The sequence below is a fragment of the Kiloniellales bacterium genome, from assembly GCA_030066685.1.
GTDB lineage: Bacteria > Pseudomonadota > Alphaproteobacteria > Kiloniellales > JAKSBE01 > JAKSBE01.
The window spans coordinates 225,146-280,717 of sequence record JASJBF010000003.1 but is presented as its reverse complement, the minus strand read 5'-3'; the positions used below and the strand labels follow the sequence as shown (position 1 = coordinate 280,717).

Sequence of the window (55,572 nt, the reverse complement as noted above, 5' to 3'; positions counted from 1 at the left end):
CCGCTGGCGGAGTGGCGATGGTTCGGCGCTGGGTGAACTTACGCCTTTGGTTTATGACCAGCTCCGGCGTTTGGCGGATCGCTACATGCGCGGCGAGCATGCCGGCCACACCCTGCAGGCCACCGCCCTGGTGCACGAAGCCTATGTCCGGATGGTCGACATGGAGGTCTCCTGGGAGGACAGGGCGCATTTCTTCGCTCTCTCCGCCCGCATGATGCGCCGAATTCTGGTCGACCACGCGAAGGCGCTTCGACGCGCCAAGCGCGGCGGCGGCGCAGTCAAGGTATCGCTCGATGAATCGCTGTTCGTCGACAGCGATTCCGTGTCCGGGCTGGTGGATCTGGACGATGCCTTGACCGGCCTGGCCGCCTTCGACGAGCGCAAGGCCCGGATTGTCGAGCTCCAGTATTTCGGCGGCCTCACCTACGACGAAACGGCCGAGGCTCTGGGCCTGTCGGCGGCGACGATCGACCGCGAGCTGCGGCTGGCCAAGGCCTGGCTGTACAGAGAATTGAGCCCGGAGGCCGGGGCCGACTGAGCCAAAGGCCAAGGGCCCGGCCGATCATGGCGCGGTTCGGCGCGGGCGTCGCGGAACGGGGTGGAACTATGCTTCGGAGCCAAAGGCAGGAGTTCCCGCGAAGCCGCCCCGGCACCTCTCAAGCCGCCTCCTGCAGTGGGTTGCCTTGAATGGATCTCCATCGCTGGCAACGGGTTCAGGAGCTGTTCGAAGCCGCGCTACAGCGCGACGGCGCGGCCCGGCTGGAGTTCCTGACCGAGTCCTGTGGCGACGACTCCGATCTGCTTGAAGAGGTGACGTCGCTGATCCGAGCCGACGAAAAGGGCGGGGCGCTCCTGGACTCGCCGCTGCCCGCGGCGGCCTTCTCCGAGGAACCGCGGCTGCGGCCCGGTGACAGCTTCCGGCATTATCGGATCCTCGGCCGCTTGGGGACCGGCGGGATGGGGATCGTCTACAAGGCCGTCGACACGCGTCTCGAGCGGGCTGTGGCGCTCAAGTTCCTCTCGGAACGGCTGATCGCCGATCGGAAGGCCAAAGAGCGCTTCCTGCTCGAAGCGAGAGCCGCATCCAAACTGGACCATCCCAACATCTGCACGATCTACGAGATCGGCAGCCCGGGCGACGACGCGATCTTCATCTCGATGGCCTTCTGCGAGGGCCAGACCGTCGAAGCCCTGATCGAAGCAGGACCGCTGCCCGCCGACCAGGCCATGGGCATCGCCGTTCAGGTCGCCGACGGTCTGCGACAGGCGCACGCCCAAGGAATCGTCCATCGCGACATCAAGCCGGCGAATGTCATCGTCACCCCGGAGTGCACGGCCAAGATCGTCGACTTCGGAATCGCCAAGCTTCCGGGGATCAGATTGACCGACAAGGATGCCCAGATCGGAACCGTGGCCTACATGTCGCCCGAGCAGTTCAGGGGCGAGGCGATCGACCATCGATCGGACCTTTGGTCCCTCGGCGTCCTTTTCTACGAAGCCTTGACCGGTCGGCATCCCTTTCCCGGCGACGATCCGGCAACGATCCTGCACGCGGTGCTCCACAGCGATCCGACGCCGCCTTCCTATTGGCAGCCCGGATCTCCCCAGGCGTTGGATCGGATCGTCGCCCGCGCCCTCGCCCGGGATCCCGACCGGCGCTATCAGACCGCCGGGGCGTTCCTGGCCGACATCGATGCGCTGAGGGACCCATTGAGCGCCGAGGGCGCCCGGCATCGCCGGCCTGCCGATGCCGAACGCGCCACCGGACAGGAAGCGCCGGGGCCGAACGCTCTGACGCAGCCCGGCGAACGCGCGCCCGGATCGGGCTACGGCGAGCGGCCGGACGCGTCCGCCGGCGGCGAGCTCCGCCAGGTGACCGTCCTGTTCATCGAGCTCGACGGCCTCGGCTCCCGACTTGAGCCGGAGGACCGGCACCATGTGCTCGAGCGCTACTTCGACGCTGTCGATCAGATCGTCGAGCGCTATGGCGGAATGGTCGACAAGCAGATCGGTGACAGCGTCATGGCCGTCTTCGGCGCGCCCTTGGCCCATGACGACGATTGCGAACGCGCCCTGCGGGTCGCCAGCGACATCCGGCGTCGCATGTCCGAGCTCCGTGAGGAGTTCGGGCTCGGCCTGCGGGTCCGGATCGGCATCGCGAACGGGCAGGAAATGGCCGGCGGCTTCGGCCGAGGCCGAGACAGCGCCTATACAATCACCGGCGAGACGGTGAACGAGGCCGCCCGTCTGGCGAAATCGGCAGACCCCGGCGAGACGCTGATTTCCGACGCGGTCTTTCGCAACGCCGCCGGCCTACTGGACGTCGAGGCCTGGCAAAGCCCGCAGCCGACCGAGGACCAAACGCCGGTCTGGCGGCTCGTCGGCCTGCGCGGAACCCCTGCCTCCGGGGCCGGCGCCTTCGTGGGCCGGCGCGCCGAGCTGCGCCAGCTGGCAGCGATATCGGAAGACTGCCGGGAGAGCCGGCGGGGAGAGGTGATCCTCCTGCGCGGCCAGGCCGGGATCGGCAAGACCAGGCTCTTGGCGGAGTTCCGCACCCTCGCAGAGCGTGACGGCTTCAGGTGCCATACCGGCCTGGTGCTCGATTTCGGCGTCGCCGAAGGTCAGGACGCGATCGGGATCCTTGCCCGGAGTTTCCTCGGGGTCTCGTCGGACGGCACGGTCGTGGAACGCCGGCATGCGGCCCAGACGGCATTCGCCGAAGGCTGCGTGACTGCCGAGCAGCAGGTCTTCCTGAACGACCTGCTCAGCCTTCCGCAGCCGCCGGCGCTGCACGCGATCTACGACGCGATGGACAATGCTACGCGCAACCGAGGCAAGCAGCAGACGATGGCGGCACTGCTCGAGGGGGCGGCGGCACGGGGTCCGGTCCTGGTCGCGGTCGAGGACATCCACTGGGCCGACGCTCTGACCCTCGAGTACCTGGCGGCGATGGCATCGGCCGTCGCGGCCTGTCCGGCCCTGCTGGTCATCACTTCCCGGATCGAAGGCGATCCGCTGGGGCCGTCCTGGCAGGGTGCGGTTCAAGACACGCCGCTGATTGCCATAACCCTGGCGCCCTTGCGCAACGAGGAGGCCGAAAGCCTCGCGATCGAGTTCATGGATACGACGAGCCCCCTGGCCCGGCGCTGCATCGAGCGCGCCGAGGGCAACCCGCTGTTTCTGGAGCAGCTCCTGCGCAACGCGCGCGACACGCCGGAGGAGGACACACCTTCTTCGATTCAGAGCCTTGTCCTGGCGCGGCTGGATCGTCTGCCGGACATCGACCGCGCCGCCCTTCGCGCCGCCTCGGTCGTCGGCCAGCGCTTCTCGATCGATGCCCTCCGTCATCTGCTCGACCAGCCGGACTACGACTGCAGCGGCCTCCTGCAGCACTACCTGATCAGGCCGGACGGACCCAGCTACCTCTTCGCCCACGCCCTGATCCAGGACTGCGTCTACGCGTCCCTGCTCAAGACCCGGAAGCGCGAACAGCACCTGCGCGCGGCCGAGTGGTTCGCAAGCCGCGACGCCGCCTTGCGCGCCGAACACCTCGATCGCGCCGAGGACCGCATGGCACCGCAGGCCTATCTCGAGGCGGCGCGGGAGCAGATGACCGTCTTCCGCTACGATCAGGCCCTGCGGTTGGTCGAGCGCGGGCTCGCCATCGTTCGCGACGCCCCCGAAAGGCATGCCTTGAGCTGCCTGCAGGGGGAACTCTTGCGCGAACTGGGCTCGGTCGCCGCTTCGCTCGACGCCTTCGAGGCGGCGCTCGAGGTCGCCGAGGATGACACAAGCCGCTGCCGGGCCTGGCTCGGCCTGGCCGAGGGCATGCGCCTCTCCGACGACTACGACCGGGCCTTCGAAGCGCTGGACCGCGCCCAGTCTCTGGCGGCGCGTCACCGCCTTGCGCCGGAACTGGCGCAGCTCCACTATCTGCGCGGCAGCCTCTGCTTCCCGCTGGGCCGGATCGAGGCCTGCCGCGAACAGCATGAGGCGGCGCTGGAGAACGCCAGGCGGGCCGGCTCGGCCGAGCGCGAAGCGCTGGCGCTCAGCGGCCTGGGCGACGCCGCCTATGCCCGTGGCCGCATGCACAGCGCCCTGGCGCATTTCCGGGACTGCCTGGAACTCTGTGGGCGCCATGGCCTGGGACGCATCGAGGCGGCCAACCGTTTCATGATCGGGACCATCCGGATCTATCTGAACGAACTGGACGGCGCCCTCGAAGACTCCCTCGCTTCGGCCGAGCTGGCGGCCCGGGTCGGGCACAAGCGGGCCGAGATCGTCTCCCGCCTCACCGCCGGCTGGGTCCTCATCGACCAGGACCGCTTCGACGGCGCGCGCGCGCAGGCGGAGTCGGGGCTCGCGATCGCCCACAGCCTGGGCGCCAAGCGCTTCAAGCCCTTCCTGAACGAGAGCCTGGCCCGCATCCGGCTCGCCGAGGGCGATCGGGCCGGCGCGCTCGAGCTTCTGGACTCGGCCCTCGGCGACGTCCGCGAGGGTGGCGCGACGAGCTTCATCGGCCCCTGGCTGCTGGGCACCATCGCACTGGCGACCGATGACCCGGAGCGGCGCCGCGCGGCCCTCGCCGAGGGCGAGGAGATCCTCGCGGGCGGCTGCGTCGGCCACAATCACTACCGCTTCTACCAGGCCGCCATGGAGGCGACCTTGGAGGCCCACGACTGGGACGAGGCCGAGCGCTACGCCGCTGCCCTGGAAGCCTTCACGCGCCCGGAGCCGGTTCCCTGGGCCGATTTCTACATCCGCCGGGCGCGGGCCTTGGCCCTGGTCGAGCAAGGCCGGGGCGGAGCCGCGGCGACCCGCGAGCTGACGGCGCTTCGAGAGGAGGCCCGGACCATCGGGCTGCTGTCCGCCACGAGCCTTGTCGAGAGAGTTCTGGCACGCAACGCAGGCAAGACACCACCGAGGACGGGAGGCAAGCAATGAAGATCGCGATCATCGGAGGCGGCATCTCAGGACTGGCGACGGCACACAAGCTGCTCGAATTGAATGACGGTCTGGGTGAAGACGAAAGATACGAGGTGACCCTCTTCGAGGAGGACGACCACTTGGGCGGCAATGCCCACACCGCCCAGGTCTCGCTCGGCATCGACGAATCCGGTAAGCCCTTTTCTCGCTGGGCCGACCTCGGCGTCAACGATTTCAACCACGATACCTACAAGAGAATCGTCAACATCATGGAGCAGATCGGGTTCGAATACGAAAAGGACTACCGGCTGCTGGAGGACACGGCTTGCTTCTATACTTTAGACGGCGGGATCCAATACACGATTGACGGGGCTTGGGGTACCAAGATGCCAGCGAGCCTGGATGATGAATTCGAGAGATTCAGACGCGCTGCGGTCGAGGACTTTGAAAAGAAGGAGTTTCGCGACAAATCGGTCAAAGACTATCTGAGCGAGAAGGATTTCTCTGAAGATCTCGGCCGCCTGGTGCTCTATCCGCGCATCAACGGGATGTACTTCGTCGACGAGACCGGCCCCGGTGACATGCCCCTGAGCGCGGTCATGCACTACTACATCATTCAGGAGGGCTGGCGAGAGAAGGGCCAAAACGCCGACGAGAATCCTAAACGCATGTATTTCGTCGATGGCGTGGGCGAGTTCATCCGGAAACTCACCGCGCATATCCAAGGCATGGGCGCGACCGTTGTCACCGGCTTTCGGGGGGCGGTCGCTGCCAGACCGGGCGACGAAGGCGTCGAGGTCTACGACGCCGCCCAAGGAAGTACGGCGCTTGCTCAGCGTTTCGACAGGGTGGTCCTCGCCTGTCACGCCGACGACGCGCTTCGCTGCCTTAAGCAGGGCGCCAGCGACGAGATGGTCCAGATCCTGTCCAGCATCAAGTATCTGAACAGCCTGTCCGTCTGCCATACCTTCGCGGGCGTCTTGCCCCCCAACCGCAACGCCTGGCGAACATACAACATCCTCATTCACCAGCCGCCGAACAAGGCGATGAAGCCCTATACCATCACTTATGTCTGCAACCGGCATCAGAACGACAAGACGAACGCCGACTACGACAAGTTCGGACTGCCCCAGTTCTTCGTGACCCTTAACCCGCCGGTACCGATTCCCGACCAGTTCGTGCTGAAACAGGTTGAGGAGACCTCGTGGTTCAAGAAGGAAGACCCGGCCGTCACCTACCTCAAACACAACGTGCTGAACTTCGACTGCTTGGAGGCCCAAATGCTGCTTTGGGACAAGGACAAGAAGGTCCAAGGCACAAACAACCTCTACTTCACTGGCGGCTGGACCAACGGCGCCGGACTGATGGAAGAATGCTGGAGATCGGGCAGCTGCGTGGCGGAACTGATCCACGATCCGACCTATGAGTGCGAGGACATCTACAACTTCGACCCGCAGGCGGAGCACTTCGCGCCCCGGTACCTGCGCGACGCGGCCAGCGCCAAGGGATAGCGCGTTCTCCGCTTGCGTGAGTTCGGCTGCGGACGGCGCGCGTCCGTCCGTCGGCCGAAATCCCTGAGAAAGGGCGTGTACCGCCGGGAACATGCCGGCGGTACACGCGTCAGGCGGCTCAAGCGGCCGCCTGCTTTTCGCCCATGGCTTCGGCAAGCTTGATGCAGTCCGCGACCAGCTGACAGAGCGCCGAGACCAGGTTCAGAAGCGCCGCGGCCAGTGCCGCGCCGGCGGTTCCGATCAGCCCCACAAGAAAGCCCGCGAGGCTGAACAGCGCCGAGGCCACGGCCCAGCCGCTGCTGAAGATCGCCTTGAAGATCGCCTTGATCGGGGTCCAGAGGTGGTTCCAGCCGAACTTGGCGGCCGCCCAGACCCCATCGGCGATGGCCTTGATGTAGGTCTTAACCAACTCGCCCAGCTTGCTGCCCGCACTCCTGAACTCCGGAAGATAGGGCCGGATCTTGTCGAGAACCCGGTTGACGAAGCCGAGGAAGCCGTCCTTGGCCTTGGTCACGATCTGCCGCACGGCCTTCTTCAGATCGCCGTCGATGGCGAAGGCGACGCCGGCCAGCGCCGCGATGACGAAGACCACGTCGAGCGCGACCATCGCCAGCTCGAAATAGGGAAAGGCCGCACGGCCTTCCGCCGTCTCGAGATCGGCGGTCAGGATCGCCTCGCCGTCGACTTCCAGCCGCACGACCTGTCCGTGCTGAACCAGCTGCACACGGGCGAGCGCGGCCTCGAGCCAAGTCCGGACCTTGTCGTCCATCTCGCCGCGGACCATGGTCCGGGTGAGATCGGTCCGGGCTTTGTCCGCGAGGGCGTCGAGGTCCTGGCCGGCGAAGACCTCTGGCTCGAAGCTGCCGGCTTCGATCTCTTCGCGGATCTCGGCAATCGCTCGGTCGACGTCGGCCTCCGTGACGGCCTCACCGGCGCCGGCAGGCGGTGCCGCCGCGGGAGCCGCAGTCTCCGGTGCTTCGGTGAAGGCTGGAAGGCCTCCGGCAAGGCGGGCGATATCGGAAGGGTCGAAGTAGCTGGGGTCGTAGCCGATCCCGGGATGGGCCTTGGAAATGGCGAGTGTCATGACGGGTCTCCATCGAAAAGTGTCTTGCTTGGGATTTGCCTTCGGCGGAGGAGCCGCCAAGGCCGAGCGCGAGGGCTCGAATCTGGAAGCGACAAGGGGCCTCGGATTCCCTCATTACCGCTTTGGTTTTCCGAAGCGTCCAAACCTTGGGCTGGCTCTAAGCGGTGGGAGCAGGAGCGCGCCGGCCGCAAGGTCGCGGCCGGCGCGGCGGCGGCGCTATTCGGCGGCGGCGGAGGCCGGTTCTTCCTCCTGCCGGACACTTTCCGTCCAAGACGGAACCCTGGTCGACGGCGGACACTCGCTGACCATGGGAAAGCCCGTGACCGCGTCCTCGAAGCCGTGCACCCAGACCTGTGGATCTTCGTACACGGCCTTCGACAGAACGCTTTGGTAGTTCGCGCTCGAATGCCTGGCCTTAAGCCGGGTTACCTTCCCGACTTTCTCGCCCCTCTTGAACCGGAAGGCGACGAGGAACTGCTGGCCGACGTGCCGGTAGTTGAAGAACCCTTCCGGCGGATCCGAATACAGCCATTCCGGCGGCAAGGACGGCACCCAGTCATAGTAGTTTGCGACACGGTAGGTGGCGGTCTCGAGGCCGAAGGTCTTGTCGTAGGCGGCCTGCCAGTTGTCGTCGCCGACACGCGGACTGGCGAAGGTCGTGCTGGCCACCTGCAGGTCTGAACGGCTGGCGGCGAGGTCGAGGGCGAAGAGGCTCGCCAAAGCGCCGCCCAGGCTGTGGCCGGTGACGAGCACCTTCTTGGGCGCGGGATCGAGCGCCGCGAGCTTCGTGAAGAGCTGCACCTGCATGGAAGCGGCCATGCTGCCGCACCTGTCGGCATAGATCCCGTTGAAGCCCGCGCCGACCCGGACGTTCTTGGAAAATCCGGAGGCGTCGTAGGGCTTGAACGGGACGGTCCTGATATAGAGGTCCTTGATGATGTCCCAGATCGAATCCGTGCCCCGAAAGGCGACGAGATAGGTTCCGGCCACGGCGGTCGACCTGAAGATGAGCCCAAAGCGCTCCTCGGGGTAGGCATAAAGCCCTGACCGGTCTTCCTGAGCGGCCTCCAGAAGAAGCTTCACGCATCCTGTGAAGCGATCGACGAATTCATAGCCCTCGGGCTCGACCACATGCCTCTCGCTGAAGTCGTCATAGGCGGAGATCGAAGCGACGAGCGAGTCGAGGGTCACGTCGGGATCGACGTGGACCTGCTCTATGGGACAGGCCGCGATGGTTTGTGACATGGCTGAGTTCCTTTCCAAGAATGAGGCTCCGACGGGGTTCTGCGCTCGGCAATGGCGGGGCCTTGGTTCAACGCTCTGCGGCAGCGCCGCACGCCGGCGGATACAGCGACGTTCGATCAGGGATCATCTGGTCGGTGCCGCCGATATGCAGGAGCGGCTCAAGGCTTCAACAACGTGCTTCTCCCTGCCGTCTGCATGCGGTGGCGAGCGCGAAGGCTCATCCAGGAAAGCGACGTGGCGAGACGGAATCCCTCACGACCGGATCACTTCGATCGCGCCATCACGGCAAATCTGGTCTGCTCATTGTCCCTCGCCGGTTTCTCCCCGACCGGTAAGGCTGCCGATTCGGGAGCGCGCCCGACCGTTGGCCAGGCTGTGGCCGGAGAATTTTCGCGTTCGGAGTGAGGGAATCCCGGCCGCTTTGTCGCTTCATCTCGTAAGCGGGCGTGGTCACGCAAACCTGGACTTGGACGGCCACGACGCGGACGCGAGGGGGGCTCGGGCGGCAGGGACTCGAGACGCGCGCACGAACCTCCTTCGCTCTCACCAAGTCGCGAACCGGCTCGAAGCCAAGGAGAAAGACGATGAAGCAGCAACAAACCAACCGCCTTACAGACTGGCAGAAGTCTTGCCATCCGGGTGCGATCCTGGCCGCGGTCGTTTTCGCCGTCAGTCTGAACACGCGGGCCCATGCGGCCCTGGTCGACGTCGAAGGCCCGCTCTCCGACCAGACGGTGCAGGAAGACGCGGCCGCCGCGCCCCTCCTGCAGATCGCGAAGGGAGGCAAAGGAAGCGCCGGCTCACGCAGTTCCCGCAGCAGTCGGAGCAGCGGCTCGATCGGCAGCCGCGGCAGCCGAGACCGGGCCGGATCCCAAGGCCGCCGCGGCGGAAAGCGGGACAACGGTCTAAAGGTCCGCTTCAGGGATCAGCGGGCACCTTCGGCCGGAACCGGCCGAAAGGGCGCGAGCCCTCGACCCGGCAGTTCCAGCGCGGGCAAGAACCGGAACGCAAAGAACTACGAATCGCCGAGGCAAAAGCGCTGGGGAACGAACCTGGGTCACGGGCCGATGGTCGAAAAGGGCAAGGCTGCGGCCAGGACCCCGGAAGCTGGACCCAGCCGAGGAACCCCGGGTCCCCGCCAAGGCGGCGCGCGCTCCAAGAGCCGTTCCGGCGGCGCCGGGATTTCCCACCGGAATGTCGGGAGCGGCGATCCCTTTCGGGGCAAGGACAAGGGCAAGCAGCCGGTCCGAGATGCCGGATACGAAGCTCAGACTGGCACGGCCTCGCCCGGTCAGCCGAAAGCCGGGACCAGCCGATCCCGGTCCGGCGGCAATCGCGACGCGGGTGGCCGCGGCCCAACCCCCGGCGGGAGCGGCCAGCGCAGCGGCAGCGCGCCCGCCGGCTCCCGGCACGTGACCTTTGCGCCGACACAGACGGTCCATGGGCAGGGTCGGTCCATCGCCAACGTCCCGGGCAACCGCGCGACGGTGGGACGCCCCGCCGAGGGCGGCACCGTGAAGTTGGACTGGCGTTCGCAGGAACCCCGGTCCGATTCGACGCAGTCCCAGTCCGATTCGGAGTGACAAGGGAGCCGGGGCTCCGCGCCGAGCCCCGGCCACCAGACGCCTAAGGAAAAAAAGGCGACCCCATGCCGGCAAAAAATGACCGGCCGCTTCCCGGGCGTCGCAAGCAGGAGGAAAGATCATGCAGAAGCACATCAAGTCAGCCAGGACTTCGCGCCTTCTTCAGAGCCTGATGGTCCTCGCCGTCCTTTCGGGCTGCGCCGCCCCGCAGAGCAAGCAGGAACCGCGCCCGACCTATAGTTACAAGGAGCCCGTCCTGCGGCCCGGGATCTTCGCCAAGAACTACGTCCGCTTGGTCGAAGACACCGCGAGCTGGCTCGCACCGACCTACTTCGCCGGCCTGGCCGCCGACACGATCACGACCGACGACCTGGAACGCACGGGTCTCGAGATGATCGAGAAAGGCTACGTCATGGTCGGCTACTCGACGGTCAACACCCGCGAAGCCGGGATCGACAAAGCCGGTTGGATCGGCTCCGCCCGCGACGCCGCGGTCTGGGCCGGCGCGGACGTGGCCGTGGTCAAGAAGGACTTCAGCCACACCGCCACTGTCCAAGTCGCGGCGCAGGTTCCGCTCGAGGTCGAGCAGGAGAACCTGCGGACGACCGGGGGGTCGGTCGGCATCTACGGCGACACGACCACGTCGAGCGGCACCGAGACGAGCGACACGCGCTATCAGGACGCCAGCGCCACGCTGCATCGGGATTCCAGCAACAGCGGTTATCGGGACTCCAGCCGTTCGAGCTACCGCGACGAGACCAGGACCTCCTGGCAGGAAGAGGGCTCGCATTGGGACATCGGCGGCGGACTCGGCATCGACAAGCTCTTCGGTCCCTCGGCGAGCCTGCAGGGCGGCTATGGCGAGCACAGCGCGCAAGGACGCAGCAACGCCACGAGCGTCGGAAACAACGTCACCTCGAGCCGCGGCTCCAGCAGAACCGTGAGCAGCGGAACGAGCAGCACCGGCAGCTTCGGCCAAAGCGGCACCTCGGGCCAGCACAGCGGCGAGTCCCAGACCGTCGGCGGCTCGCAGCAGCAGTTCCAAGACAACACCGTGCGGGAACGTACGCTTTGGGTCGCGCAGCTGATGGACAAGGAGGTGGACCACTACGTTCACGTGGTGACCTTCTGGCGCAAGGTCGTGCCCGACCCCCTCGGGGCGACGACCAGCGACCTGCCGCCGGAGCTGCGCCGCGAACTGCAGACCAATCGCGGGGCCCTGGTGCTGGGGACGGTGAAGGATCTGCCGGCCTACCAGGCCGACCTTCTCAGCGACGACGTCCTGCTGGCCTTCAACGACGTGCGCATCCGCAACACCGACCACCTCTACCGACTGACCCGCGCGCATGCCGGCCAGAGGGTGGAGCTTTCCCGGTGGCGCGACGGCGAAACGGCCACCGTGACGGTGCCCCTGCTGTCCCTCGATCAGAGCGGGCCGCGGCGAAACGGTATCCTGGAGGTCGAGTTTGCTGACACGAAGGAGCTGGATCAGGGCCTTCGCAACTACGTCTACCAGCACTACCGCAACGCCGAGCTCGAGATCGACGAAGGCGCGCTGATCAAGCGGGTCTACCCGGCCTCGACCGCCGAGCGCAAAGGACTGCTGCCGGGCGATGTGGTCCTGGAAGTCAGCGGCGAAAGGACCAGCGGCGGCCGCCGCGTCACGGAACTGCTGCGGCGCTATCGCGGCCAGACCGTGCCGATCAAGTTCCTGCGCAGGGGTGAGCCCTCGACGGTGCAAGTCGGGCTGTGAGGAAGCCCGCTCGGATACCGGAGCACTCGACACCGAACGCATCCATCCGCAGAGGGTCGCCTTTCAAGCACGGGCCCGTTGCCGAGTCAGGCACGGGCCCGTCGACTTTACACACGTCTGGATTCGCGGCTCGGGACACCTGCAGGCTCGGGACTGGACGCGAGCCGGAACATCAAGGGCCGGCCGAGGCATCGACCACGGCCTGCGCGATCGCTTGGCCGCTCTGGAAGGCGCATTCGACGCGCGCGCCCAGGCACCAGTCGCCGCCGAGGAAAAGCCTGCGCTGCGCCAAGCTGAAGAAGGGCTCCCCGAGCGGCGCGGTCGTGCGGGCGTAGCGCCAGCGATGGGCGACCGCCGCCTCGATCTCAGGCAGGCGGACGGCAAAGGCCCGCGGCAGCATCTCGGCCATCATCGCGGCAACCCGGTCGCGCTCAAGCTCCAGGTGGCGCCGGCTCCAGTCGGGGCCGGCGTGGACGACCCAGCACTCCTTGCCCGGATCCCGACCCGGCTTGGAGCCGTTGCGGGCGATCCAGGCGAGATCCCCCGATGCCGAGCGCCGGACCTCGAAGCCCGGGTCGACCGGGCCGGCAAAGCGGAGCATCAGGGCCCAGCAAGGCGCGATCGCGACGCCGGCCAGCGCCGCCGCGGCCTCCGGCTCCGACGCCAAAAGCCTGCGTGCCTGCGGGGCCGGTGCCGTGCAAACCACGACATCGAAGCGCTCCCCGGCGTCGAGCGCGGGCCCGGCGACCTGCCAGGCCGTGCCGTCGCGGCGGACTGTGTCGACTTCGGTCGACAGACGGATGTCCATCCCGGCGGAGAGCGGCTTGACGAGCGCGTTCATGGCCGGCGTGCCGACGAACCAATCGCCCCGGGTCGGGTCCGATCCTTCGGCTTGATCCGGGTGCCAGGGCGCCGCCCTGCCCGCTTCTTCGGCGGCCAGTAGAGCGCGCCGGAAAGCCGCCGAACGCGCCGTGACGTACTGGGCGCCATGGTCGAAAGTGGTGCCGTCGCTCATGCGGCGCGTCGCCAGGCGGCCGCCCAGGCCGCGGCTCTTCTCGAAGACCGTGGGCCGGAAGCCCTCCTTCGCGAGCTGCCGCGCGCAGGTCAGTCCGGCCATCCCGGCGCCGATGATCGCAATTCTGGTCTTGGTCGGACTCCGGCCGATCCCCATCTGTCATCCGTGTCGAGAAGCTGATTTATCGGTTTCTACAATACGGTGCCGGCAGCGGCTCGGATCGATCCCCTGCCCCCGGAGACGACCAGATCGAAGGCGAGGAAGATGGCGCAGACTGCTCTGGAAGAGACGCCGGAGGATGGACCCCGATCCGACGGGAAGCCGTGCCTGAAACGCTTCGGGCCTCCGACCGCCGTCGCAGCCCTCGTTCTTGTGGTCTGCGCCTTTGGCCTGCCCGATGGCGCGGCCGCCGACGACGGTGCGGCCTGGGCCGGGCTCCGCTCCGGCGGACACGTGGCCTTGATCCGGCACGCCTTGGCCCCCGGGACGGGCGATCCGGCGGCCTTCAGGCTCGGCGACTGCAGCACGCAAAGGAACCTCTCCGACGAGGGCCGTGCGCAAGCAGCCCGCATCGGGGCCCGCTTTCGCGCCGAGGGGATCGGAAGCGCAAGGGTCTACTCCAGCCAGTGGTGCCGCTGCCTCGAGACGGCGGAGCTCCTCGCCCTCGGGCCGGTCGAGGCGCTGCTGATCCTCAACTCCTTCTACGAGCGGCGCGAGAACGAGGACCGGCAGACCCGGGCGCTGGAAGCCTGGCTGGCGGGCCAAGACCACGATCGGCCGGTCGTCCTGATCACCCACCAAGTCAATATCACCGCCTTGACCGGCGTCTTTCCGAGTTCGGGCGAGATGGTGGTGATCCGTCGATCGGAAGACGGCAGGATTTCGGTCGTCGGCTCGATCGAGACGGAGTGACCGGCAGCCACCCGCGCCGGCCCAAGGCAGCCTGCGTTCATTCGAACGCAGATAAGCTGCTCTATCTCTATGGAATAGATCAAATTATCTGGGCTCAATTGAGTCCAATTGAGCGCAGTTTGATCTAGCGATAGAAGCCGATCTCGGCGACGGCAAGATCGGCGTGGAAGGCCCGGCCGATGGCGACAAGGCCGATCCGCCGCAGCCGCGCGACGTCCAAGGGCGTCTCCAAGCGGTGAGGCGCAAAGGACGCGAAGGGCAGATCGACCGTCTCCCAGGTCGGGCCGGCGGTGAATTCCGCTCGGTAGGATTGCCAGGGCCGGCGATTGTCCGGCGTGCGCAGGTGAAGCGAGTAACGCTCGCCATTGCCGCGGACGAGAAGCCGCAGGCCGCTGTATCCAGAGGCATCCAAGGCCCCGTCCCCGGATGCCAGGTCCAGCGACGCCCGGACGAAGCCGCCGTCGTTCTCCAGCCGAACCTCGCCGGTCAGGCGCAGGCAGGCCCGCCCATCGATGCGGTCCCGGCCGACGGCCGCTTCGGAAATCCCGCCCATGACCCGGTCGCTCACCGCCCGCCAGCGCGTGCCGAGCTTCGAGGTCAGGTCGGAAGCCGCGAAATCATCGATCAGCATGTCAGCACTCTGCGCCCTGGCCTCCGCCGTCCCCAGCAGCACGAGGGCGAGCAAGCCGCAGCATAGAAGGATGAAGCCGGCAAAGCCACGCCGGCCCGCAGCCCCCGCGCCTTGCCGCTTGCTCCGGTCGCCGCACAGCTTCCGCATGTCGGCTGATCTTCCAGCCGGCGTGACTCGTAACGTTCTTATCATGTCCCTTGTGCTCGACATAATAGGCCTGGTCGCCGTGGCAACCCTTTTCGGCTCCATGGCCTTCTTCTCCTTCGTCGTCGCGCCCCTGGTCTTCGTCAATCTGGACGGAGCCTCGGCCGGCCGATTCCTGCGCGGGATCTTCCCCTGGTACTATCTCGTCGTCGGCCTGCTGTCTCTGCTCGCCTTGACCGCATTGGCGGCGCTGCGTCCGCTCGAAGCCGCGGCCCTCGGGTTCATCGCCCTTGGCGCCGTCGTCGCGCGACAGGTGTTGATGCCGCGGATCAACGGTCACCGGGACCGGATGCTCAGGGGCGATGCCGAAGCCGAGGCCGGCTTCAACCGCCTGCACCGGCTCTCGGTCTGGATCAACGCCGTCCAGCTGCTCGCCGCCTTCGTCGTGCTGCTGCGTCTGGCCGCCGCCTAGCGTCGGGAAAAGGAGACTGCCGTGAAGAAACTACCGTATCTCGCGCGCACGGCCGCGGGCGAAAGCTTCGACATCGAGTTTCCGCTGCACCCGGAGACCCGCGACGCCGTCAGGGTCGGACAGCTGCTCTCCGCCATCTTAGATGCGATCGACAAGGACATCGGACTGGCCAGCGACACCAGCAACGGCGATGTCCTCCAGGCCGCCGCCATGGCCGTGGCGATCCGCGCGCGCATGATCCAGGCGCCGCCGGCGGCCGTGGAGACGCTCTCGCTGCAGCTCCTGCAGACTGCCCTGGCGGCGGTCGAGGACGCCGTCCATCACAGTCCCCAGGTGGGCCACGCCTGAATGCGCCGCGGCCTTCGGTCGGCCGCGACGCCCTGGCCCTACCACCTAAGGCCTTACACGATCAGATGGACCCGCTTCGAAACTCAGCTGGCGGGTTGCAATGGCGTTTTTTGCGACGTTTCAAAGCACGGCTCCCGGCCAGACGCGAGGGCGTCCGATCGGGATGTGCGCTAGCGCCGGAGCTTCCGATAGCGGGTATCGCGCCGCTCGGTCAGCGCGGCAGCGCCGCCGGTCAGCCCGAACACGAACTCCTCGCTGGTCCAGAGCCCGCCGCCGCCCTGCGGCCGGCGGGGCTCTGCATAGCGGTCTCTGCCCTTCGCCATGACGTCTCTCCTTTCGGATTTCTGCGGTGGCGGGCGATAAACGCGGCCAGGGCGACCCCCAGCCGAACCAATTCGGCAAAGGGGTACTGGGGATAGGTCTCCTCGAAGGACGGCGGAGCCCTGTGGGAATTGTTCATGACACATCGCTCCATCAAGAGAGTTCAGGCCGCCTCGCGTCCGGAATTCGCAAATGGACGGACTTAGACGCTAAGACGCGCAGCGTGAATCGCGCGTCGTGCGGATCGGAAAAGGAGCGTTAAATCGGCTCGGATACGGCCGGCACCGGACCGCTTTGCACGAGGACCTGCCGGGCGCGAGAAACGGCCGCCGGGCTCGGACCGGCGGCCGTTGGATCCTGGACGCTTCCATCGCGTCGAGATATGGCGCCCGAAGAGCGTTCCTTCAGAGGATCATGCCGCTCTCGATCCTCAGACCGTCCGCCCGAGGTGGAGCTCCAGGGACCGGACTACTTGAAACCCTTCTTGTCCGGCGTCCAGGACACGATCTTGGTCCTGTTCTTCTTCTGTTTCTTGTCCCACTTGGGCGCGTGCAGCGCGTAGGCGATCACCGCCCGGGACGGGATTTCGATCACGTCGGACTTCTCCAACGCGGCATCGGACACGATCTCGAGTTTCTGGCCTTTCAGGAGGCCGTTGAACTTGCCTTGGTGCCTCGCGATCATCTCCTGCGTCAGCCGGCATTCCGTGACGTAGATCGCGCTGGTCACCACCCGGGCATCGTTGTGCTCCTTCATCGCGTTGATCCAACGCTTCTTCTCGTTGATCTCCTTTGCCAGCTTCGAGAGGTTCTCGACGTGCACTTCGCGAAACTTGCAGCGCTTCTCCTTCACGAGCTCAAAAAAGTCGTCTCCTTCCAGCCCCCAGGCGTCGGTCGGAACGGAGAAGCTGCCCTTCACGTTCAAGGCGCTCTTAGTGACGTTCTTGGCCGTGTAAAGGCCGCTCTTCTTGACGTTTCCCTTGAGGGCCGGCCTGAGGCTGTCCACGCGGTCGAGACCGCGCTTGCCGACGACCGGGTTCCGCTTCCTGCCCCAATCACCGAGGGAAACTTCCTGAGCGCTGTAGCGAAAGAACTTCTTTCCGCCAAGGGTGACGGCGTTCTTGTTGATCTCGAACTCCCCGGCCGAGGCCAGAGATGACGCGGAGATCAAGATCGCGGAGATGATCATCGATATGGGTCGGGTCATTGACATCGTGCTCCTCCTTCAGGAGTTTGGATCACTACTTCAGATTGATGAACGCGAGCACTTAAGTCGGTTGGCGTGAATCTTCGGCGGGGCTGATCGGAAAGGCGGCGGTAATTCGACAGAGGCGCCCTGGAATGCAGCCGAAGCCAGATTTCGGCGACGGCATCGAACGGCAAAGTCCTCCCTGTGGCAAAGCGCACGTCTGCCGTCGGGCTTTGCTACTACGCTGCACCCAGAAAACTCTGAGGCCGGACAACCGGCTGAAATTGGCGGGACAGAAGAAGATCCTTTTCGCCCGATCACTGGCACGATCGGCGCCGAGATGGAAGGGGGTGCGTCATGCGTGACGAACCGAGTCTGCCCGTCCTGAAGATATCCCTGCTCGGCGGCTTCGAGGTCCAATCGCCGACCGGGGATAGCATTCAGCTCTCGGGCCAGAAGGATCGCGCTCTGCTGGGCTTCCTGGCGGTCTCGCCCGGCGTCGCCTTTGCACGCGAAAAGCTGGCGGCCCTGCTTTGGTCGGAGAGCGGCGACAAGCAGGCCCGCGACAGCTTGAAGCAGGCCGTCCTGCGCTTACGGCGCTGCCTCGAGCCCTTGACGGTCGAGCCGCTGATCACGACCCGTCAGACGGTAACGCTGAAGCGCGACGCCGTATGGGTCGACACCGGCAGGTTCGAAAGCCTGCTGTCCGAACCCGGCGCGGAGTCGATCGAGCAGGCGGCATCGCTCTATCGGGGCGATCTGCTGGACGGCCTGCAGGTGCGCGATGCGAGCTTCGAGGACTGGCTGCAGGTCGAGCGGGTGCGGCTGCGTGGCCTGGCGACCGAAGCCTTGACTCGGCTCATGGCGCAAGCGCTCGACGCCGGCCAGCGCGAAAGCGCGATCGGCGCCGCGCGGCGGCTCTTGTCGCTCGACCCGCTGCAGGAGGCCGCCTGCCGCACGCTGATGCGGGTGCACGCCGAGCGTGGCGAGCGGCCGCAGGCGCTGAAGCTCTTCGACAGCCTGCGCGGCCGTCTGTCACGGGAACTGGCCGTGACGCCGGAGCCCGAGACGCTGGCGCTTTATCAGTCGATCCGCAACCGGCGCGCCGACGAGGCCCCAAGAGAAGCGGAAAGGTACGGAGATCCCCAGAAATCCGACAGCGACGCAGCCGCCGATCGCTTTCCGCGCGAAGGGCCGGACAAGCCTTCGATCGCGGTGCTTCCCTTCGCGAACATCGGCAAGGGCCCCGAGCAGGACTACCTGGCCGACGGCCTGACCGAGGACATCATCACGGACCTGTCGCGAGTGTCGGGCCTCTTCGTGGCCTCCCGGCACAGCGCCTTCGTCTTCAAGGGCAAGGCCGTGGCGGTGCAGGAGGCCGCAGGGGAGCTGAGGGTCGGCCACATCCTCGAAGGCAGCGTGCGCGCAGCCGCGGGCCGGGTCCGGATCACCACGCAGCTGGTAGACGGCGCAACCGGCGGCCAGATCTGGGCCGCGCGCTATGACCGCAGCCTGGAAGACATCTTCGCCCTGCAGGACGAGATCGCGGAGAGCATCGTCCAGGCCCTCAAGGTGAAACTGCTGCCGGAGGAACTGGCGGTCATCACCAGCCATGCGACCAAGAACGTGGACGCCTATCAGTACTATCTGATGGGACGCTCCTTCTATCTGCGGGGACTCGAAACCCACGGCCTGCGCATCGCCCGGAAGATGTTCGCCAAGGCGGTCGAGCTCGACCCGCGCTATGCCCGCGCTTTCGCCGCCCTCGCCGCCTGCGAGGCCTATCTGTCGATGAGCGATCCGGCCGTCGCCTACGAGAGCAGCGTGGCGAACAGTCTGCGGGCCTTGGAGCTGGATCCGAACCTGGCCGAAGCCCGTGCCGTCAGGGGTCTGGTGCTCTTCGCGGACGGCCGCTTCGCCGAGGCGACCTCCGAGTTTGAGCGCGCCTTGAGCCTCGCGCCGGATCTCCACGAAGCCCATTTCTTCTATGCCCTGAACTGCCGCCTTCAAGGCCGCCACGAGAAAGCGGCTGCGCTCTTCGAGCGCGCGGCGGCCTTGCGACCGAACGACTATCGCTCTGCCGGGCTACTGGCCTCGGAGTACAGATTCCTGAATCGCCGGGAAGACTCCGACTCGGCCGCGCGGCGCTGCCTCGAGCGGGTCGAGGCAGCGATCGAGACTCATCCCGATAACGCGGGGGCCCTGGCTTTCGGCAGCGCCCTCCTGGCCAGGCTTGGACAAAGGACGCGCGCGAAGGACTGGGCGACGCGGGCGATCATGATCGGCCCGGACGATTCTCTGGCCCACTACAACGTGACGCGCACCCATGCGCTTCTCGGCGAAGCGACCACGGCAATGGATCGCCTGGAGCAGGCCTTCCGCTCCACCCCGGAATGGCAACGCCATCTGGCGCAATGGATGGCGCAGGACGACGACATCGATCCGCTGCGCGCGCACCCGAGGTTCAAGGCGCTCCTCGACCGGCTCGATGTCGAGCGCGGAGCGCGGCTCAGGGCGGCCGCCTTCGCTAGGCTGCCGAAGGCGCCGCCCCGGGCTCGAGCCCGCCCAGCCTCCGGATGAAGGCGGCGATTTCGGGCACGCCCTGGCCCGCTTTGACCTGGGCGAAGACGAAGGGGCGCTCGCCGCGCATCTTCCGCGCGTCCCGGTCCATGACCTCGAGGCTCGCGCCCACCAGAGGGGCGAGGTCGGTCTTGTTGATCACCAGCAGGTCCGAGCGGGTGATGCCCGGTCCGCCCTTGCGCGGGATCTTGTCACCGGCCGACACGTCGATGACATAGATGGTGAGGTCGGCCAGCTCCGGGCTGAAGGTCGCTGCCAGGTTGTCGCCGCCGGATTCGATCAGCACCACGTCCAGCGCCGGGAAACGTTCATTCAGGTCGGCCAGGGCCGCCAAATTGATCGAGGCGTCCTCGCGGATCGCCGTGTGCGGGCAGCCGCCGGTCTCGACACCGAGGATGCGCTCCGGCGGCAGGGCGCCCGAGCGGGTCAGGAACTCCGCGTCCTCGCGGGTATAGATGTCGTTGGTGATAGCGGCGATGTCGAAGCGCGGCGCCAGCGCCTTGCAGAGCGCGTCCATCAGGGCCGTCTTGCCGGAGCCGACGGGCCCGCCGATGCCGACCCGCAAGGGGCCTGAAGTGGAAGCAGTCATGAGCGGAACAACCTCGTGTACTGGGTTTCGTGTTTCATGGCGGCCAGGTCGGCCAGGATCGCGGCACCGCCGAGATCCTCCAGCGGAGCGGTCAGGGTGGCCTCCAGGGTCGCGACGATCGGCGGCTCCAAGGCGGCGATGACCCGCTGACCGTCGCTCTGACCGAGAGGGATCAGCCGCACGCCGGCCGAGACGATGTTGGCGGCGAAGCCCTGAAGATAGGCTTGCAGGCTCGGTGCCAAGGCCAGGCCGTGGCCCACGGCCGCCACCGCCACCACGACCGGGTAGGCCAGCGGTCCCGGCCACGCTTCGCGGAGCCGGTCCAGGGCCCGGCAGGGCCAGGCGTCGCAGGTCGCCTCAAGGAAGGCGCGGCCCTGGGCGGTGGTCTCCAGATGCCGTTCCGACGACGCGACGAAGGCGGCGGCCAGCTCGGCGACCTCGCGCAGGGCCACCAGGTCTTCGGCGGCCTCGAAGGCATGGCGGAAGAGGATCGCGTCGTTACGCCCCGAGCCGAGTTGGAGCAGGTCGGTCAGCCAGAGGCGCAGGGACCCGGCGTCCCGGACCCGGCCCTCTTCGACCGCGTACTCCAGGCCGTGGGAATAGCTGAAGGCGCCCACGGGATAGGCCGGCGACAGCCAGGTCATCAGGCGGTAGAGCGCAGCGTCAGTCATGGTGATGATGTCCTGCACCGTTGGTGCCGTGCCCCTGGACCCGGCCGTGACCGTAGGCGCCGCCTTCGGGATCGAAGGGTGCCTCGACCGAGCGGATCTCTGCGCCCAGGCCGTCGAGCAGATCGCGGATCACGTGGTCCTCGCGGATCCGAAGCGCGTCGCCCAGCAGCTGGGTCGGCAGGTGTCGGTTGCCGAGGTGCCAGGCGATGCGCAGCAGGTCGGCGCCCGGCCCGGCGCGCACCTCGAGCAGGCGCTCGGGCGCCGCCTCGACCGCGACGATGCCGCCGTCCTCCAGGACCAGGCCGTCGCCGTCGCGCAGGGCCACCGCCCGCGGCAGGTCGAGCAGGACCTCGAGGCCGCGGCGCCCACCCAGGAGGATGCGGCGACGGTGGCGGGCGTCGTAGTCCAGAAGCACGGCGTCGCGGGCCTCCGCCGGAGACCAGCTTCCCGCCTCGCGCACCGCGGTCGCTCTCAGCATCGCCGCCTCAATACAGGAAGTAGCGCTGGGCCAGGGGCAGCACCACGGCCGGCTCGCAGGTTAGGAGCTCGCCGTCGGCACGGACCTCGTAGGTCTCGGGATCCACCTCGATCCGCGGCGTGAGGTCGTTCAGCACCATGTCCGTCTTGGTCACGCTGCGGATGCCCGAGACCGGCAGGACGGGACGGCTCAGGCCGAGCTGCCCACCGACATCGGACTCGGCCGCCGCCTTGGAGACGAAGGTCACGGCGCTGGCCGTCATCGCGCCGCCGAAGCCGGCGAACATCGGGCGGTAGTGCACCGGCTGCGGCGTCGGGATCGAGGCGTTGGGATCGCCCATCGCCGCCGCCGCGATGGTCCCGCACTTCAGCACCAGGTCCGGCTTGACCCCGAAGAACATCGGCTTCCAGAGCACCAGGTCGGCCAGCTTTCCGGCCTCAACCGAGCCGACCGCGTCGGCGATGCCGTGGGTCAGCGCCGGGTTGATGGTGTACTTGGCGAGGTAGCGCTTGACCCGGAAGTTGTCGTTGTCGCCGGCCTCCTCCGGCAGGGCGCCGCGCTGCTTCTTCATCTTGTCCGCGGTCTGCCAGGTCCGGATGATCACCTCGCCGACCCGGCCCATGGCCTGGCTGTCGGAAGCGATCATCGAGAAGGCGCCGAGGTCGTGCAGGATGTCCTCGGCGGCGATGGTCTCGCGGCGGATGCGGCTCTCGGCGAAGGCCAGGTCCTCGGGGATCTTGGGGTCCAGGTGATGGCAGACCATCAGCATGTCCAGGTGCTCGTCGACCGTGTTGACCGTGAAGGGCCGGGTCGGGTTGGTCGAGGAGGGCAGGACGTTGGCCTCGCCGCAGACCTTGATGATGTCGGGCGCGTGGCCGCCGCCCGCGCCCTCGGTATGGAAGGCGTGGATGGTCCGGCCCTTGAAGGCAGCGATGGTGTTCTCGACGAAGCCGGACTCGTTGAGGGTGTCGGTGTGGATGGCGACCCCGATGTCGGTCTCCTCGGCCACGGCGAGGCAGGTGTCGATGGCGGAGGGCGTGGTGCCCCAGTCCTCGTGCAGTTTGAGGGCGCAGGCCCCGGCCCGGATCTGCTCCAGCAGGGCCTCCGGCTTGGAGGCGTTGCCCTTGCCGAAGAAGCCGAGGTTCATGGAGAAGCCCTCTGCCGCCTGCAGCATGCGGCCGAGGTGCCAGGGCCCGGGCGTCGCCGTGGTAGCGTTGGTGCCCTCGGCCGGGCCGGTGCCGCCGCCCAGCATGGTGGTGACGCCGGAGTAAAGCGCGTCCTCGATCTGCTGCGGGCAGATCCAGTGGATGTGCGCGTCGATCCCGCCGGCGGTGAGGATGCGGCCCTCACCCGCGATGGCCTCGGTCCCCGGGCCGACGACGATGTCGACGCCCGGCTGGACGTCGGGGTTGCCAGCCTTGCCGATGGCCGCGATCCGGCCATCCTTCAGGCCCACGTCGGCCTTCACGATGCCCCAGTGGTCGAGGATCAGGGCGTTGGTGATCACGGTGTCGACCGCGCCCTGGACCCGGCTCGCCTGGGACTGGCCCATGCCGTCGCGGATCACCTTGCCGCCGCCGAACTTGACCTCCTCGCCGTAGATCGTGCGGTCCTCCTCGACCTCGACGATCAGGTCGGTGTCGGCCAGGCGAACGCGATCGCCGGTGGTCGGGCCGTACATGGCGGCATAGGCCGCGCGGTCCAGTCTCTGCGGCATGGCCTCAGCCCTCCCCAGCGTCCGGAGGGCCGTCGAGCGGCCCGTTGATCCGGGCGTTGAAGCCGTGGACCTCGCGGGTGCCGGCGTAGGGGATCAGCGTCACCTCGCGGCTCTGCCCGGGCTCGAAGCGCACCGCCGTGCCGGCGGGGATGTCCAGGCGATGGCCCCGCGCCCTTTCGCGGTCGAAGACCAACGCCGCGTTGGTCTCGTAGAAGTGATAGTGGGAGCCGACCTGAATCGGACGGTCGCCGCTGTTCTCGACCAACAACGTCAGGCTCGGCCGGTCTTCGTTGATCTGGATGTCGCCGTCGGCGACCATGATCTCGCCGGGAATCATCGTTTCCACCTCCCCTAGCGGATCGGCTGGTGCACGGTCACCAGCTTGGTGCCGTCGGGGAAGGTCGCCTCGACCTGGATCTCGTGGATCATCTCGGCAACGCCCTCCATGACCTGCGCGCGGCCAAGCACCGTCCCGCCGTCGCGCATCAACTCGGCCACCGAGCGGCCGTCGCGCGCGCCTTCGACCACGTAGTCCGAGATCAAGGCGATCGCCTCCGGATGGTTCAGCTTGCAGCCTCGCTCCAGGCGGTTGCGCGCGACCATCGCGGCGACCGCGACCAGCAGCTTGTCCTTTTCCCGCGGTGTCAGGTTCACCTTCTTCTCCCCTTCGTCTTCGCGTCCCTTCGGATCACAGGTGCCAGAGCCGTGGCAGCGCCGCCGGCAGGCCCGCTAGGCGCGCCCGCGCCGCCGCCCAGAAGGCGCCATAGGCGTGGCGGACCGCCAGGGCCTCGCCGAGGAAGCGGCCGACGACCAGGCCGTTGACCGTCGTCAGCGCCTGGCGCGATCCGACTTCGTCCGCCGGCAGTAGCGCGCGCAGTCCGTCGAGGTGCGCCGGCGCGTCCTCGGCCGCGTAGATCAGGCTGGCGCAGGCCGTCACACCTCCGAGGCAGGCGGTCGAGGCCAGGGGCCGGGCGAGATCGCCCTCGGCATGGAGGGCATCGGCCCAGACCAAATCTCCGCCGCAACACACCCGCCAGGCGTCGTGGATCAGGCCGCGTGATAGGCGCTCGCCGGAGGCGCGCCGGCCGAAGACCAGGAACTCCCCGGCGAAGACTTGCGCACCCGGCACCAGCCGCAGCTCGGTCCGGCGCCGCAGGCGGGCGCCGTCGAAGAGGATGGTTTCCTGCGGCAGCCACTCCAGCCAGGTCTCCGCCGCTGCCGTCAGCGTGACCGTCACCCGGCTGTCGGCGCCGAGGGAGCGGTAGACCTTTTCGGCGGCCTGCGGATAGACCCGCAGCCGCGCCCCGGCCCCCGCCTCCACCTCGACGGTCAGGCGGTCGCCGCCGACCAGCCCGCCGGACGTGGTGATCATGCAGGCCTCCAGGATGTCGCCCCGCCCCGGCCGCGGCAGCCGAAGGCTAAGGGGATCGCGCTGGTGCAGCGCGGCCAGGCGGGTCACGCCGGACTCCGCGCGCACGGCGACCCGAGCCTCGCCCTCGACCGCGCCGCGCCGCAGCGGCACGACCTTGGCCTCGGCGGAGCCAGCCAGCGGCTCAGACGGCGATGCTGCGACGGACATCCGCTTCCACCATGTCGGCGGCGCGACCGGCGAGCACGATCTCGCCCCGGTCCATCACCGCGTAGCTGTCGGCCAGGTCCCGCGCGAACTCGAAGTACTGCTCGACCAGGAGGATGGCCATGTCGCCGCGCTCGGCCAGCAGGCGGATCACGCGCTCGATGTCCTTGATGATCGAGGGCTGGATGCCCTCGGTCGGCTCGTCCAGCACCAGCAGCCGAGGGCGCATCACCAGGGCCCGGGCGATCGCGAGCTGCTGCTGCTGGCCGCCGGAGAGATCCCCGCCGCGCCGCCGCAACATGTCCTTCAGCACCGGGAAGAGCTGGAAGATCTCGGCCTCGATCCGGCGCCGCTCCCGCGGCAGCGCGGCGTAGCCGCTGCGCAAGTTCTCCTCGACCGTGAGCAGCGGAAAGATCTCCCGCCCCTGCGGGACGTAGGCGATGCCGCGGCGCGCCCGCGCGTGGGGCGGCAGGCGGCCCAGCGCCTCGTCTTCCCAGAGGATGCTGCCCGCCCTGACCGGCTGCTGGCCGGCGATGGCGCGCAGCAGGCTGGTCTTGCCGACGCCGTTGCGGCCCAGGACGCAGGTCACCTCGCCCTTGGCCGCGCTCAGGCTGACCCCGCGCAGGGCCTGGCTGGCGCCGTAGAAGAGATTGATGTCCCGGACCTGCAGCATAGCGTCCTAGCGGCCGAGATAGACTTCGATGACCCGGGGGTCGTCCTGGAGGTGCGCCAGAGAACCCTCGGCCAGGACCGCGCCCTCGTGCAGCACCGAGACGTGGCAGTCGAGGGCGCGGATGAACTCCATGTCGTGCTCGACCACGACGACGGAGTGCGCGCGGGCGATCTCCTGCAGCATCTCCGCGGTCTTGGCGGTCTCGGCGTCGGTCATGCCCGCGGCCGGCTCGTCGACCAGAAGCAGCTCCGGGTCCTGCATCAGGAGCATGCCGATCTCCAGCCACTGCTTCTGACCGTGCGAGAGGCTTCCGGCCAGCCGGGCGCGCAGCTCGCTGAGGGCGATGCGCGTCAAGACTTCGTCGATGCGTTCGCGCTGGGCACCATTCAGCCCACCGAACAACCCGGCGAAGACACCGCGCGGTCCCTTCAGCGCCAGCTCCAGGTTGTCGAAGACGCTCTGGCTTTCGAAGACCGTCGGTTTCTGGAACTTGCGGCCGATCCCCAGGTTGGCGATGGCGGCCTCGTCGAGCCGGGTGAGGTCGACGTCCCCGCCGAAGAAGACCTGGCCCGAGGCCGGCCGGGTCTTGCCGGTGATGACGTCCATCATCGTGGTCTTGCCTGCGCCGTTCGGGCCGATGATCGCGCGCAGCTCGCCGGCCAGCACGTAGAGGCTGAGGTTGTTCAGGGCCTTGAAGCCGTCGAAGCTGACGGTCACACCATCCATGTAGAGGATAGTATCCGCCGCCGCCTCGGCCGGCGCGCCGGTCGGCCCGGGGATCGGTTCATCGATCAGGGGCAAAGCTTGGCTCATCCGCCTGCCTCCCCTGGCGCTTGTCTCAGACCCGAGAGCGGAAGGCGGTCGCGCAGCCCGCCGAGGGAACCGACGATGCCCCTGGGCAGGAAGACGGTGACGGCGATGAAGAGCCCGCCGAGGAAGAACAGCCAGATCTCGGGTGCGGCGCCGGTCAGATAGGTCTTGGCATAGTTCACCAAGACGGCGCCCAGGATCGCGCCGTGCAGATAGCCGCGGCCGCCGACGGCGACCCAGATCACGATCTCGATCGAGTTGGCTGGCGAGAACTCGCCGGGATTGATGATACCGACCTGGGGTACGTAGAGCGCGCCGGCGAGCCCGGCCAGCATGGCCGAGAGGACGAAGACGAAGAGCTTGTAGCGCTCGACCCGGTAGCCGAGGAAGCGCACCCGGCTCTCGGCGTCGCGGATCGCGACCAGCACGCGGCCGACCTTGGAGCAGACGATCCAGCGGCAGAGCAGATAGCCCAGGGCCAGGGCAAGGGCGGAGGCGGCGAAAAGGCCGGCGCGGGTGGCGTCGGACCGCAGACTGAAGCCCAGCAGGTCCTTGAAGTCGGTCAGGCCGTTGTTGCCGCCGAAGCCCATGTCGTTGCGGAAGAAGGCGAGCATCAGCGCAAAGGTCATCGCCTGGGTGATGATCGAGAGGTAGACGCCGGTGACCCGCGATCGGAAGGCGAGCCAGCCGAAGACCAGCGCCAGGAGCCCCGGCACCAGCAGCACCATCAGCAGGGCGAAGGGAAAGGAGTCGAAGCCGTACCAGTACCAGGGCAGCTCCTGCCAGTTCAGAAAGACCATGAAGTCGGGCAGGACCGAATGACCGTAGACCCCGCGCTCGCCAATCTGGCGCATGAGGTGCATGCCCATGGCGTAGCCACCCAGGGCGAAGAAAGCGCCGTGGCCCAGGCTGAGGATGCCGCAGAAGCCCCAGACCAGATCGACGCTGAGGGCGAGCAGCGCAAAGCAGAGGTACTTGCCGAGCAGGGCGACCAGATAGGAGGGCACGTGAAGCGACGAGCCTTCCGGCACGGCCAGGTTCAGCACCGGCACCAGCACGCTCACCGCCAGCAGCACCCCGAGGGTGACCTTGACCCCGAGCGGCGAGAGCAGGCGGCCGTGGTCGCCGGAGAGCAGCATGGCCTAGGCCTCCAGCGCCCGGCCGCGCAGCGCGAAGAGGCCGCGCGGGCGTTTCTGGATGAAGAGGATGATCGCCACCAGCACCAGGATCTTGCCGAGCACGGCGCCGGCGTAGGGCTCCAGGAACTTGTTCGCCAGCCCGAGCGACAGGGCCCCGACCAGGGTGCCCCAGAGGTTGCCGACTCCGCCGAAGACGACGACCATGAAGCTGTCGATGATGTAGCTCTGGCCAAGGTTGGGGCTGACGTTGTCGATCTGGCTGAGTGCGACCCCGGCCATGCCGGCGATGCCCGAGCCCAGGCCGAAGGTCATGGCGTCGACCCAGCCGGTACGGATGCCCATGGAGGACGCCATGGCCCGGTTCTGGGTCACCGCCCGCATCTGAAGGCCGTAGCGGCTGTAGCGGATCAGCAGGACCAGAAGCGCGAAGACCACCAGCGCGAAGACGATGATCCAGATCCGGTTGTAGGTCAGCGTCAGGCCGCCCGCGACCTCCCAGGCGCCGCTCATCCAGCTCGGATTGCCGACCTCCCGGTTGGTCGGACCGAAGACGCTGCGCACGAGTTGTTGCAGGATCAGGCTGAGGCCCCAGGTCGCGAGCAGCGTCTCAAGGGGCCGGCCGTAGAGGAAGCGGATGACGCCGCGCTCGATGCCGACGCCGATCGCCGCGGTGACCAGGAAGGCGGCCGGCACTGCGACCAGCAATGAGAAATCGAACAAGCCGGGCGCGGCGGCGCGGAAGACCTCCTGCACGACGAAGGTGGTGTAGGCGCCCAGCATCACCATCTCGCCGTGGGCCATGTTGATCACGCCCATGACCCCGAAGGTGATGGCCAGGCCGATCGCCGCCAGCAGCAGCACCGAGCCCAGGCTGACGCCCTGGAAGACATTGGCGAGGAACCCGTTGAAGGCCAGACCCCGCTCGATCGCAGCGAGGGTTTCCCGGGCGGCCGCTCGGATCTCGGGCGCCGCCGGCGAGCCGGCCGCCGCGGCCACGAGGGCACGGACCTCGGGATCGACGAAATCCGCCAGCGACCGCAGGGCGGCGATGCGGGTCTCCGTGTCGTCGGATCTCGCGAGCTCGGTCGCGGCCAGGGCCCGGCGCAGCCGCGCGGCGACCGCGGCATCATCTTCGCGCTCCAGCGCCGCCTTCAGAGCCGGGATCATCTCGGCCCGCGTGCTTCGGAAGACGGCGTCCGCGGCCCGGATCCGCGCGGCCGGGTCTGGGCTGCCGAGCGTCAGCGACCCCAGCTTGCCCTTCACCAGCTGGCGCAGGCGGTTGTTGATGCGGATCTTGCGCAGCGCGCGCTTTCCGACCGCGCCCAGCGCCGCGCCGGTGACCGCATCGGCGATGAGGTAGTCACCGCCGCTGCGCGTAGCGATCACGAAACGGCCCTCGTCCTTGGTCCGGAACAAGCGGCCGCTGAGATAGGCCTGGAGGACCGCGACCGCCCGCTCCTCGCCACCGGCCGCCAGGCGTTCAACGGCCGCCGCCTTGGCCTCGTTGGACTTCTCCGCCAGGCCCTCCAAGTCGATCGCCAGATCCGCCACGGCCGCGGACGGCAGCAGCAGCACAGCCGTCACGGCGAGGAACAGGAGGCTGCGAGCCAGGCGGCCGAAGGGCATCGGGGGATCTCCGGGTCCGGGGCGGACGCGAAGGCGGGTCCGGGGACCCGCCTTCCTCGGTGGACAGACTTCAGTTCAAGGCGTAGGTCGGCGCCTCGCAGTTGCCGCAGACCCAGGGGTAGGTCCAGTCGGCGGTGAGCTTGGCACTTTCCGGGATGTAGTCGCTCCAGGCATCGCCGGGCACCTCGGCATCGGTCGACCAGACCGTCTCGATCATGCCGTCGTCCTGGATCTCGCCGATCAGCACCGGCTTGGACAGGTGATGGTTCACGTTCATCACCGCCGTGCCGCCGGTGAGGTTCGGCACCGTCTGGCCGTACATGGCCTGGCGCACCGCGTCGACGTCGGTCGAGCCGGCCTGCTTGACCGCCTGGGCCCACATCCGGAAGCCGATGTAGGTCGCTTCCATGGGATCGTTGGTGACCCGCTTGCTGTCGCCGATGAAGGCGTGCCACTGCTCGATGAAGGCGTCGTTGGCCTTGGACTCGACGCTCATGAAGTAGTTCCAGGCCGCGAGGTGACCGACCAGCGGCCCGGTGTCGAGACCGGCCAGTTCCTCTTCCCCGACCGAGAAGGCGACGACCGGGATCTCCTCGGCGGCGATGCCCTGATTGCCCAGTTCCTTGTAGAAAGGCACATTGGCGTCGCCGTTGATGGTCGAGACCACGGCGGTCTTCTTGCCCTGGGAGGCGAAGGCCTTCACCTCGGCGACGATGGTTTGCCAGTCGGAATGCCCGAAGGGCGTGTAGTTCTCCATGATGTCGGCGTCGGTGATGCCCTTGGCGTTCAGGAAGGCCCGCAGGATCTTGTTGGTCGTGCGCGGATAGACGTAGTCGGTGCCGAGCAGCACGAAGCGTTCCGCGCCGCCGCCGTCCTCGCTCATCAGGTACTCGACCGCCGGGATCGCCTGCTGGTTCGGCGCGGCGCCGGTGTAGAAGACGTTGCGCGAGCTCTCCTCGCCTTCGTACTGCACCGGGTAGAACAGCAGACCGTTCAGCTCCTCGAAGACGGGCAGCACCGACTTGCGGGACACCGAGGTCCAGCAGCCGAAGACCGCGGCGACCTTCTCCTTCTCCAGCAGCTCGCGCGCCTTCTCGGCAAAGAGCGGCCAGTCGGAGGCCGGATCGACCACCACGGCCTCGACCTTCTTGCCGAGCAGCCCGCCGCTGCGGTTGATATCGTCGACCATCATCAGGACGGTGTCCTTCAAAGTGGTCTCCGAGATCGCCATGGTGCCGGACAGCGAATGCAGGACCCCGACCTTGATGACGTCGTCGGCAGCCCGAACGGCCGGACTGCCGGTTACGGCGGCGGCCAGGGCCGCGGCCGCTATAGCCCCCCTTGTCACGGATTTCATTGCTCACACTCCGCTAGACGTTGATGTTGCACCGCAACATTCTGCGAAAGCCCTGCCGAGCATGTCAAGCATCAATGAAATAAAACGCACTATATTCAATAGAATTGACCGCCACTTACAATCAATTGGCAAAAGAACACCAGCGCCCAAGACAATATGACTTGCGCGTTATTGTATTCTGAAAGCCTCGCCTGGCCGCTCTTGATTGCGTTGACGGCCGGCACGGCACGACGTATTGCCTGGAGTGCGCGGATGGCAACGTCCGCTAGAGGCTGATGTTGCACAGCTGATGCCTCTCGGCCTCCAGGTGCGTCCGCGCGCCTGGAGGCCACGTCTTGGCGCACTCCGGCGCGCCGGGAATGGCGTCTAGCCCGCTCCCCGCTCCTCCTCCTCCTTCAGAATCTGAACCATCTCTCCGAGGTCGACGTCGCGCCGCTCGCGCAGCGAGACGTAGACGAAAACCATCGTGGCGCGCTCGCGGATCATGCTGGCCGGAAAGGGCAGGTAGACGAGGCCCTGCGCGTTGAAGCCCGGCGAGGCGGTCGCGACCTGATAGGCCCGGCGCAGCTCGACGTCGACCAGGCGCAGCACCTCGCCGTCGCGCCCCGAGAGCTGCGAGGGGATGCGCGCCACGCGCAGGAAGCTCGCCTTGTCCTCGGCCGCGTCGAAGCCTTCCATCAAGGCATCCGCCAGCAGAGAGTCATCGTCCCACGAGCGGCCGGTCGCCGCCGGCGGCTCGCCGTGCGGATGGGAATGCAGGTGCTCTTGGTCCGGCGGATGGTTGTGACCGAGCGGCCCCTGTCCACTGCCGTTAGACCCCTTGGTTCCGGTCGCCATGGCCCTCACCCTCCCTCGGCCGAGAAGTCGACCGGCCTGTCGATGAGGTCCTTGTGGGCGCCGAGCTTGCCGTGGGCGACCAGGCTGCCCAGCACGTCGACCATGACCCGCGTGGCGAAGAGCGAGGTGATGTCGGAGGTGTCGTAGGGCGGCGAGACCTCGACCACCTCCATCCCGCAGATGCCTTCGGCGGCGACCTTGCTGACCAGGCTCAGGGCCTCGCGCGGCAGGAAGCCGCCGGGCTCCGGCCAGCCGGTGCCGGGCACGAAGCCGCAGTCGACGCTGTCGATGTCGAAGCTGAGGTAGACCGCGTCGGCGTCCTTCCAGGCCGTCTCCAGGGCGATCTCGGCCACCTTGTCCAGGCCCAGGCGCTCGACGTCGGCCATGGAGATGATGGTGGTGTCGCGCTTGCGCGCCTCGGCCACCGCCTCGCGCGGCACCTGCCAGCCGCCAATGCCGATCTGCACCAGGTTGGTCGCCGGCACGTTCTCCATGTTGGTGGCGTGGAACCAGGGCGTGGTGTGCATGCGCTCGTCCAGGTCCTTCTCCTGGATGTCGGCGTGGCGGTCGAAGTGGACGATGCCGATCTTCTTGGAGGTGCACTGGGCGATGCCGCGCAGCGTGGCGAAGCCGATCGAGTGGTCGCCGCCCATGATCAGCGGCAGCGCGCCCGCGGAGAAGACGTGGCTCACGGCGCGCGAGATCTGGTCGAAGGTCTTCTCGATGTTGGCCGGGATGGTGAAGACGTCGCCCAGGTCGCAGAGCGTCATCTGCTCGCGCAGGTCGACGCCCAGCTCGTAGTTGTAGGGCGTGTAGAGGGCCGAGATGCGCCGGATGCCCTGGGGCCCGAAGCGGGTCCCGGGGCGGTAGGTCGTGCCGCCGTCGAAGGGCACGCCCAGGACCGCCGCGTCGTAGTCGCCGACCCGGGCGACGTCCTCGACATAGGGCGCCTTGAGGAAGGTGTTGATTCCGGCGTAGTGCGGCAACTCGCCGCGGGCAAAGGTGGAGATGCCGCGGTCCTCGATGCTGTCGGCCGCGGCCAGGCCGACCCGAACCGCCCACTGCTGCTCCTTCCGCCAGCCGTCCTCCGGCAGCTCGGCCTCTTTCAGGGCGGAGCGCCAGCCCTGGAGCTGGAGCTTGTCGAAGTCCGGATGATGGCGGCGGCGCCCGGGCAGCGTCCGAGCGAAACCGCCGGCCGCGCGGAAGGTCCGGCGGAAGGGGTCAGCGAGCAACATCGGCGGATCCTTGCTTCAAGGGTCGGGAAGCCTGCCAGGGCGCCTTGGCCTCGGCCACCAGCGCCGGCGGCGGCTTGCGGTGATCCTCCAGCGGCAGGTCGTAGGTGATGGTGGCGCCGTAGGCCTGGGGCGCGTCGGGGTCCCAGCGCAGCTTGTCGAAGACCAGGAGCCGGGTGCCCAGCATGAAGCCTTCCTTGAGGTCGTGGGTGACCATGAAGACGGTCATCTTCTCCTCTTCCCAAAGGCCCAGCAGGATCTCGTGCATGCGCAGGCGGGTTCCCGGGTCGAGCGCCCCGAAGGGCTCGTCGAGCAGCAGCACCTTGGGCTTGGGGATTAGGGCCTGGGCGATGGCGAGCCGCTGCTGCATGCCGCCCGAAAGCGTCTTGGGATAGGCGTCGCGGGCGTGGTCGAGCCCGACCCGGGACAACAGGTGCCCCGCCCGCTCCCGGGCCGCGCGGCGCGACCGCCCGTAGAGTCGCCCGAGGAAGGGAGCGGCCCTCAGCTCCAGGGGCAGGATCAGGTTCTCCATGACGGTCAGGTGCGGGAAGACCGAGTAGCGCTGGAAGACCACGCCGCGGTCCGCGCAGGGCTCGGCGGAGATCGGGGCGCCGTCCAGGTGGATCTCGCCACGGCTCGGCCGCTCCTCGCTGAGCAGCAGCCGCAGGAAGGTCGACTTGCCGCAGCCGCTGGCGCCGACGATGGTGCAGAACTCGCCAGAGGCGACGTCGAGGTTGATCCGCTCCAGGACCGTGACCGCGCCGTAGTTCTGCTCGAGATTGCGGATGGAGATCCGGCTCATAGGCTCTGCTCTCCCGGAAGCCAGCGGAAGGCACTGCGCGACAGGCGCTGCAGCAGGTAGTCGAGGAGAAAGGCCAGCAGGGTGATCCAGGCCACGTAGGGCAGGATCACGTCCATCGCCAGGTAGCGCCGGACCAGGAAGATCCGGTAGCCCAGGCCCTCGGTCGCGGCGATGGCCTCGCTGGAAATGAGGAACAGCCAGGCCGGCCCGAGGGAGAGGCGCAGCGCGCCGATCAGCCGCGGCAGGATCTGCGGCAGCACGACCCGGGTGACGATCTGCCAGCTCGAGGCGCCGAGGGTCTGGGCCTTGATCAGCTGCTCACGCGGCAGCGCGGCCACCGTGAAGGAGAGGTCGCGAATCAGGAAGGGAGTCACGCCGAAGACGATCAGCACAACCTTGGCCAGCTCCCCCAGGCCGAAGACGATGAAGAGGATCGGCAGGACCGCCAGCGGCGGCACCATCGACAACGCCGCGACCACCGGCGCGAAGGCGGCACGCATCATCGGCAGCAGGCCGATCGCGATACCGGCGACCAGGGCCAGAGCGGTCGCGATCGAGAGGCCGAGGAAAAGGCGCAGCAGGCTGGCCAAGGTGTCCGCCCAGAGAAGATAGGTTCCCTTGCGGGCGTCGGGTTGGAAGGCGAAGCGGTCGATCGCGGCGGCGAAGCTCTCGAGCGACGGCAGCAGCTTGTCGTTCGGGTTGACCGCCAGCCGGGCGTCGGAGGCGAAAAGATAGGCGGCCGCGAGCACCACGAAGGGCAGCGCTCCGAGCAGGATCTGCCCGGAGCGACCCGGCCGCCGGTTAATCGCCCGCGCCATCTCACCTGTGCCGAGCGCGCGGCGCTAGAGTTCGCCCTCCGCGGCCTTGGTCATGAAGGCGGCATCGAAGCGCAGCTTGGTGTTGGCGCCGTCGCCCAGGGTCTTGCCGGAGGGAAAGGTCATGCCGACGTGGTCCGGGCTTGCCGCCCCCTCGCCCAGGATGCCGTGGTCGAAGAGGAACCTGCGGACCACGTCCATGGTCTTGACCAGGTCGTCGCTCCGGGCGAAGGCGGCCGCCTCAGCCGGCGTGTAGAACATGCGCGTCGTGCTCAGCTGGGCTTCGTAGCCGGCCAGGTCGGTGCCCGATTTCTCGCCCATGAAACGGCGGGCTTCTTTGCCGAGGTCGTCGTCCTTGGCCATGAGGCCCATGGTCTCGTACCAGGCGCCCACCAGGGCCTTGCCAAAATCCGGATTGGCCTCCAGCACCTCGGTGTTGACCACCATCATGTCGATGATCTCGCCGGGGATGTCGGCCGAGGTGTAGAGCAGCTTCGCGCCCGGCTCCGCGGCGACCTCGCTCAGAAGCGGGTTCCAGGTGACCACCGCCTCGACTTCGTCGGTCTTGAAGGCGGCCACCATGTCGGCGTCCGAGGTGTTGACCACGGTCACCTCACGCTCGGACATGGCGACGCTGTCGAGCGCCCGGGCAAGGAGGTAGTGGGACACGGAGAGCTCGACCAGGTTGATCTTCCTGCCCTTGAGCGCGGTCAAGTCACCGTCGCCCTTGACCACCAGACCGTCATTGCCGTTTGAGAAGTCGCCGATGATCAGCGCAGTGGAATCGAGCCCGCCACCCGCCGGGATGCTGAGCGCGTCCATGTTGGTCATAACGCAGCCGTCGAAGGCGCCAGCCGTGTACTGGTTGATGGATTCGATGTAGTCGTTGATCTGCACGACCTCGATGGAGATGCCGTACTTGTCGGCCCACCTGTCGACGATGCCCTTTTCGGCGGCATAGGCCCAGGGCATCCAGCCGACATAAATCGACCAGGCGATCCTGAAGGAGTCCTTCTTGGCCGCAAGCGCCGGCTGCGCCGTGATCGCGAGGGCGGCGAGCAACAAGGCCCAAAAGCTCTTCGTCATGAAGTTTCGCAGCATCCCTAACCTCCTGTCCGATCGCGCGACCGGCAATGGGCCGTCCGCATGGGCAAGGTCGCGCTCCGTTGCTGACGGGCGAGCCGCAGCCAGCCTGTCCAGGCAGAGGCCCAGCGCCCTTTTTCCGTTGCTACGCGCATAGGTTGTCAATAGTTCACACATCGCCTAGCGGAAGTTTTCAAGCTCGACAAAATCCATCGCCGCCGAAAGGTCTTCCATACCTGCGGGCTTCGCTCGGTGCCGGAAGCAAGGTCATCAAGACAGGTCGCCACGCCTTCAAGCTCCTGGTCAGAAATTACCTTTTCTGTTCCGGAGGTCGGCGACGAGGATGAGTGGAGATCCCTGAAGCCAGCCTCAGGTCTTTCGCAGTGATCTCCCGGGATTTTGGCCCGCCGTGGCTCCGGGGTACTTTTCCGCCCCGGAGTGCGTCTCTCGGACCAGACACCACCGTTCGATGGCCGGAACCCTAGACGCCCTGCGTCCAGCGTTTTCGCAAACCGCGTGCCAAACCTGCAGGGATGCCCTGACCCAATTCCGATCCCGCGCGCCGCCTGGGATTTCGCGGCCTTCGGTCCGCGAACGTGCGCGCGCGAACGGGCCCCAAGCTTGCACATATATTGCGCAACCCGGAATCCTTGCCCAATTCCTGGGCAGGGATTCCGGGACCAGACGGCGATGATTGTCGCCTTGGCAAGCGCTCAGCCGCCGGGGGTTCCCGGGTGCCTGGATTGACTCCCAAAGCGCCCCAACACAGAGTCCTCCTTCACTCCCCTCTTGTGAGCAGGCAATCGGGTTCCGTGGCAAAGCCTCCGAAGCGGCCCTCAGGCCATGGCGCAGCCTCGACGCCCAGCGGCGATACGACCGCCGCCGCGCGGGAAGTCGCCGCCAGATTCGATCCGCTGAAGCTGCCGGACTCCTTCTATGAGGATCCCTTTCCGACCTACCACGCGCTGCGGACCTGGGATCCGGTCCACCGCTGCGCCGACGGATCCGTCTTCCTGACTCGCTACGACGACCTGCTCGCGATCTACAAGGACGCGAAGCGCTTCAGCTCCGACAAGAAGAAGGAGTTCGGGCCCAAGTACGGCCCGACGCCGCTGTTCGAGCACCACACGACCAGCCTGGTCTTCAACGACCCGCCGCTACACACCCGGGTCCGGCGGCTGATCGCCGGCGCCCTCACCCCGGCGGCCATCGCCCGCATGGAGCCGGACCTGGTCCGCCTCGTCGACCGCCTGCTCGACCGGGCACAGGACGAAGGCCGGCTCGACCTGATCGACGACTTCGCCGGCGCCATCCCGGTCGAGGTCATCGGCAACCTGCTGGACGTGCCGCAGGCCGACCGCGGGCCGCTGCGCGGCTGGTCCCTGGCGATCCTCGGCGCGCTCGAGGCGACGATCTCTGAGGAGGTCATGGCCCGCGGCAATGCGGCCGTCGTCGACTTCCTCGACTATCTCCGCGGCTTGGTGGCAGAGCGGCGTCGCAAGCCGGGCGATCCGCGCAGCGACGTGCTGACGCGGCTGATCCAGGGCGAGGCCGACGGCGAGCAGCTGACCGAGACCGAGCTGCTGCAGAACTGCATCTTCATCCTCAACGCCGGCCACGAGACGACCAGCAACCTGATCGGCAACGGCCTGGTCGCGCTGGCCACCTGGCCGAGGGAACGCCGCCGTCTGATCGAGGACCCCGGTCTGATCAAGACGGCGGTGGAGGAGGTCCTGCGCTTCGAGAGCTCGAACCAGCTGGGCAACCGGATCACCACCGAGCCCGTGGAAATCGGCGACGTCGAGATGCCCGCGGAGACGCGCATCACGCTCTGCATCGGCGCGGCCAACCGCGACCCGGCGCACTTTCCGGACCCCGACCGCTTCGACATCGCCAGAGCACCGAACCGGCACCTCGCCTTCGGCGCCGGGCCGCACGTCTGCGCCGGCCTCAGCCTGGCCCGCCTCGAGGGCCAGGTCGCCGTCGGCCGTTTCGTTGCACGCTTCCCTGGCTACGAACTGGCCGAGCCACCCCGGCGCGCGCGCCGCGCCCGCTTCCGCGGCTTCGTCTCGGCGCCGGCAGTGGTGACTCCCTAGGGCTCACTCATGAGCATCGGAGGGTCACCCCCTCCCCGACCCTCCCCCATCAAGGGGGAGGGAGACGACAACGGGCGCCGCCCCAACTAAGCCCTCCCCCTCGATGGGGGAGGGTTGGGAGGGGGTGACCCTTCGGAGCAAGCAAGCCGGCCTTAGTCCATCAAGAGGCCGCCGTTGATGTCGATGATCTCGCCGGTGATGAAGCCGGAGAGGGGCGACACCAGGAAGCGCACCACGTGGGCGACCTCCTCGGCCTCGCAGAAACGGCCGACGGGTATCTCGGCCAGCAGCTTCTGGCGCTGCGCCTCGGTCAGCTGGTCGGTCACCATCGGGGTGCGGATGTAGGCCGGCGCGATGCCGTTGACCGTGACGCCGGAGGCCGCCGACTCCCGGGCCAGGGAGAGGGTCAGCGCGGTCAGCCCGCCCTTGGAGGTGCTGTAGGCCGTGCCCGCGGTCAGCCCTCCGGTCTTGGACGCCAGGGAGCAGATGTTGACGATGCGGCCCCAGCCCTTGGCCTTCATCGCCGGCAGCCATTCGCGGGCCAGGTAGAAGGCCCCGTCCAGGTTGACGCCCATCACCCGGCGCCACTCCTCCGGCGCGGTCTCCGCCGCCTTGTTGTTCGACAGGATGCCGGCGTTGTTGACCAGGACGTCGACCTCGCCCTGCTCGGCGCGGATCCGGTCGCAGGCCTCGGCCACCGCCTGCGCGTCGGCGATATCGAGCGCCAGCGGCCGCGCGGCCGGGCCGAGGCCGATCGCGACCTCCTGCAGGCGGTCGGCCGCGACGTCGAGCATCACGACCTTCAGGCCGGACTCGACCAGGGCCGCCGACACCGCCGCGCCCAGCACCCCGGCCGCGCCGGTGACCAGGGCGCACTTGCCGTCGAGAGTCTCGGTCATGCCTCGATCACTCCCCCAGGATCTTGGTCCCGTTCAGCTTCGCCTGGGCGCGGATCAGGTCGCCGACGTAACCCTCGGCGAAGCCGATGTTGAGGCCCTGGACCAGGGCGTGATGCACGCCGTTGCCCAGGTTGCCCGTCAACTGGGCGGCCTCGGTCATGCGGGTATAGTAGCGCAGATCCTTAGCCGCGTTGGCCAGGCTGAACTTCAGGCCGGAGAAGTCGCCCTCGTTCATCGCCTTTGGGACGATCATCTGGAAGATGCCGCTGTTGGCACCGCCGGCCGAGACCACCTCGTAGAACTTGCCGGTCTCGACCCCGGTCGCGGCGCAGGCCGCCAGCGCCTCGGCGATCAGGGCAGCCTGGCCCATGGCCAGGAAGTTGTTGACCAGCTTGCACTTGTGGCCGCTGCCCACCGGGGCGACGTGGAAGATGTTCTCGCAGAAGGCCTCCAGCACGGGGCGGATCTCGGCGAAGGTCGCCTCGTCGGCGCCGACCATGGTGTTGAGCCGCCCGGCTTCGGCCTCGACCGGGGTGCGGGCCAGAGGCGCGTCGGCCAGAACCGCGTCCCGGGCAGCCAGGTCCTCGGCGAGCTTCGCCGTGGTTGCCGGCTCGCTGGAGGAGCAGTCGATCACGATCAGCCCGGCGCGCGCCGCCGCCAGGATGCCCGCCTCGCCATAGGCCACGGCCTCGACCTGAGGCGCCCCGGTGACGCAGGTGATCACGATATCCGAGGTCTCGGTCAGGGTCTTGGGATCGGGAACCTCCTGGGCGCCGCGGGTGATCAGATCCTCCAAGGGCGCCCGATTGCGATGCGCCATGGCTGTCACCGGGAAGCCCTTCTCCAAGAGGTTCTTGGCCATTCCGTGACCCATCAACCCCACACCGATAAAGCCGATTCGCTTGGTCATGGCGCGCGCCTGCCTCCCTAGAAGGATGAATAGATTTTCTAGATCTTAAGATTGAAGGAATTTTCTTTTCTTGTCAAAATGGAAAGCCTTTGCTCCAATACCGCCCGGAACACCGGAGAGCGCAGCGGAGGACCATGCCCGACGCCAGCCAAGCAGCGCAGCCCGCGCCCGGCGACTTCGACGCCCTGAAGGACAGGATCGCCGGGCGCTACGGCAGCCTGAGCGGACAGCTCAAGCGGATCGCCGAGTTCGCCCTGGACCATCCGGACGATCTGGCGCTGGCCACGGTGACCTCGGCCGCCGACCGGCTGGGGGTGCAGCCCTCGAGCATGGTGCGCTTCGCCAAGGCCTTCGGCTACGACGGCTTCAGCGACATGCAGCAGGTCTTCCGCCTGCGCCTGATCGCCGCCGCGCCCAGCTACCGGGACCGCATCCGCTCCCTCGAGAGCGCGGCGGAGGAAGCGGAGACCACGGCCGGTCTGCTGCAGGCCTTCGCCGACCAGGGCCTGGCCGCGCTGGCGCAGCTGCGCGACCACACGCCCGCCGAGAGGATCGATTCGGCGATTGAGATCCTGGCCGCGGCCGAGACCCAGTTCGTCCTGGCTCAGCGCCGCGCCTTCCCCGTCGCCTTCTACCTCGCCTACGCCCTCGGCCGCCTGGAGCGCCGCTGCCTGCTGCTCGACGGCGCCGGCGGCCTGCTCGCGCAGCAGGCGGCGCAAGCGGGCCCGGCCGACGCGCTGATCGCCGTCAGCTTCAAGCCCTACGCGCCGGAGGTGGCCGAGATCGTGGCCCAGCGCGTGGCCGCCGGGGTACCGGTTATCGCCATCACCGATTCCGCGCTCAGCCCCATCGCCCGCGACGCGACCCTGAGCTTCGAGCTCCAGGAGCCGGGCGACCGAGGCTTCCGCACCTTGGTCGCGCCGATCCTGCTGGCCCAGGTCCTGGTCGTCGGCCTGGGGCGCCGCCTCGCCAAACCCAGTCAGGAGCCGATCCAATGACCGAGCGGCCGCTCGACCTGATCTGCCTCGGCCGCGCCGCCGTCGACCTCTACGGCGAGCAGGTCGGCGGCCGCCTGGAGGACATTCAGAGCTTCGCCAAGTACGTCGGCGGCTGCCCGGCCAACGTCGCCATCGGCACCGCCCGGCTGGGCCTGAAGAGCGGCGTCATCAGCCGAGTCGGCGACGAGCAGTTGGGCAACTTCGTGGTCGAGACCCTGGCCGCGGAGGGCGTCGAGACCGCCGGCATCTCCGTCGATCCCGAGCGCCTGACCGCGCTGGTGATCCTCGGCATCCGCGACCGCGACCACATCCCGCACATCTTCTACCGCAGCGACTGCGCCGACATGGCCCTGGCGGCGGAGCAGATCGACCCGGCCTTCGTCGCCTCGGCCCGCGCCCTGCTGGTCACCGGCACCCACCTTTCCCGGCCCGGCGTCGAGGCCGCCAGCAAGGCGGCGATCGGCCACGCCCGCGCGGCCGGGACCAAGGTGATCTTCGACATTGACTACCGGCCGGTGCTCTGGGGCCTGACCGGCCACGCCAGCGGCGAGAGCCGCTACGCTTCGGATCCGGAGACCTCGCAGCGATTGCAGGAGATTCTGCCCGACTGCGACCTCGTGGTCGGCACCGAGGAAGAGATCCACATTGCCGGCGGCGTCGCCGACACCGGCAGCGCCCTGCGCCGGATCCGGTCGCTGACCGATGCCGTGCTGGTCGCCAAGCGCGGCGCCCGAGGCTGCATCGTCTTCGACGGCGCAATACCCGCGGACCTGGAGGCCGGCGTGGTCCAGCGCGGTCGGCCGGTCGAGGTCTTCAACACCCTGGGCGCCGGCGACGGCTTCATGAGCGGCTTCCTCTCGGGCTGGCTGCGCGACCGGCCGCTGGCCGAGTGCGGCGAACTCGGCAACGCCGTTGGGGCGCTAGTGGTCTCGCGCCACGGCTGCGCCCCCGCCATGCCGAGCCGGGAGGAGCTGGCGCAGTTCCGGACCTCGGGGCGGCCCGACGCGGCGCTGGAGCGCCTGCACCGGGTGACCACGCGCGGGACGGCGCCGGCGGAGGTGGCGGCCCTCGCCTTCGACCATCGCAGCCAGCTCGAAGCTCTTGCCGAGCGCCAGGGCCTGCCCTTCGCGCGGATCGCCGAGTTCAAGCTGCTGATCGCGCAGGGCCTGGAAACCGCCGCCGGAGACGCGGCCTGCCCCGGCGCCCTGGTCGACGGCCGCTACGGCGAGGCCGTGCTGGCCCGCTGGGCCGGTCGCGGCTGGTGGCTGGCGCGCCCGGTCGAGGTGCCGGGTTCGCGCCCGCTGGCCTTCGAGACCGATCCCAACCCGGGCCTGGCCCTGCGCGCCTGGCCCCGAGAGCAGATCGTCAAATGCCTGGTCTTTTATGACACCGAGGACCCCACCGAGCTGCGCGCGGCGCAGGAGGCGAAGCTGCGGCAGCTCGCCGAGGCCTGCGCGCAGACCGGACACGAGCTGCTGCTCGAGGTCATTCCCCCGGAGGCGCGGCCTGACGCCGAAAGTGCCGTAACCGCCGCACTGACCGCGCTCTACGACGCGGGAATCTCCCCGGACTGGTGGAAGCTGCCGCCGGCCGCGAGCGCGCAGGCCTGGCGGGAGATCGGCGAGATCATCCAGGCCCGCGATCCCCATTGCCGGGGCTTTCTGATCCTGGGCCTCGGCGGCACGCCCGCGGACCTCAAGCGCAGCTTTGACGCGGCGGCGGGCAACCCGCTCTGCCGCGGCTTCGCCATCGGCCGCAGCATCTTCCAGCCCGCGGCCGAGGCCTGGTTCGCCGGCGAGCTCGACGACTCCGGCGCCATCGCCGCCATCGCCGAGAACTACCGCAAGATCCTCGCGCTCTGGCAGTCGAGGACGACCGCCGCGGAGTAGTGGGCCTCGACGCCACCGCCCGACTACAACGCCTCTGTCATCCCCGGACTTGATCCGGGGATCCATAGAGACGCGGCACCATGGATTGCCGGATCAAGTCCGGCAATGACAGCAGGTGGAGTGGAGAGCGTTGAGCGACGAAGGCGAGGGCTCATGCCCCCGCCACCTCAACCCACTCCCGGCGCTCGGCCGAGCGCGCCAGGGCGTGGATCACCCGCTCGACCTTGACGCCTGCGGCGAAGTCGAAGATCGCCGGCTCCTCGCCGCGGATGACCCGCAGGAAGTGGCGGGCCTCGATCACCTTGAGGTCATTGAAGCCGAGGCCGTGGCCGGGCGCCGGGCAGAAGGCGTCGTAAGGCGGATGCTGCGGACCGGTGAGGATCCGGCGGAAGCCTTCCGTGCCCGGATCCTCGCCGGCGCGGAAGAGGTGAATCTCGTTGGGCCGCTCCTGGTCGAAGCGGATCGTCCCCCGGTCGCCGTGGACCTCGAAGCAGAGCGCGCTCTTGCGGCCCCAGGCGGCGCGGCTCATGGCGAAGGTGCCGGTCACGCCGGAAGCGAAGCGCAGCAGCGCGCTGGCGATGTCGTGAGTCTCGACCGCCCGCCTCTCCGCGGCACCGGCCGCGACCGGGCGCTCGGCGATGGGCCGGTCCCAGACCGCGGCGACCTCGGCGATCTCGCCGACCAGGAAGTGGGCCAGACAGACCATGTGGCTGCCGAAGTCGTCCAGCGCGCCGTAACCGGAGCGGCCGTCGTCCCTCAGGCCCCAGGGCATCGCGCCATCGGCCATGAAGTCCTCGTCCATGCTGCAGCGGAACTGGGTGACCCGGCCAATGGCACCCTCGCGGATCAGGCGCCGGGCCTGCTGCAGCGGTGGGTTCTGGATGTAGTTGTAGCCGATGATGGTGCGGCCCGGGGCCTGGGCGGCCGCGGACGCCATGGCCTCGGCATCGGCCAGGGAGACCGCCATGGGCTTCTCGCACCAGACGTGCTTGCCGGCCGCCAGCGCCGTCAAGGCGATCTCGCAATGCAGGTGGTTGGGCGCCGCGATCGAGACCGCGGCCACCGCCGGGTCGGCGGCGACCTCGCGCCAATCGAGGGTCCAACGCGCGATGCCGAAGGCCTCGGCGGCGGCCCTGGCCTCGGCCTCGGTCAGGGCGCAGACAGCCTCCAGCTTCGGTCGGGGCAGGTCCCCGCCGAAGGTCGGGCGCACCGCGTTCCAGGCCAGGGCGTGGCACTTGCCCATGTAGCCCGTGCCGATGAGGCCGACGCCGAGTTCCGTCATGACCGTCCTTTCCCTTTCCTCTCCACAGGTCCGCCGGTGCTATGCAAGCGCTTCATGGCGGGGCTGCGAACTCGCCGCTGCTGCCGCCTCGCCGCCGGTACTACCTCTGGTCGGAATTGCTGCCGCGCAGCACCTCTGCCCGTCCGGGCGAGCCTGAGGAAAAGGCCATGTGGATCACGGCTGTCCTGAACCGCTACCGCGCCTGGCGCACCTATCACCGCACAGTGTCCGAGCTGGAAGCGCTCGATCAGCGCGAGCTCGACGACCTCGGAATCGGCCGCTGGCAGATCCGGAGCCTGGCGCGCCAAGGGGCCTGAGCTCCGGAGCTGCGGCACCGTCCTCACACCGTCCCGCCGAGCTCGTCGGAGAGCTCCTGCAGCTCCTGGCCGCCGGCCATGAGGTTCTGCAGCTCGTCCATCGAGACCTCGTCCTTGCTCTTGAGGCCCAGGGTCTGGCCGCGGTTGAGCACCGTGAAGCGGTCGCCGACGGCGTAGGCGTGGCGGACGTTGTGGGTGATGAAGATAACGCCCAGGCCCTTCTGGCGGACCTGGTTGATGTACTTCAGGACCATCGAGGTCTGGCGCACGCCCAGCGCCGAAGTCGGCTCGTCGAGGATCAGGACCTTGGCGCCGAAGAACACGGCCCGGGCGATGGCGACGCACTGGCGCTCGCCGCCCGAGAGCGTGCCGACGGCCTGGCCGGGGTCGCGGACGTCGATGCCGATGCGCATCATCTCCTCCCGGGCAACCTTGTCGGCGTACTTCATGTCGATCCGCTTGAAGGGCCCCCAGCCGACCCTGGGCTCGCGGCCCATGAAGAAGTTCCGGGTGATCGACATCAGCGGGATCATCGCCAGGTCCTGGTAGACCGTGGCGATGCCCTTATCCAGGGCGTCGCGGGGCGAGTTGAAGTCGACCGGCTCGCCGTCGACCAGGAACTCGCCCTTGGTCGGCTTGTGCACGCCGGCCAGGGTCTTGATCAGGGTCGACTTGCCGGCCCCATTGTCGCCCAGCAGGCACATCACCTCGCCGGCCTCGACCGCCATGCTGACGCCGGCCAGGGCGATCACCGAGCCGAAATGCTTCTCGATGTCGCGCACCTCGATCAGGGGGGCGGCGCCGTTCGCGCTTCCGTCGCTCGCGCTCATGTCAACGCTCCCCTGTCACCCGGCGGCGGATGACGTTGTTGAAGAGCACCGCGCCGAGCAGCATCATGCCGAGGAAGACCAGGTACCAGTCCTGGTCGATGTCGGTGTAGGTCAGGCCGATGGCGACCATGCCGAAGATCACCGCGCCGAAGAAGGCGCCGATCGCCGAGCCGTAGCCGCCGGTCAGCAGGCAGCCGCCGATCACCGCGGCGATGATCGCCTCGAACTCCTTTTGGAAGCCGCGCCGCGCGTCGGTCGAGCCGGCGTCGAGCACCGTCAAGATCGCGACCAGGGCCGCGCAGCCGGCCGTCGTCATAAAGAGCGCCGTCTTCACCCGGTTGACCGGCACCCCGGAGTTGCGGGCCGCGTTGGCATCGCCGCCGCTGGCGAAGATCCAATTGCCGACCCGGGTGCGCAGCAGAACCCAGGTCGCCAGGGCGGCGATCGCCAGGAACCACAGGACCTCGACCGGCAGGCCGGCGACCTTGGGCTTGCCGCTCTTGAAGGTCTCGATCCAGCCCTGCTCGGCCATCCAGGCGAAGAGGCCGGTGAAGGCGTCGCCGCGGAACAGCCCGGCGACGGGATCGCCCTCGATCAGGTCCTTGATGCCGCGCAGCTGAGTCGAGCCGCCGGTCGCCCACTTGAGCCCGACCAGGGTCATGCCGCGCAGGATGAAGAGGAAGGCCAGGCTGACGATGAAGGACGGCAGACCGGTCTTAAGGACGATGGTGCCGTTAACGGCGCCGACGGCGGCGGCGGCAGCCAAGGTCACGATGATCGCCAGGAGCGGCGGCAGGCCAACCACGGCCAGCGCCACCCCGAAGACCAGCCCGGCGAAGGCCACCATGGAGCCGACGGAGAGGTCGAACTCGCCGGCGATCATCAGCATCGCAGCCCCGATGGCGAGGATACCGAGCTGGGAGGCCGGCGACATGAAGGTGACGACGCCGGCCAGCGAGAACATCTTCCCGCTGGCGGCGAAGGAAAAGAAGATGATGATCAGGATAAGGCCGGCGAGCGCGCCGAGCTCCGGCCGGCGCATGAGCCGGGTGACGAAGGGCGTCTGCTTGAGCCTCTCGTCCCCGCCCCGCGCCATCGTTGTCGTGGTCATGGCTGCCTCCCGGAGGAGACGGGCGCGCTTCTCGACGGCGCGCCTTCCATCTCCCTAACCAGTACTCTGTTAGCGAATGCCCTTTGCGCTGAGGTCCACCGCCAGCGCAGCCTTGTCCTTGGTGATCAGGTTCGGCCCCGAGGGCACGTTGCCGCCGGGCATCAGGCCGAAACGGGCGTTCATCGCCAGGAAGACAACCGGCAGGTAGCCCTGCAGGTACTGCTGCTGGTCGATCGCAAAGGCCGCCTTTCCGGCCGCCACCGCCTTCAGGAAATCGGCGGAGAGATCGAAGCTCCCAACCTTGATGCTGTCCAGCTTGCCCAGCGCTTCGACGGCGGCGAGGCTCGGCTCACCGGCGGTCGAGGCGCCGAGGGCGAGAATTGTGTCGATCTCCTCGTCGCTGTCCAGGGCGGCCTTGACCTTGGCCTCGACCTCGGAGGGCTCGTTGCTGACCGGCAGCACGGTGACCGGGCCCCCGAAGCCATCCTTGAAGCCGGCGCAGCGCTGGTCCAGGGCCACGTTGCCGACCTCCTGGTTGACGCAGAGCCCCTTCTTGCCGCCCAGGGCCGCGAGCTTCTCGCCCCCGGCCTTGCCGGCATCGTACTCCTCCTGGCCGACGTGCAGGGCCGCGCCCAGCCCCTTCGAGACATCCGAGCCGGAGTTCATCGAAACCACGGGAATGCCAGCGTCGACCGCCTTCTTGATGGCGTCGCCCAGGGCGTCGGCGTCGGGGATCGAGACCACCAATCCGTCGGGCTCCTGGTTGACCGCGGCGTCGATCAGCTGCGCCATGGCGACCATGTCGAAGGTCTCCGGCGCCCGGTAGTCGACATCCGCGCCCATGTCTTTGGCCGCCTGGGTGACACCGTTCTTGACCACGGACCAGAAGGGGTCGTTGGCCTGACCGTGGCTGACCACGATGATGCTGACGTCTTGAGCCTGGACCGGGCCCGCCGCCAGACCGACGGCGGCCAGGACCAGGGCCGCGTTCAGGAAAACCCGCTTCAGTTGTCTGATCATGTCTTGCCTCCCTCTCATGGCTCCGCGACGCCGATCGCGCCGGCCTGCCTGTTGCGACCTGAAAGACTGGAACAATCGAACCGTCTTAGTCTATAATTGGATAAAATATTCCATAATTGCGGGACACCCTCAAGGGGAATCCCGGAGGGAGGCCCCGAATCCGGGCCTCGGGCGGAGGCGACGTCACAAATGGAACGGGCCGAACGGAACGAGAAGGCGCCGCCGCCGAAGGATTTCGACTCGCTGCGCAACTTGATCGCAGCCGAGCACGGCCGGCTGCCGAAACGCCTGGCCCAGGTCGCCGCCTTCATGCTCGACAACCCGGACGAGGTCGCGCTGGGGACCTCCGCGTCGATCGCCGAACTGGCCAGGGTGCAGCCCTCGACCCTGGTCCGCTTCGCCCAGACTTTGGGCTTCTCCGGCTTCTCGGACCTGCAGGCGCTGTTCCGCGAGAGACTGCGCGGCTATTGGCCGTCCTACGGCGACCGCGTGCAGGCGCTGCGCTCGGACGACGAGACCGAGGCCTCGCACCGGCTCCTCGGGCGTTTCGCCGGAACCGCCATCAGTTCGATCGAACGCCTGCGGGACTCCGTCGCCGCAGAGGACATCGACCGCGCGACGCGGACCCTGGCCGCGGCGCGGACCATCTATCTGCTGGGCCAGAGGCGCTCCTATCCGGTCGCCAGCTACCTGGCCTACGCCTTCCAGAAGCTCGGACACCCGGCGATCCTGCTGGAGAATGCGGCGGGGACGATCATGGAACAGGCGGCCTTCATGACGCCCGAAGATGCCTTGCTGGTCGTGTCCTTCACGCCCTACAGCCCGGTGTCGGTCGAGATCGCCACCCGTGCCAAGCAGGAAGGCGTCCCGGTGGTCGCGGTCAGCGACAGCGCCTTCTCGCCCCTGACCGGCGTCGCCGAGGTCTGGCTCGAGGTCGTGGAGGCCGACCTCAGCGGCTTCCGCGCCCTCTCGGCGACCCTCTGCCTCGCCATGACCCTAGCGGTCGGGGCCGCCGAGCATCGCGGCGGCGCGATCAACTAGGGCATGACATCCGGCCAGACGCAACTGCGTCCGATCGGGAAGTGCGCTGGCGGGCCGACCCATCTTCCCGGCGCCGCACAAGACTGATCATTCCGCTTAAATCACATTATGGAATTTCTCTTCCACCACCTGATCGAGGCTCAGCGCCCTGGAAGTGAGGTCCGGGATCGGAGTCGCCGCCGAAGAACCGGCGGCGACTTTCACTCACGGGTTGCGCCGGGCCGGCTTCGCCGCGGCGGGCGACCTCGGCTTGGTTGGCCGGGCGCGAGCAGCCGGCCTCTTTAAGCCGAACCGCGAAAGGCTTGTCCTCAAGGCCTGGAGAACCACGCCATCACCTGCTCGACCAGGCCGCCGTCGCGCACGCAGTCCTCGAAGGCATGGCCGCAGCTCGGCAGGCTGCGAAAGCGGACCTCCGCGGCGACGCCGGTCCTGGCCGCCGCCCGGCGCAGCGCCTGGCTCCAGCGCGCCGCCCGCTCGACCCGGGTCAGGCCCTGGCGCCGATCGACCCGCTCTTCCTTGCGCAGGGCGGAGTCACGTTCGACGTCCCGCTCGCCGACCAGGACCAGGATCGGGATCTCGAGGAAGGCCTCGAGCTTCGGCCGGAAGCGCTGCGAGGCGCGGGGTCCCGGCGCCAGGCCGTAGGGGTAGGCGTCCAGCGTGTCGGGCAGGGTGTACCAGCCGGCCGAGGACACCGCGAGCCGCGCGACCCGCTCCGGATGCAGCAGGGCGAAGCGATGGGCGAACTGGGCGCCTCCCGAGAAGCCGAAGAGGTCGAAGCGGTCGACCTCGACCCCGGTGGCCTCGGCCACCTCGCGCAGGGTGGCGAAGAGCGCCCGGTCCGCTTGGCAGCGGTCCACGATGACCCTCTGGTAGCGCCGGCACTGCGCTTCGGAGAACAGGGGCGCGATCAGGACCCGACCGCTGCGCTCCGCCGAGGCTGCGAAGGCCACGAGGTGCTCATCCGCTCCGCGCGAGATGCCGTGCACCGTGACCAGCGGCAAGGCCTCCGGGTCGACCCGGTTGGGAACGTAGAGGTAGTAGGGGATGCCCTCCTCGTCCCGCGGCAGGCGCAGCTCGAGCGCTGCGCCCGGTTGGGCCGCCTGCACGGCGATCTGGGCTGGAAGATCGGAGGCATGAGACGCCGCCGCGGCTAGAATACCCGTCGTCACGATGAGCACCTTCATGGGAAAGGGTGAAACCTGATCCAGGATGGCGTGGGCCGCTCAAGCGGCCCAGGCCTTGCTGTAGACGTCGGCGATGCGGTGGCCGGGCAGGAGATCGAAGATCATGTGGATCCGCTCCGCCGAGCCGTCATTGTGGGCCTCGTGCACCGCCTTGTTGTCGAACCACCAGAGCTCGCCGACCCGCATGCGGACCTCCTCGTCGCCGCTCTTGAGGTAGCTGCCGGCCGCGCTCTGCAGGACCAGATGGTAGCGGTCGCGGAACTTGTAGTACGCGCCGCGGTCGATGTGCGGGTAGACCCGGCGGCCGGGCATCAGCCGGACGATCTTGGCCCGGCTCAACTCGGCGCCCTGCTCGGCCGCGAAGCTCTCCAGGAAGGCGCGGGCGACGACAAACTTGCGCGAGGCCGTGGTATAGCGGCTCTCGTGCACGTCACGGCGCTTGCGCTTGCCGATCTTGGACTTGACCAGGCCTCTGAGCGGAATCGCCTGCGCTTCCCGCTGGACCGCGATCTTGTCCTGGCGGCCGGTGCTGAGGTCCCAGGCATCGGGTATCGAGGCGATCTCGTCGAGGAAAGGCTGCACGTCGACGTCATGCTTGATCCTGCGGAAGTACTTCATCGCTTGGTCTCCTGTCTCGCTCGCTGGGGTTTACGGTTTTCGGGTTCGAAGTCAGCCCACGGCCCGGAGTGCCGGGGGTGTGGCGTTCTGCGCCAGCCAGTCGGCCGGCGCGACCTCGACGAGGCCACCGGCTTCCACTTTAAGGATCCGATCGGCCTTGGCGGCCCGCGCCGGGTCATGGGTGATGAAGACGACCGTGCCGGCGAAGCTCCCGACGACCGCTTCCAGGGCGTCACGGGCCGCATCGTCCAAGTTGGCGTCGGCCTCGTCGAGAAGCAGCACGCGAGGCTTGGACAGCAGGGCGCGGGCCAAGGTGATCCGGGCACGTTCGCCGGTCGAGAGTCCGCCGCCGCTTTCGGAGATGCGGCTCTCGATGCCGCCCGGAAGGCGAGCCACCAAGGCCTCGAGCCCGAGGGCAGCGATCGTCCGCTGCAGGTCTTCGGTGCTCCAGTCGCCCGCGCCATAAGTCAGGTTGAGCCGCAGCGAGCCGCGCAGCAGCGGCAGGTCGGGCGAGACCATGGCGAAGGCCCGGCGTACCTCCTCCCAGCGGCACTTGCGGAGGTCCTGGCCGTCCAGCCGGACCCGGCCCTTGTCCGGATCGAGAATGCCGCCGATCAGACGCAGCAGGGTCGACTTGCCGGCCCCGTTGGCACCGACGACGGCGACCCGCTCGCCGGCCTCGATGGTCGCATCGAGGCCGCGGAAGAGTCCCTCGAGCTCGAGATCGCGCAGCTCGATGCGGCCCGGACCCGGCTCGAGGTCAAGCGCGGTCCGGCGTTTGGCGCGGCGCCCGACCGGCTTGAGCGCGAGCATCTGCTCCAGCTTCTCCCGCGCGATCAAGGCGCCGTTCCAGTATTCGTAAACCCGACCAAGGTCCTGCAGGCGCGGCGCCAGGAGGCCGGCGACCACCATGGCTGCGACCACCGCGCCGGGGCTGGCGAAGCCGAGCCCGACCTGCAGGGCGCCGGCGAAGAGGGCGCAGGCACCGGCGAAGCTGGCGCTGGCCTCGGACAGCGCGCGCAGCAGGCCGATGACGCTGGCCCGGGCGATCAGGGCGCGGCGCAGGCGGGTGCTGAGCCGTTCGAAGCGTTTCTTCTCCTTCGCCTCCTGGCCGAAGGCCTCGACCACGCCGATGTTGGCGACCCTGTCGTTGAGCTGCGCCGCCAAACGGCCCCGGCGGCGGCGCGATTCCCGCGTCGTCGCCCGCAGCTGCGGACCGACCGCCAGCGCCAGGCCGGCCGCCACCACGACGGCGATCCCCACCGCCAGCGCGACGACCGGCTCGACCACGGCGAGGACCGCGATCGCCAGCACCGTCGATAGGCCGCTGACCGTGAGCCGCGCCAGGCCGTAGCTGATCCACTGGCGCAGGGCGGTCAGGTCGCCGACGAAGCGCAGCACGATGGCCCCGCGGCTCATCTGCCGGGCTCCGTCCGCACCGATTCGGGCGACGTGACGGAACAGGCGCAGCCGCACGGCATGGACGTAGCCCTGGCCGAGGTGCTCGGCGTCGAGATGGCCGCGCCAGCGCAGCCAGGCGCCGATGGCGATCGCCAGGCTGAGACCGGCCGCGAAGAGCCCCGCCTCCCGCAGCGGCAGGGGCGCCTGCGGCGAGATCAGCCGGTCGAAGCCGTTCTTGACCAGCAGCGCGGTCGCCACCGCCACGCCGGCCTGCGCGACGCCGTTGGCGACGAGGTAGGCGAAGCGCAGCCGGCGGCGGCCGGACAGGACGGTGGGGAGGCGCATCGGAGCTGTCCCGGCTTCGGGTCAGGCCGGGATCCTGGCCGGCGCGGCCAGGCGCGGCGGCATCCAGACGCCGTCGGTCAGGTCGTCGAGCGAGACGATCGGCGTCTCGAGCACGCGTGTCGCCTCGCGCACGGCCAGAGGGCTCGACGTCATCCGACCGGCGAGGGCAATCGGCGCCATTGCGTTGGCGGCCAGCCGGCGGACGCCGGCCTCGGCGCCCATGGCGTCGCTTGCCGCGACCACCACGTCGTCGACCAGCTCGGCGAAGGCCGTGGTCTCGACCAGGTCGGCGGTCTCCGAGAAGAACAGGCCGTCTGCCAGCTCCAGGATGATCACGTCGGGCCGGTCCTCCGCCAGGCTGCGGACCATCGCCGGCAGCAAGGCGGTCAGCTGCTCGGCCGGTACCTTGTAGGTCGAGGCGTAGCCGAAGTCGGTGAAGTCGAGCACCTCGGAGGCGCCGGCGTCGACATAGGCCCAGCGGTCGCCGCCAGCGCCGGTGCCGGTCACCTTGCCGACCGCGACCTTCAGGCCGTTGCTGCTGAGACCGCGGACCATGCCGGCGATGGTCGTAGTCTTGCCGGCGTTCATCGAGGTGCCGACGACTGTCAGGGTGTAAGGCCGAATGGCAAGCGGCCGCGCGCCGGACAGGGCGTAGTCCTTCAGGTTGAGGACCCGGCCCTCGGCGTCGGCGACCAGGCCGAGCGGGGTGATCTGGGTCGCCGGCTTGGTCGAGCCGTGGCGATTGACGCAGAGCGCCGCGATCCCGCCGGCCGCGACCATGTGGCAGGGCTCCAGCCGTTTCGGGACCACCGCCTCGAACTGGTCGCTGGCGTAGCGGGCACCGTAGCAGAGCAGGACCTCGTCGCCGACGTAGAGCTGGCCGCGGCGGCCTTCGGGGCTCTCGATCCGGCGGTGATGGCCGATCCGGTCGATCCGGGCGAGCACCAAGTCACCGGTCTGTGGCCGGACCCCGCAGGTCAGCAAGCTGGCGGCGTCGTCGAGGACAATCCGACGGGTCGCATAGGAGCGCTTGGCAGCCTGCAGGCGTCCGGGCGCGAGGGTCTGGGGCGGCATCGAGCTGCTGCGCGGATCCGGCCGGTTGAGGTTGACCGGCGCAGCCGAAAGGACCCGCCTGGCGTCCGTGCCCAGAGTGCTGATTTCCTTGATCACTACCGTCTCCTTCGTTGCAGGTGCCATGTCCTTAGAACGGAACAAGCGGGGATCTATTCTCCGGCCTTTCGTCGTTTCCGGGCCGGGGCCGGCAAGCTCCTGATCCGGCGCCCTCAGGCCGCCGGCGGCACCGCGGAAACCCGCCGGTGCCTCGATGGTTAACAACATCATCGATCGGGATGAGCCCTGCCTGACCGCCCGATTAACGGTGGCTAACGGCAAGATGAAAATCAGCTGAACGCGACCGAAGGCCAGCCCCCGGCAGCCGGTCAGATGGCCCGGCCGAAGGCAGGCAGATCCCGCGGCCGAGCGCCGCGCCCGCAGGACAGGCCCGGCTGGGCCGGGCCTGGACGGGTCTGTTCCCCGGGCGGCGGCCCGACGGCGCGGGCGGTCAGGCGGCCCGCGCGCGCCCGTAGACCTGGGCGAAGCGGGCCCGGGGCAGCAGGTCGAAGACCATGTGAACCCGCTCGGCGGGTCCGCGGTTGTAGGCTTCCTGGAGCGCCTTGATGTCGAGCCGCCAGAGCTCGCCGTCTTCCATGCCGGCCGCGACGCCGCCACAGATGAAGCCGCTGTCGGCGGCGCTCTGTAACACCAGGTGATAGCGATCGCGGAACCGGTGGTATTCGCCCTGGCCGAAATGCAGCCGGGTCCCCCGACCGGGCCGCAGGCGCAGGATCCTGGCGCGGCCCAGCTCGGCGCCGCGCGCGGCGGCGAAGCTCTCCAGGAAGGCCCGGGCCGCCGGGAATCCCTGCGCGGCAGCGGTGTAGCTACTGTCCTGAAGATCGCGGCGGCGGCGAGGGCCGATCATCGATTTGACCGGGCTCCTGAGCGGGATCGACTGGATCGCGGGCCGCAGATCGCGCCGGTCGGCTTGTCCCGCTGTCCAGAGCCCTGAAGCAGCTGCGACTTCGTCGCGGAAAGGCTGCACCTCGATGTTCTGGCGGATTCTGCGGAGTTTGGTCATCGCTTCGTCTCCTAGCTCACGCTGAAGGACTTCCCTTCGATTGACCGCAAGCCTAAGGGGACCGCGCGAAGACCTTCTTCCGGGAGGCGACCCGACTTTTCCGTGAAATTGACCTGGCGACGAGAGTGCTTGCGTCACGGGCAGACAGCGTCGCGCCGGGTGTGACCCCGCCCGGCACGATGAAGCCGCAGAATTGTCACGAGGAAGGAGGGAATAACGCGGCAAGTCTATGGACGGCTCGAGACGATTGGTCTCCGGCAAAGAGCGAGCGACACATCCATGGCCCACCAAACCTGGACTCGGCTGGACGACATTCCTCTGCACAACGCCCAGCGCCAGCGGTCCCGAAATGTGATCGTCGACCACGTGCGTCCCTTCGCCGATACGGAGCTGGGCATCGATCGCGTGACGCTGAAGATGCCCTACACTTCTCTGATGATCGCCTTCGACCCCTACGAGACACGGGAAGCCTTGCACTCCGACAAATTGGCACCCACGCATTTCTCGAACCGTGCCCATTTCCTTCCCGCTGGCACGGCGCTCACGCAGGATCTCGACGGCAAGCTGCCCGAGTTCCTGGCCCTCTTGATCGACAAGAGCTTCGCCGCGGAGGCGATCGCTGCGCAACTCGACGGGAAGTCGGTGCGGGAGAAGCCGGTGATCCGCAATGCCCGGCCCTCGCTGCTCAGCCTCGGCAAGGCCCTGCGCAGCCAGTTCCTCGAGGGCCGGCGCTTGGGCGCCTTGCAGATGGAGAGCTTCGCGACCCTTTGCCTGGCCGAATGGCTCGACGACCTGCACGCACCAACGGCGTTGGCGGCGCCGAAGGCGCCGAGCTTGCGGTCGCTGTCCAGAATCACCGACTACATCATGGCGAACCTCGAGCGGGAGCTGAGCTTGTCCGACCTGGCCGCCGTCGCGGAGCTGAGCCCCTCCTACTTCCTGCGCGCCTTCAAGGCCGCGACCGGCCAGACCCCGCACCGCTTCCTGATGGAGCGACGGGTTCAGCGGGCCTGCGAGCTGCTGCGCCAGACCGTGCTACCGCTGGCCGAGATCACCTACACCTGCGGCTTCGCCTCGCAGAGCCATATGACGGACGCCTTCAAGCGCCACCTGGGGACCACGCCCGGCCGCTACCGGCAAACCCAGGCCGGATAATGCCCGAGCGTCAAGGCATTAGCGCACGACTCCCGGCCAGATGCGAAGGCGTCCGATCGGGAAGTGCGCTGGCGGCGATTGCGGCTCAGCGGTCCGGCGCCGGGCGCAGGAAGCTGCGCTCCTCGCGCAGGATGAAGCGTTCCTCTTCGGCGAAGCGAAAGTTGGCGGCGCCCTCGGGGTCGGCCTTGAGCCGGGCCCTGTAGGCCTCGTAGGCGGCCAGGCTCTCGAAGGAGATCAGCGCCAGAGCGATGTCGTTGGTCCCCTCGTGCGGCAGGAAGTAGCCCAGCAGATCGCCGCCACAGCGCGGGATGATGGAGGCCCAGTTGCGGGCATAGGCCTCGAAGGCCTCCCGCTTGAAGGGATCGAGCCGGTAGCGGATGCAGCAAGTGACGGTCATGAGGGCCTCCGTAGCATGGGACAGGTCGCAGCTTAGCTCACCCTGTCGCCGATACGCTTCGGCAAGCATCGAAATGTGATTGCGAGACGGCGCCTGCCTTCGGCGCAGCAGGGTCTGCGGCGACAACGGCGTCCTGCTATGCTCGCGGCATGGAAGCAGACGAAGCGCTTCACCGCATCGACCACCACTCGGATCACGGCAGCTGGACCCTTCTGCGCCGCCGCCCGCCCCCGCAGCTGGAGCGCTACGTCCGGGAGATCCAAGGCTATGCCGAAGACGGCGGCGCGCCTGTGCTCAGGACGGAGGTGCCATCCGGCGTCTTGCCCATGATCCTGGTCTTCGGTCACGGCTTCACCCTGCATAACATCGCTTCGCCCGAGCGCGCCCGGCCCCTCGATCGCAGTTTCCTGGCCGGGCTCCACGAAGTGCCGTCCCTGGTCGGCTCCGCGGGACGTGCCCTCTGCATGCAGGTCGACTTCACGCCGATCGGTGCCTGGCGCTTTCTGCGCATGGACCTGCAGGATCTGGCGGGCCAGGTGGTCGACCTGGAGCCGCTGCTCGGGCCCCTCGCCGCGCAACTGGAGGCGCGGCTCGAAGCGGCCGCGGACTGGCCCGAGCGCTTCGCCCTCTTGGTGAAGGTCCTCTCGGAACGCATTCTCCCGGCCCCGAATGAGGCGCCGCTGGTCGAAGCGGCCCACCGGACGATCGAGGCCAGTGGCGGACGGATCCCGATCGGCGCCTTGGCAGCCGGATTGGGTTGCAGCCGCAAGCACCTCGCAACGGTATTCAGGCGTCACATCGGCGTGGCGCCGAAGTCCTTTGCGCGA

The 55,572-nt window shown here is 68.2% G+C and carries 51 protein-coding genes and 1 riboswitch (2 of these 52 only partly in view); of the genes, 16 read left to right on the top strand and 35 right to left on the bottom strand.

Annotated elements, in window-relative coordinates:
- The 3 genes from QNJ30_05065 to QNJ30_05055 form a co-directional block, all read left to right on the top strand.
- Positions 1–538, top strand: partial view of a sigma-70 family RNA polymerase sigma factor gene (locus QNJ30_05065; protein ID MDJ0942808.1) — the 3' portion only. The gene continues 65 nt to the left of window position 1, outside the view; 538 of the gene's 603 nt are visible here — the last part of the coding sequence; the start codon falls outside the window, past its left edge; its stop codon occupies positions 536–538.
- Positions 539–687: 149 nt separating this feature from the next.
- Positions 688–4,944 (top strand): protein kinase, encoded by a 4,257-nt coding sequence (locus QNJ30_05060; GenBank protein MDJ0942807.1) that lies wholly within the window; start codon positions 688–690, stop codon positions 4,942–4,944.
- Positions 4,941–6,437, top strand: coding sequence for an FAD-dependent oxidoreductase (locus QNJ30_05055; protein MDJ0942806.1), 1,497 nt, complete (start codon positions 4,941–4,943; stop codon positions 6,435–6,437). Before QNJ30_05060 ends, QNJ30_05055 begins: the two co-directional genes overlap by 4 nt.
- A gap of 118 nt (positions 6,438–6,555) precedes the next feature.
- Here the strand turns inward: QNJ30_05055 and QNJ30_05050 are convergent, their stop codons facing one another.
- Positions 6,556–7,521 (bottom strand): hypothetical protein, encoded by a 966-nt coding sequence (locus QNJ30_05050; GenBank protein ID MDJ0942805.1) that lies wholly within the window; start codon positions 7,519–7,521, stop codon positions 6,556–6,558.
- Positions 7,522–7,737: 216 nt separating this feature from the next.
- Positions 7,738–8,766, bottom strand: a complete 1,029-nt coding sequence (locus QNJ30_05045; GenBank protein MDJ0942804.1) for a lipase family protein — start codon at positions 8,764–8,766, stop codon at positions 7,738–7,740.
- Positions 8,767–9,350: 584 nt separating this feature from the next.
- On the opposite strand from QNJ30_05045, the gene QNJ30_05040 reads away from it, so the two are divergent.
- The gene (locus QNJ30_05040) at positions 9,351–10,349 is read left to right on the top strand and encodes a hypothetical protein (protein MDJ0942803.1); all 999 of its coding nucleotides are present in this window, start codon (positions 9,351–9,353) and stop codon (positions 10,347–10,349) included.
- A 121-nt stretch (positions 10,350–10,470) separates the two neighbouring features.
- The gene (locus QNJ30_05035; protein ID MDJ0942802.1) at positions 10,471–12,102 is read left to right on the top strand and encodes a PDZ domain-containing protein; all 1,632 of its coding nucleotides are present in this window, start codon (positions 10,471–10,473) and stop codon (positions 12,100–12,102) included.
- A 172-nt stretch (positions 12,103–12,274) separates the two neighbouring features.
- On the opposite strand, the gene QNJ30_05030 is transcribed toward QNJ30_05035, so the two are convergent.
- A complete protein-coding gene (locus tag QNJ30_05030; GenBank protein MDJ0942801.1) occupies positions 12,275–13,273 on the bottom strand; it encodes an FAD-dependent oxidoreductase in 999 nt (332 codons plus the stop codon).
- Positions 13,274–13,381: 108 nt separating this feature from the next.
- On the opposite strand from QNJ30_05030, the gene QNJ30_05025 reads away from it, so the two are divergent.
- Positions 13,382–14,029 (top strand): histidine phosphatase family protein, encoded by a 648-nt coding sequence (locus QNJ30_05025; GenBank protein ID MDJ0942800.1) that lies wholly within the window; start codon positions 13,382–13,384, stop codon positions 14,027–14,029.
- A 124-nt stretch (positions 14,030–14,153) separates the two neighbouring features.
- Here the strand turns inward: QNJ30_05025 and QNJ30_05020 are convergent, their stop codons facing one another.
- Entirely contained in the window at positions 14,154–14,807 is a 654-nt protein-coding gene (locus QNJ30_05020) for a CIA30 family protein (GenBank protein ID MDJ0942799.1), read from the bottom strand.
- A gap of 43 nt (positions 14,808–14,850) precedes the next feature.
- Between QNJ30_05020 and QNJ30_05015 the strand changes: the two genes are divergently transcribed.
- Entirely contained in the window at positions 14,851–15,276 is a 426-nt protein-coding gene (locus QNJ30_05015; protein ID MDJ0942798.1) for a DUF4149 domain-containing protein, read from the top strand.
- 21 nt (positions 15,277–15,297) lie between these two features.
- Entirely contained in the window at positions 15,298–15,624 is a 327-nt protein-coding gene (locus QNJ30_05010) for a hypothetical protein (protein ID MDJ0942797.1), read from the top strand.
- Positions 15,625–15,794: 170 nt separating this feature from the next.
- On the opposite strand, the gene QNJ30_05005 is transcribed toward QNJ30_05010, so the two are convergent.
- Both QNJ30_05005 and QNJ30_05000 read right to left on the bottom strand, forming a co-directional pair.
- Positions 15,795–15,947, bottom strand: a complete 153-nt coding sequence (locus tag QNJ30_05005; GenBank protein ID MDJ0942796.1) for a hypothetical protein — start codon at positions 15,945–15,947, stop codon at positions 15,795–15,797.
- Positions 15,948–16,413: 466 nt separating this feature from the next.
- Complete coding sequence (locus tag QNJ30_05000; protein ID MDJ0942795.1) at positions 16,414–17,151, bottom strand: hypothetical protein; 738 nt, start codon at positions 17,149–17,151, stop codon at positions 16,414–16,416.
- Between the two features lie 339 nt (positions 17,152–17,490).
- Between QNJ30_05000 and QNJ30_04995 the strand changes: the two genes are divergently transcribed.
- Entirely contained in the window at positions 17,491–19,713 is a 2,223-nt protein-coding gene (locus QNJ30_04995) for a BTAD domain-containing putative transcriptional regulator (protein ID MDJ0942794.1), read from the top strand.
- Here the strand turns inward: QNJ30_04995 and ureG are convergent.
- From ureG to QNJ30_04910, 17 genes are all read right to left on the bottom strand, one after another.
- Positions 19,661–20,302, bottom strand: a complete 642-nt coding sequence (gene ureG, locus QNJ30_04990) for an urease accessory protein UreG (protein MDJ0942793.1) — start codon at positions 20,300–20,302, stop codon at positions 19,661–19,663. The two genes, QNJ30_04995 and ureG, sit on opposite strands and share 53 nt — an antisense overlap.
- Positions 20,299–20,973, bottom strand: coding sequence for an urease accessory protein UreF (locus QNJ30_04985; protein MDJ0942792.1), 675 nt, complete (start codon positions 20,971–20,973; stop codon positions 20,299–20,301). Before QNJ30_04985 ends, ureG begins: the two co-directional genes overlap by 4 nt.
- Entirely contained in the window at positions 20,966–21,451 is a 486-nt protein-coding gene (locus QNJ30_04980) for an urease accessory protein UreE (GenBank protein MDJ0942791.1), read from the bottom strand. The genes QNJ30_04985 and QNJ30_04980 overlap by 8 nt, the downstream gene beginning before the upstream one ends.
- 7 nt (positions 21,452–21,458) lie before the next feature.
- Positions 21,459–23,168 carry an urease subunit alpha gene (ureC, locus tag QNJ30_04975; GenBank protein MDJ0942790.1) on the bottom strand — a complete coding sequence of 570 codons (1,710 nt, stop codon included), beginning with the start codon at positions 23,166–23,168 and terminating at the stop codon, positions 21,459–21,461.
- A 4-nt stretch (positions 23,169–23,172) separates the two neighbouring features.
- Positions 23,173–23,505 (bottom strand): urease subunit beta, encoded by a 333-nt coding sequence (locus tag QNJ30_04970; protein ID MDJ0942789.1) that lies wholly within the window; start codon positions 23,503–23,505, stop codon positions 23,173–23,175.
- 14 nt (positions 23,506–23,519) lie between these two features.
- On the bottom strand, positions 23,520–23,822 hold the full coding sequence (locus QNJ30_04965) for an urease subunit gamma (GenBank protein MDJ0942788.1): 303 nt from the start codon (positions 23,820–23,822) through the stop codon (positions 23,520–23,522).
- A 34-nt stretch (positions 23,823–23,856) separates the two neighbouring features.
- The gene (locus QNJ30_04960) at positions 23,857–24,747 is read right to left on the bottom strand and encodes an urease accessory protein UreD (GenBank protein ID MDJ0942787.1); all 891 of its coding nucleotides are present in this window, start codon (positions 24,745–24,747) and stop codon (positions 23,857–23,859) included.
- On the bottom strand, positions 24,722–25,417 hold the full coding sequence (urtE, locus tag QNJ30_04955) for an urea ABC transporter ATP-binding subunit UrtE (GenBank protein MDJ0942786.1): 696 nt from the start codon (positions 25,415–25,417) through the stop codon (positions 24,722–24,724). The genes QNJ30_04960 and urtE overlap by 26 nt, the downstream gene beginning before the upstream one ends.
- 6 nt (positions 25,418–25,423) lie before the next feature.
- The gene (urtD, locus tag QNJ30_04950; GenBank protein ID MDJ0942785.1) at positions 25,424–26,143 is read right to left on the bottom strand and encodes an urea ABC transporter ATP-binding protein UrtD; all 720 of its coding nucleotides are present in this window, start codon (positions 26,141–26,143) and stop codon (positions 25,424–25,426) included.
- Positions 26,144–26,226: 83 nt separating this feature from the next.
- Positions 26,227–27,366 carry an urea ABC transporter permease subunit UrtC gene (urtC, locus tag QNJ30_04945; GenBank protein MDJ0942784.1) on the bottom strand — a complete coding sequence of 380 codons (1,140 nt, stop codon included), beginning with the start codon at positions 27,364–27,366 and terminating at the stop codon, positions 26,227–26,229.
- A 3-nt stretch (positions 27,367–27,369) separates the two neighbouring features.
- Entirely contained in the window at positions 27,370–28,992 is a 1,623-nt protein-coding gene (urtB, locus tag QNJ30_04940) for an urea ABC transporter permease subunit UrtB (GenBank protein MDJ0942783.1), read from the bottom strand.
- 70 nt (positions 28,993–29,062) lie between these two features.
- Positions 29,063–30,349 carry an urea ABC transporter substrate-binding protein gene (gene urtA, locus QNJ30_04935; protein MDJ0942782.1) on the bottom strand — a complete coding sequence of 429 codons (1,287 nt, stop codon included), beginning with the start codon at positions 30,347–30,349 and terminating at the stop codon, positions 29,063–29,065.
- Between the two features lie 366 nt (positions 30,350–30,715).
- Positions 30,716–31,186, bottom strand: coding sequence for a hypothetical protein (locus tag QNJ30_04930; protein MDJ0942781.1), 471 nt, complete (start codon positions 31,184–31,186; stop codon positions 30,716–30,718).
- A gap of 5 nt (positions 31,187–31,191) precedes the next feature.
- A complete protein-coding gene (locus QNJ30_04925; GenBank protein MDJ0942780.1) occupies positions 31,192–32,421 on the bottom strand; it encodes an agmatinase family protein in 1,230 nt (409 codons plus the stop codon).
- On the bottom strand, positions 32,408–33,220 hold the full coding sequence (locus tag QNJ30_04920; protein ID MDJ0942779.1) for an ABC transporter ATP-binding protein: 813 nt from the start codon (positions 33,218–33,220) through the stop codon (positions 32,408–32,410). The genes QNJ30_04925 and QNJ30_04920 overlap by 14 nt, the downstream gene beginning before the upstream one ends.
- Entirely contained in the window at positions 33,217–34,038 is an 822-nt protein-coding gene (locus QNJ30_04915; GenBank protein MDJ0942778.1) for an ABC transporter permease subunit, read from the bottom strand. Before QNJ30_04915 ends, QNJ30_04920 begins: the two co-directional genes overlap by 4 nt.
- 24 nt (positions 34,039–34,062) lie before the next feature.
- Complete coding sequence (locus QNJ30_04910) at positions 34,063–35,121, bottom strand: putative urea ABC transporter substrate-binding protein (protein MDJ0942777.1); 1,059 nt, start codon at positions 35,119–35,121, stop codon at positions 34,063–34,065.
- A gap of 383 nt (positions 35,122–35,504) precedes the next feature.
- A riboswitch (guanidine-I (ykkC/yxkD leader) is annotated at positions 35,505–35,614 on the bottom strand.
- Positions 35,615–35,930: 316 nt separating this feature from the next.
- On the opposite strand from QNJ30_04910, the gene QNJ30_04905 reads away from it, so the two are divergent.
- The gene (locus QNJ30_04905; GenBank protein ID MDJ0942776.1) at positions 35,931–37,214 is read left to right on the top strand and encodes a cytochrome P450; all 1,284 of its coding nucleotides are present in this window, start codon (positions 35,931–35,933) and stop codon (positions 37,212–37,214) included.
- Between the two features lie 152 nt (positions 37,215–37,366).
- On the opposite strand, the gene QNJ30_04900 is transcribed toward QNJ30_04905, so the two are convergent.
- Both QNJ30_04900 and QNJ30_04895 read right to left on the bottom strand, forming a co-directional pair.
- Positions 37,367–38,113 carry an SDR family NAD(P)-dependent oxidoreductase gene (locus QNJ30_04900; GenBank protein ID MDJ0942775.1) on the bottom strand — a complete coding sequence of 249 codons (747 nt, stop codon included), beginning with the start codon at positions 38,111–38,113 and terminating at the stop codon, positions 37,367–37,369.
- Positions 38,114–38,120: 7 nt separating this feature from the next.
- On the bottom strand, positions 38,121–39,023 hold the full coding sequence (locus QNJ30_04895) for an NAD(P)-dependent oxidoreductase (protein ID MDJ0942774.1): 903 nt from the start codon (positions 39,021–39,023) through the stop codon (positions 38,121–38,123).
- Positions 39,024–39,157: 134 nt separating this feature from the next.
- On the opposite strand from QNJ30_04895, the gene QNJ30_04890 reads away from it, so the two are divergent.
- Together QNJ30_04890 and iolC are read left to right on the top strand one after the other, a co-directional pair.
- Complete coding sequence (locus tag QNJ30_04890) at positions 39,158–40,021, top strand: MurR/RpiR family transcriptional regulator (protein MDJ0942773.1); 864 nt, start codon at positions 39,158–39,160, stop codon at positions 40,019–40,021.
- Positions 40,018–41,910 (top strand): 5-dehydro-2-deoxygluconokinase, encoded by a 1,893-nt coding sequence (gene iolC / locus QNJ30_04885; GenBank protein ID MDJ0942772.1) that lies wholly within the window; start codon positions 40,018–40,020, stop codon positions 41,908–41,910. Before QNJ30_04890 ends, iolC begins: the two co-directional genes overlap by 4 nt.
- A 151-nt stretch (positions 41,911–42,061) precedes the next feature.
- Here the strand turns inward: iolC and QNJ30_04880 are convergent, their stop codons facing one another.
- Positions 42,062–43,192, bottom strand: coding sequence for a Gfo/Idh/MocA family oxidoreductase (locus QNJ30_04880; protein MDJ0942771.1), 1,131 nt, complete (start codon positions 43,190–43,192; stop codon positions 42,062–42,064).
- Between the two features lie 167 nt (positions 43,193–43,359).
- Here QNJ30_04880 and QNJ30_04875 point away from each other — a divergent pair, with 167 nt between their 5' ends.
- Positions 43,360–43,509, top strand: a complete 150-nt coding sequence (locus QNJ30_04875; protein MDJ0942770.1) for a DUF1127 domain-containing protein — start codon at positions 43,360–43,362, stop codon at positions 43,507–43,509.
- 23 nt (positions 43,510–43,532) lie between these two features.
- On the opposite strand, the gene QNJ30_04870 is transcribed toward QNJ30_04875, so the two are convergent.
- The 3 genes from QNJ30_04870 to QNJ30_04860 all read right to left on the bottom strand — a co-directional run bounded on the left by QNJ30_04870 (position 43,533) and on the right by QNJ30_04860 (position 46,470).
- The gene (locus QNJ30_04870) at positions 43,533–44,339 is read right to left on the bottom strand and encodes an ATP-binding cassette domain-containing protein (GenBank protein ID MDJ0942769.1); all 807 of its coding nucleotides are present in this window, start codon (positions 44,337–44,339) and stop codon (positions 43,533–43,535) included.
- A gap of 1 nt (position 44,340) precedes the next feature.
- A complete protein-coding gene (locus QNJ30_04865) occupies positions 44,341–45,450 on the bottom strand; it encodes an ABC transporter permease (GenBank protein MDJ0942768.1) in 1,110 nt (369 codons plus the stop codon).
- A gap of 69 nt (positions 45,451–45,519) precedes the next feature.
- A complete protein-coding gene (locus QNJ30_04860) occupies positions 45,520–46,470 on the bottom strand; it encodes a sugar ABC transporter substrate-binding protein (GenBank protein ID MDJ0942767.1) in 951 nt (316 codons plus the stop codon).
- A gap of 189 nt (positions 46,471–46,659) precedes the next feature.
- On the opposite strand from QNJ30_04860, the gene QNJ30_04855 reads away from it, so the two are divergent.
- A complete protein-coding gene (locus QNJ30_04855) occupies positions 46,660–47,511 on the top strand; it encodes a MurR/RpiR family transcriptional regulator (GenBank protein MDJ0942766.1) in 852 nt (283 codons plus the stop codon).
- A gap of 308 nt (positions 47,512–47,819) precedes the next feature.
- Here QNJ30_04855 and QNJ30_04850 read toward each other — a convergent pair whose 3' ends face one another.
- The 5 genes from QNJ30_04850 to QNJ30_04830 all read right to left on the bottom strand — a co-directional run bounded on the left by QNJ30_04850 (position 47,820) and on the right by QNJ30_04830 (position 53,193).
- Positions 47,820–48,695 carry a PHB depolymerase family esterase gene (locus QNJ30_04850; protein MDJ0942765.1) on the bottom strand — a complete coding sequence of 292 codons (876 nt, stop codon included), beginning with the start codon at positions 48,693–48,695 and terminating at the stop codon, positions 47,820–47,822.
- Positions 48,696–48,734: 39 nt separating this feature from the next.
- A complete protein-coding gene (locus tag QNJ30_04845; GenBank protein ID MDJ0942764.1) occupies positions 48,735–49,313 on the bottom strand; it encodes an aspartyl/asparaginyl beta-hydroxylase domain-containing protein in 579 nt (192 codons plus the stop codon).
- 51 nt (positions 49,314–49,364) lie between these two features.
- Positions 49,365–51,059 (bottom strand): ABC transporter ATP-binding protein, encoded by a 1,695-nt coding sequence (locus QNJ30_04840; GenBank protein ID MDJ0942763.1) that lies wholly within the window; start codon positions 51,057–51,059, stop codon positions 49,365–49,367.
- Between the two features lie 21 nt (positions 51,060–51,080).
- Positions 51,081–52,229: a hypothetical protein gene (locus QNJ30_04835; GenBank protein MDJ0942762.1), complete on the bottom strand. Its 1,149-nt coding sequence runs from the start codon at positions 52,227–52,229 to the stop codon at positions 51,081–51,083.
- 391 nt (positions 52,230–52,620) lie between these two features.
- Positions 52,621–53,193, bottom strand: coding sequence for an aspartyl/asparaginyl beta-hydroxylase domain-containing protein (locus QNJ30_04830; GenBank protein MDJ0942761.1), 573 nt, complete (start codon positions 53,191–53,193; stop codon positions 52,621–52,623).
- Between the two features lie 279 nt (positions 53,194–53,472).
- Between QNJ30_04830 and QNJ30_04825 the strand changes: the two genes are divergently transcribed.
- Complete coding sequence (locus QNJ30_04825) at positions 53,473–54,348, top strand: AraC family transcriptional regulator (protein MDJ0942760.1); 876 nt, start codon at positions 53,473–53,475, stop codon at positions 54,346–54,348.
- 85 nt (positions 54,349–54,433) lie between these two features.
- On the opposite strand, the gene QNJ30_04820 is transcribed toward QNJ30_04825, so the two are convergent.
- The gene (locus tag QNJ30_04820) at positions 54,434–54,745 is read right to left on the bottom strand and encodes an NIPSNAP family protein (protein ID MDJ0942759.1); all 312 of its coding nucleotides are present in this window, start codon (positions 54,743–54,745) and stop codon (positions 54,434–54,436) included.
- 149 nt (positions 54,746–54,894) lie between these two features.
- Between QNJ30_04820 and QNJ30_04815 the strand changes: the two genes are divergently transcribed.
- Positions 54,895–55,572: the 5' portion of a helix-turn-helix domain-containing protein gene (locus QNJ30_04815; protein MDJ0942758.1), read on the top strand. Its footprint extends 261 nt past the window's final position; the window shows 678 of its 939 coding nt (coding positions 1–678); the start codon lies at positions 54,895–54,897; its stop codon lies beyond the right edge, outside the window.

Coding starts and splice junctions, on each gene's coding strand:
- QNJ30_05060 (MDJ0942807.1), top strand. CDS start 688: ATGGATCTCCATCGCTGGCAACGGGTTCAGGAGCTGTTCGAAGCCGCG.
- QNJ30_05055 (MDJ0942806.1), top strand. CDS start 4,941: ATGAAGATCGCGATCATCGGAGGCGGCATCTCAGGACTGGCGACGGCA.
- QNJ30_05050 (MDJ0942805.1), bottom strand. CDS start 7,521: ATGACACTCGCCATTTCCAAGGCCCATCCCGGGATCGGCTACGACCCC.
- QNJ30_05045 (MDJ0942804.1), bottom strand. CDS start 8,766: ATGTCACAAACCATCGCGGCCTGTCCCATAGAGCAGGTCCACGTCGAT.
- QNJ30_05040 (MDJ0942803.1), top strand. CDS start 9,351: ATGAAGCAGCAACAAACCAACCGCCTTACAGACTGGCAGAAGTCTTGC.
- QNJ30_05035 (MDJ0942802.1), top strand. CDS start 10,471: ATGCAGAAGCACATCAAGTCAGCCAGGACTTCGCGCCTTCTTCAGAGC.
- QNJ30_05030 (MDJ0942801.1), bottom strand. CDS start 13,273: ATGGGGATCGGCCGGAGTCCGACCAAGACCAGAATTGCGATCATCGGC.
- QNJ30_05025 (MDJ0942800.1), top strand. CDS start 13,382: ATGGCGCAGACTGCTCTGGAAGAGACGCCGGAGGATGGACCCCGATCC.
- QNJ30_05020 (MDJ0942799.1), bottom strand. CDS start 14,807: ATGCGGAAGCTGTGCGGCGACCGGAGCAAGCGGCAAGGCGCGGGGGCT.
- QNJ30_05015 (MDJ0942798.1), top strand. CDS start 14,851: ATGTCCCTTGTGCTCGACATAATAGGCCTGGTCGCCGTGGCAACCCTT.
- QNJ30_05005 (MDJ0942796.1), bottom strand. CDS start 15,947: ATGGCGAAGGGCAGAGACCGCTATGCAGAGCCCCGCCGGCCGCAGGGC.
- QNJ30_05000 (MDJ0942795.1), bottom strand. CDS start 17,151: ATGACCCGACCCATATCGATGATCATCTCCGCGATCTTGATCTCCGCG.
- QNJ30_04995 (MDJ0942794.1), top strand. CDS start 17,491: ATGCGTGACGAACCGAGTCTGCCCGTCCTGAAGATATCCCTGCTCGGC.
- ureG (MDJ0942793.1), bottom strand. CDS start 20,302: ATGACTGCTTCCACTTCAGGCCCCTTGCGGGTCGGCATCGGCGGGCCC.
- QNJ30_04985 (MDJ0942792.1), bottom strand. CDS start 20,973: ATGACTGACGCTGCGCTCTACCGCCTGATGACCTGGCTGTCGCCGGCC.
- QNJ30_04980 (MDJ0942791.1), bottom strand. CDS start 21,451: ATGCTGAGAGCGACCGCGGTGCGCGAGGCGGGAAGCTGGTCTCCGGCG.
- ureC (MDJ0942790.1), bottom strand. CDS start 23,168: ATGCCGCAGAGACTGGACCGCGCGGCCTATGCCGCCATGTACGGCCCG.
- QNJ30_04970 (MDJ0942789.1), bottom strand. CDS start 23,505: ATGATTCCCGGCGAGATCATGGTCGCCGACGGCGACATCCAGATCAAC.
- QNJ30_04960 (MDJ0942787.1), bottom strand. CDS start 24,747: ATGTCCGTCGCAGCATCGCCGTCTGAGCCGCTGGCTGGCTCCGCCGAG.
- urtE (MDJ0942786.1), bottom strand. CDS start 25,417: ATGCTGCAGGTCCGGGACATCAATCTCTTCTACGGCGCCAGCCAGGCC.
- urtD (MDJ0942785.1), bottom strand. CDS start 26,143: ATGGATGGTGTGACCGTCAGCTTCGACGGCTTCAAGGCCCTGAACAAC.
- urtC (MDJ0942784.1), bottom strand. CDS start 27,366: ATGCTGCTCTCCGGCGACCACGGCCGCCTGCTCTCGCCGCTCGGGGTC.
- urtB (MDJ0942783.1), bottom strand. CDS start 28,992: ATGCCCTTCGGCCGCCTGGCTCGCAGCCTCCTGTTCCTCGCCGTGACG.
- urtA (MDJ0942782.1), bottom strand. CDS start 30,349: ATGAAATCCGTGACAAGGGGGGCTATAGCGGCCGCGGCCCTGGCCGCC.
- QNJ30_04930 (MDJ0942781.1), bottom strand. CDS start 31,186: ATGGCGACCGGAACCAAGGGGTCTAACGGCAGTGGACAGGGGCCGCTC.
- QNJ30_04925 (MDJ0942780.1), bottom strand. CDS start 32,421: ATGTTGCTCGCTGACCCCTTCCGCCGGACCTTCCGCGCGGCCGGCGGT.
- QNJ30_04920 (MDJ0942779.1), bottom strand. CDS start 33,220: ATGAGCCGGATCTCCATCCGCAATCTCGAGCAGAACTACGGCGCGGTC.
- QNJ30_04915 (MDJ0942778.1), bottom strand. CDS start 34,038: ATGGCGCGGGCGATTAACCGGCGGCCGGGTCGCTCCGGGCAGATCCTG.
- QNJ30_04910 (MDJ0942777.1), bottom strand. CDS start 35,121: ATGACGAAGAGCTTTTGGGCCTTGTTGCTCGCCGCCCTCGCGATCACG.
- QNJ30_04900 (MDJ0942775.1), bottom strand. CDS start 38,113: ATGACCGAGACTCTCGACGGCAAGTGCGCCCTGGTCACCGGCGCGGCC.
- QNJ30_04895 (MDJ0942774.1), bottom strand. CDS start 39,023: ATGACCAAGCGAATCGGCTTTATCGGTGTGGGGTTGATGGGTCACGGA.
- QNJ30_04890 (MDJ0942773.1), top strand. CDS start 39,158: ATGCCCGACGCCAGCCAAGCAGCGCAGCCCGCGCCCGGCGACTTCGAC.
- iolC (MDJ0942772.1), top strand. CDS start 40,018: ATGACCGAGCGGCCGCTCGACCTGATCTGCCTCGGCCGCGCCGCCGTC.
- QNJ30_04880 (MDJ0942771.1), bottom strand. CDS start 43,192: ATGACGGAACTCGGCGTCGGCCTCATCGGCACGGGCTACATGGGCAAG.
- QNJ30_04875 (MDJ0942770.1), top strand. CDS start 43,360: ATGTGGATCACGGCTGTCCTGAACCGCTACCGCGCCTGGCGCACCTAT.
- QNJ30_04870 (MDJ0942769.1), bottom strand. CDS start 44,339: ATGAGCGCGAGCGACGGAAGCGCGAACGGCGCCGCCCCCCTGATCGAG.
- QNJ30_04865 (MDJ0942768.1), bottom strand. CDS start 45,450: ATGACCACGACAACGATGGCGCGGGGCGGGGACGAGAGGCTCAAGCAG.
- QNJ30_04860 (MDJ0942767.1), bottom strand. CDS start 46,470: ATGATCAGACAACTGAAGCGGGTTTTCCTGAACGCGGCCCTGGTCCTG.
- QNJ30_04855 (MDJ0942766.1), top strand. CDS start 46,660: ATGGAACGGGCCGAACGGAACGAGAAGGCGCCGCCGCCGAAGGATTTC.
- QNJ30_04850 (MDJ0942765.1), bottom strand. CDS start 48,695: ATGAAGGTGCTCATCGTGACGACGGGTATTCTAGCCGCGGCGGCGTCT.
- QNJ30_04845 (MDJ0942764.1), bottom strand. CDS start 49,313: ATGAAGTACTTCCGCAGGATCAAGCATGACGTCGACGTGCAGCCTTTC.
- QNJ30_04840 (MDJ0942763.1), bottom strand. CDS start 51,059: ATGCGCCTCCCCACCGTCCTGTCCGGCCGCCGCCGGCTGCGCTTCGCC.
- QNJ30_04830 (MDJ0942761.1), bottom strand. CDS start 53,193: ATGACCAAACTCCGCAGAATCCGCCAGAACATCGAGGTGCAGCCTTTC.
- QNJ30_04825 (MDJ0942760.1), top strand. CDS start 53,473: ATGGCCCACCAAACCTGGACTCGGCTGGACGACATTCCTCTGCACAAC.
- QNJ30_04820 (MDJ0942759.1), bottom strand. CDS start 54,745: ATGACCGTCACTTGCTGCATCCGCTACCGGCTCGATCCCTTCAAGCGG.